This window comes from Streptomyces sp. MST-110588, from assembly GCF_022695595.1.
Lineage (GTDB): Bacteria > Actinomycetota > Actinomycetes > Streptomycetales > Streptomycetaceae > Streptomyces.
Map to the genome: position 1 here is coordinate 3301464 of NZ_CP074380.1, position 53537 is coordinate 3355000.

Annotated in this window: 54 protein-coding genes, 2 rRNA genes and 2 pseudogenes (2 of these 58 cut by a window edge); 35 read left to right on the plus strand and 23 right to left on the minus strand. The window is 70.3% G+C overall.

Annotated elements, in window-relative coordinates; genetic code table 11:
• The 4 genes from KGS77_RS14340 to KGS77_RS14355 form a co-directional block, all read left to right on the plus strand.
• Positions 1-83, plus strand: the final stretch of a protein-coding gene (locus KGS77_RS14340; protein ID WP_242581485.1) for a GNAT family N-acetyltransferase. 1159 nt of this gene lie to the left of the window's left edge; 83 of the gene's 1242 nt are visible here — the last part of the coding sequence; the start codon falls outside the window, past its left edge; the stop codon is at positions 81-83.
• Positions 84-179: 96 nt separating this feature from the next.
• Complete coding sequence (locus KGS77_RS14345) at positions 180-701, plus strand: GNAT family N-acetyltransferase (protein WP_242581487.1); 522 nt, start codon at positions 180-182, stop codon at positions 699-701.
• Between the two features lie 82 nt (positions 702-783).
• Complete coding sequence (locus KGS77_RS14350) at positions 784-1215, plus strand: ankyrin repeat domain-containing protein (RefSeq protein WP_242581489.1); 432 nt, start codon at positions 784-786, stop codon at positions 1213-1215.
• 147 nt (positions 1216-1362) lie between these two features.
• On the plus strand, positions 1363-1929 hold the full coding sequence (locus KGS77_RS14355; protein WP_242581491.1) for an NAD(P)H-dependent oxidoreductase: 567 nt from the start codon (positions 1363-1365) through the stop codon (positions 1927-1929).
• Between the two features lie 142 nt (positions 1930-2071).
• On the opposite strand, the gene KGS77_RS14360 is transcribed toward KGS77_RS14355, so the two are convergent.
• Positions 2072-2947: an NAD(P)-binding domain-containing protein gene (locus KGS77_RS14360; protein ID WP_242581492.1), complete on the minus strand. Its 876-nt coding sequence runs from the start codon at positions 2945-2947 to the stop codon at positions 2072-2074.
• 170 nt (positions 2948-3117) lie between these two features.
• On the opposite strand from KGS77_RS14360, the gene KGS77_RS14365 reads away from it, so the two are divergent.
• On the plus strand, positions 3118-3477 hold the full coding sequence (locus KGS77_RS14365) for a helix-turn-helix domain-containing protein (protein ID WP_242581493.1): 360 nt from the start codon (positions 3118-3120) through the stop codon (positions 3475-3477).
• Positions 3478-3516: 39 nt separating this feature from the next.
• On the opposite strand, the gene KGS77_RS14370 is transcribed toward KGS77_RS14365, so the two are convergent.
• Positions 3517-5109, minus strand: coding sequence for a carotenoid oxygenase family protein (locus KGS77_RS14370; RefSeq protein WP_242581494.1), 1593 nt, complete (start codon positions 5107-5109; stop codon positions 3517-3519).
• A gap of 293 nt (positions 5110-5402) precedes the next feature.
• On the opposite strand from KGS77_RS14370, the gene KGS77_RS14375 reads away from it, so the two are divergent.
• The 6 genes from KGS77_RS14375 to KGS77_RS14400 all read left to right on the plus strand — a co-directional run bounded on the left by KGS77_RS14375 (position 5403) and on the right by KGS77_RS14400 (position 10822).
• Entirely contained in the window at positions 5403-6245 is an 843-nt protein-coding gene (locus KGS77_RS14375; protein WP_242581495.1) for a GNAT family N-acetyltransferase, read from the plus strand.
• Between the two features lie 218 nt (positions 6246-6463).
• Complete coding sequence (locus tag KGS77_RS14380) at positions 6464-7315, plus strand: putative protein N(5)-glutamine methyltransferase (protein WP_242581496.1); 852 nt, start codon at positions 6464-6466, stop codon at positions 7313-7315.
• Between the two features lie 107 nt (positions 7316-7422).
• On the plus strand, positions 7423-7941 hold the full coding sequence (locus KGS77_RS14385; RefSeq protein WP_242581497.1) for a toxin-antitoxin system HicB family antitoxin: 519 nt from the start codon (positions 7423-7425) through the stop codon (positions 7939-7941).
• Positions 7942-8039: 98 nt separating this feature from the next.
• Entirely contained in the window at positions 8040-8888 is an 849-nt protein-coding gene (locus KGS77_RS14390) for a DUF4097 family beta strand repeat-containing protein (protein WP_242581498.1), read from the plus strand.
• A gap of 90 nt (positions 8889-8978) precedes the next feature.
• The gene (locus KGS77_RS14395; protein WP_242581499.1) at positions 8979-10034 is read left to right on the plus strand and encodes an ATP-binding cassette domain-containing protein; all 1056 of its coding nucleotides are present in this window, start codon (positions 8979-8981) and stop codon (positions 10032-10034) included.
• A complete protein-coding gene (locus tag KGS77_RS14400; RefSeq protein WP_242581500.1) occupies positions 10031-10822 on the plus strand; it encodes an ABC transporter permease in 792 nt (263 codons plus the stop codon). The genes KGS77_RS14395 and KGS77_RS14400 overlap by 4 nt, the downstream gene beginning before the upstream one ends.
• 121 nt (positions 10823-10943) lie before the next feature.
• Here the strand turns inward: KGS77_RS14400 and KGS77_RS14405 are convergent, their stop codons facing one another.
• Positions 10944-11336: a YciI family protein gene (locus KGS77_RS14405; protein WP_242581502.1), complete on the minus strand. Its 393-nt coding sequence runs from the start codon at positions 11334-11336 to the stop codon at positions 10944-10946.
• Between the two features lie 201 nt (positions 11337-11537).
• On the opposite strand from KGS77_RS14405, the gene KGS77_RS14410 reads away from it, so the two are divergent.
• On the plus strand, positions 11538-12023 hold the full coding sequence (locus KGS77_RS14410; protein ID WP_242581504.1) for a DNA-binding protein: 486 nt from the start codon (positions 11538-11540) through the stop codon (positions 12021-12023).
• 70 nt (positions 12024-12093) lie between these two features.
• Here KGS77_RS14410 and KGS77_RS14415 read toward each other — a convergent pair whose 3' ends face one another.
• The 4 genes from KGS77_RS14415 to KGS77_RS14430 all read right to left on the minus strand — a co-directional run bounded on the left by KGS77_RS14415 (position 12094) and on the right by KGS77_RS14430 (position 17518).
• Positions 12094-13812, minus strand: coding sequence for an ABC transporter ATP-binding protein (locus KGS77_RS14415; RefSeq protein ID WP_242581505.1), 1719 nt, complete (start codon positions 13810-13812; stop codon positions 12094-12096).
• Positions 13809-14525 carry a metal-dependent transcriptional regulator gene (locus KGS77_RS14420; RefSeq protein WP_277994223.1) on the minus strand — a complete coding sequence of 239 codons (717 nt, stop codon included), beginning with the start codon at positions 14523-14525 and terminating at the stop codon, positions 13809-13811. The genes KGS77_RS14415 and KGS77_RS14420 overlap by 4 nt, the downstream gene beginning before the upstream one ends.
• A complete protein-coding gene (locus KGS77_RS14425) occupies positions 14522-16459 on the minus strand; it encodes an ABC transporter ATP-binding protein (RefSeq protein WP_242581506.1) in 1938 nt (645 codons plus the stop codon). The genes KGS77_RS14420 and KGS77_RS14425 overlap by 4 nt, the downstream gene beginning before the upstream one ends.
• A gap of 162 nt (positions 16460-16621) precedes the next feature.
• Entirely contained in the window at positions 16622-17518 is an 897-nt protein-coding gene (locus tag KGS77_RS14430) for an alpha/beta hydrolase (protein ID WP_242581507.1), read from the minus strand.
• Positions 17519-17635: 117 nt separating this feature from the next.
• Here KGS77_RS14430 and KGS77_RS14435 point away from each other — a divergent pair, with 117 nt between their 5' ends.
• Entirely contained in the window at positions 17636-18685 is a 1050-nt protein-coding gene (locus KGS77_RS14435) for a helix-turn-helix domain-containing protein (protein WP_242581508.1), read from the plus strand.
• 83 nt (positions 18686-18768) lie between these two features.
• Here the strand turns inward: KGS77_RS14435 and KGS77_RS14440 are convergent, their stop codons facing one another.
• Both KGS77_RS14440 and KGS77_RS14445 read right to left on the minus strand, forming a co-directional pair.
• Positions 18769-19200 (minus strand): VOC family protein, encoded by a 432-nt coding sequence (locus KGS77_RS14440; protein ID WP_242581509.1) that lies wholly within the window; start codon positions 19198-19200, stop codon positions 18769-18771.
• Between the two features lie 137 nt (positions 19201-19337).
• Positions 19338-19961, minus strand: a complete 624-nt coding sequence (locus KGS77_RS14445; RefSeq protein WP_242581510.1) for a histidine phosphatase family protein — start codon at positions 19959-19961, stop codon at positions 19338-19340.
• Between the two features lie 231 nt (positions 19962-20192).
• Here KGS77_RS14445 and KGS77_RS14450 point away from each other — a divergent pair, with 231 nt between their 5' ends.
• From KGS77_RS14450 to KGS77_RS14460, 3 genes are all read left to right on the plus strand, one after another.
• Positions 20193-20594: a helix-turn-helix transcriptional regulator gene (locus KGS77_RS14450; protein ID WP_242581511.1), complete on the plus strand. Its 402-nt coding sequence runs from the start codon at positions 20193-20195 to the stop codon at positions 20592-20594.
• 36 nt (positions 20595-20630) lie between these two features.
• Positions 20631-21251: a hypothetical protein gene (locus tag KGS77_RS14455; RefSeq protein WP_242581512.1), complete on the plus strand. Its 621-nt coding sequence runs from the start codon at positions 20631-20633 to the stop codon at positions 21249-21251.
• A 174-nt stretch (positions 21252-21425) separates the two neighbouring features.
• The gene (locus KGS77_RS14460) at positions 21426-21770 is read left to right on the plus strand and encodes a DUF2516 family protein (RefSeq protein ID WP_242581514.1); all 345 of its coding nucleotides are present in this window, start codon (positions 21426-21428) and stop codon (positions 21768-21770) included.
• Positions 21771-21865: 95 nt separating this feature from the next.
• Here the strand turns inward: KGS77_RS14460 and KGS77_RS14465 are convergent, their stop codons facing one another.
• Both KGS77_RS14465 and KGS77_RS14470 read right to left on the minus strand, forming a co-directional pair.
• On the minus strand, positions 21866-23362 hold the full coding sequence (locus KGS77_RS14465) for a PP2C family protein-serine/threonine phosphatase (protein ID WP_242581516.1): 1497 nt from the start codon (positions 23360-23362) through the stop codon (positions 21866-21868).
• 398 nt (positions 23363-23760) lie between these two features.
• On the minus strand, positions 23761-24792 hold the full coding sequence (locus KGS77_RS14470) for an NlpC/P60 family protein (RefSeq protein ID WP_242581518.1): 1032 nt from the start codon (positions 24790-24792) through the stop codon (positions 23761-23763).
• Between the two features lie 732 nt (positions 24793-25524).
• Here KGS77_RS14470 and pstS point away from each other — a divergent pair.
• The 4 genes and pseudogenes from pstS (at position 25525) to pstB (ending at position 29702) form a co-directional block, all read left to right on the plus strand.
• A pseudogene (gene pstS, locus KGS77_RS14475) lies at positions 25525-26648 on the plus strand (phosphate ABC transporter substrate-binding protein PstS).
• Positions 26649-26854: 206 nt separating this feature from the next.
• Positions 26855-27817 carry a phosphate ABC transporter permease subunit PstC gene (gene pstC / locus KGS77_RS14480; RefSeq protein WP_242581520.1) on the plus strand — a complete coding sequence of 321 codons (963 nt, stop codon included), beginning with the start codon at positions 26855-26857 and terminating at the stop codon, positions 27815-27817.
• On the plus strand, positions 27814-28893 hold the full coding sequence (gene pstA, locus KGS77_RS14485; protein WP_242581522.1) for a phosphate ABC transporter permease PstA: 1080 nt from the start codon (positions 27814-27816) through the stop codon (positions 28891-28893). The genes pstC and pstA overlap by 4 nt, the downstream gene beginning before the upstream one ends.
• 29 nt (positions 28894-28922) lie before the next feature.
• Entirely contained in the window at positions 28923-29702 is a 780-nt protein-coding gene (gene pstB / locus KGS77_RS14490) for a phosphate ABC transporter ATP-binding protein PstB (protein ID WP_242581525.1), read from the plus strand.
• Between the two features lie 254 nt (positions 29703-29956).
• On the opposite strand, the gene KGS77_RS14495 is transcribed toward pstB, so the two are convergent.
• Both KGS77_RS14495 and KGS77_RS14500 read right to left on the minus strand, forming a co-directional pair.
• Entirely contained in the window at positions 29957-30955 is a 999-nt protein-coding gene (locus KGS77_RS14495; protein WP_242581527.1) for an inorganic phosphate transporter, read from the minus strand.
• A 6-nt stretch (positions 30956-30961) separates the two neighbouring features.
• Positions 30962-31582, minus strand: a complete 621-nt coding sequence (locus tag KGS77_RS14500; RefSeq protein WP_242581529.1) for a DUF47 family protein — start codon at positions 31580-31582, stop codon at positions 30962-30964.
• 215 nt (positions 31583-31797) lie between these two features.
• Here KGS77_RS14500 and KGS77_RS14505 point away from each other — a divergent pair, with 215 nt between their 5' ends.
• Positions 31798-32199 (plus strand): metal-sensitive transcriptional regulator, encoded by a 402-nt coding sequence (locus KGS77_RS14505; RefSeq protein WP_277994224.1) that lies wholly within the window; start codon positions 31798-31800, stop codon positions 32197-32199.
• A 60-nt stretch (positions 32200-32259) separates the two neighbouring features.
• Here KGS77_RS14505 and KGS77_RS14510 read toward each other — a convergent pair whose 3' ends face one another.
• The gene (locus KGS77_RS14510; RefSeq protein ID WP_242587473.1) at positions 32260-32454 is read right to left on the minus strand and encodes a hypothetical protein; all 195 of its coding nucleotides are present in this window, start codon (positions 32452-32454) and stop codon (positions 32260-32262) included.
• A gap of 184 nt (positions 32455-32638) precedes the next feature.
• Entirely contained in the window at positions 32639-33550 is a 912-nt protein-coding gene (locus tag KGS77_RS14515; RefSeq protein ID WP_242581531.1) for a hypothetical protein, read from the minus strand.
• A gap of 297 nt (positions 33551-33847) precedes the next feature.
• On the opposite strand from KGS77_RS14515, the gene KGS77_RS14520 reads away from it, so the two are divergent.
• On the plus strand, positions 33848-34102 hold the full coding sequence (locus KGS77_RS14520) for a hypothetical protein (protein WP_242587844.1): 255 nt from the start codon (positions 33848-33850) through the stop codon (positions 34100-34102).
• Between the two features lie 110 nt (positions 34103-34212).
• Entirely contained in the window at positions 34213-35799 is a 1587-nt protein-coding gene (locus KGS77_RS14525) for an FAD-binding oxidoreductase (RefSeq protein WP_242581533.1), read from the plus strand.
• A 24-nt stretch (positions 35800-35823) separates the two neighbouring features.
• Here the strand turns inward: KGS77_RS14525 and KGS77_RS14530 are convergent, their stop codons facing one another.
• The 4 genes from KGS77_RS14530 to KGS77_RS14545 all read right to left on the minus strand — a co-directional run bounded on the left by KGS77_RS14530 (position 35824) and on the right by KGS77_RS14545 (position 38729).
• Positions 35824-36186 (minus strand): antibiotic biosynthesis monooxygenase, encoded by a 363-nt coding sequence (locus KGS77_RS14530; protein ID WP_242581535.1) that lies wholly within the window; start codon positions 36184-36186, stop codon positions 35824-35826.
• Between the two features lie 113 nt (positions 36187-36299).
• Positions 36300-37040 carry a phosphatase PAP2 family protein gene (locus KGS77_RS14535; protein ID WP_242581536.1) on the minus strand — a complete coding sequence of 247 codons (741 nt, stop codon included), beginning with the start codon at positions 37038-37040 and terminating at the stop codon, positions 36300-36302.
• A gap of 202 nt (positions 37041-37242) precedes the next feature.
• The gene (locus KGS77_RS14540) at positions 37243-38259 is read right to left on the minus strand and encodes a bifunctional lytic transglycosylase/C40 family peptidase (protein ID WP_277994225.1); all 1017 of its coding nucleotides are present in this window, start codon (positions 38257-38259) and stop codon (positions 37243-37245) included.
• Positions 38260-38288: 29 nt separating this feature from the next.
• Positions 38289-38729, minus strand: coding sequence for an ATP-binding protein (locus KGS77_RS14545; protein ID WP_242581537.1), 441 nt, complete (start codon positions 38727-38729; stop codon positions 38289-38291).
• Positions 38730-38905: 176 nt separating this feature from the next.
• On the opposite strand from KGS77_RS14545, the gene KGS77_RS14550 reads away from it, so the two are divergent.
• The 10 genes and pseudogenes from KGS77_RS14550 (at position 38906) to KGS77_RS14595 (ending at position 48486) form a co-directional block, all read left to right on the plus strand.
• Positions 38906-39799, plus strand: coding sequence for a helix-turn-helix transcriptional regulator (locus tag KGS77_RS14550; protein WP_242581538.1), 894 nt, complete (start codon positions 38906-38908; stop codon positions 39797-39799).
• Positions 39800-39809: 10 nt separating this feature from the next.
• On the plus strand, positions 39810-40007 hold the full coding sequence (locus tag KGS77_RS14555; RefSeq protein ID WP_242581539.1) for a DUF397 domain-containing protein: 198 nt from the start codon (positions 39810-39812) through the stop codon (positions 40005-40007).
• A 391-nt stretch (positions 40008-40398) separates the two neighbouring features.
• Positions 40399-40614, plus strand: coding sequence for a DUF397 domain-containing protein (locus KGS77_RS14560; RefSeq protein WP_242581540.1), 216 nt, complete (start codon positions 40399-40401; stop codon positions 40612-40614).
• A 189-nt stretch (positions 40615-40803) separates the two neighbouring features.
• Positions 40804-41112 (plus strand): hypothetical protein, encoded by a 309-nt coding sequence (locus tag KGS77_RS14565; RefSeq protein WP_242581541.1) that lies wholly within the window; start codon positions 40804-40806, stop codon positions 41110-41112.
• A 376-nt stretch (positions 41113-41488) separates the two neighbouring features.
• Positions 41489-42376, plus strand: a complete 888-nt coding sequence (locus KGS77_RS14570) for a hypothetical protein (RefSeq protein WP_242581542.1) — start codon at positions 41489-41491, stop codon at positions 42374-42376.
• Positions 42366-43732 (plus strand): annotated as a pseudogene (locus KGS77_RS14575) (hypothetical protein). The gene KGS77_RS14570 and the pseudogene KGS77_RS14575 overlap by 11 nt, the downstream one beginning before the upstream one ends.
• A complete protein-coding gene (locus KGS77_RS14580) occupies positions 43729-45294 on the plus strand; it encodes an SCO6880 family protein (protein ID WP_242581543.1) in 1566 nt (521 codons plus the stop codon). The pseudogene KGS77_RS14575 and the gene KGS77_RS14580 overlap by 4 nt, the downstream one beginning before the upstream one ends.
• Before the next feature lie 22 nt (positions 45295-45316).
• Positions 45317-46747 carry an ATP-binding protein gene (locus KGS77_RS14585; protein ID WP_242581544.1) on the plus strand — a complete coding sequence of 477 codons (1431 nt, stop codon included), beginning with the start codon at positions 45317-45319 and terminating at the stop codon, positions 46745-46747.
• Positions 46748-46807: 60 nt separating this feature from the next.
• Entirely contained in the window at positions 46808-46960 is a 153-nt protein-coding gene (locus tag KGS77_RS14590) for a hypothetical protein (RefSeq protein ID WP_242581546.1), read from the plus strand.
• Complete coding sequence (locus KGS77_RS14595) at positions 46936-48486, plus strand: type VI secretion protein (protein WP_242581548.1); 1551 nt, start codon at positions 46936-46938, stop codon at positions 48484-48486. Before KGS77_RS14590 ends, KGS77_RS14595 begins: the two co-directional genes overlap by 25 nt.
• A gap of 122 nt (positions 48487-48608) precedes the next feature.
• Here the strand turns inward: KGS77_RS14595 and KGS77_RS14600 are convergent, their stop codons facing one another.
• Positions 48609-49313: a TetR/AcrR family transcriptional regulator gene (locus KGS77_RS14600; protein ID WP_242581550.1), complete on the minus strand. Its 705-nt coding sequence runs from the start codon at positions 49311-49313 to the stop codon at positions 48609-48611.
• Positions 49314-49427: 114 nt separating this feature from the next.
• Between KGS77_RS14600 and KGS77_RS14605 the strand changes: the two genes are divergently transcribed.
• Positions 49428-50960 (plus strand): MFS transporter, encoded by a 1533-nt coding sequence (locus KGS77_RS14605; RefSeq protein ID WP_242581552.1) that lies wholly within the window; start codon positions 49428-49430, stop codon positions 50958-50960.
• A 65-nt stretch (positions 50961-51025) separates the two neighbouring features.
• Positions 51026-51655 carry an NAD(P)H-dependent oxidoreductase gene (locus tag KGS77_RS14610; RefSeq protein ID WP_242581554.1) on the plus strand — a complete coding sequence of 210 codons (630 nt, stop codon included), beginning with the start codon at positions 51026-51028 and terminating at the stop codon, positions 51653-51655.
• An 87-nt stretch (positions 51656-51742) separates the two neighbouring features.
• On the opposite strand, the gene KGS77_RS14615 is transcribed toward KGS77_RS14610, so the two are convergent.
• The 3 genes from KGS77_RS14615 to KGS77_RS14625 all read right to left on the minus strand — a co-directional run.
• A complete protein-coding gene (locus tag KGS77_RS14615) occupies positions 51743-52024 on the minus strand; it encodes a hypothetical protein (RefSeq protein WP_242581556.1) in 282 nt (93 codons plus the stop codon).
• Positions 52025-52095: 71 nt separating this feature from the next.
• Positions 52096-52212: ribosomal RNA gene (rrf, locus tag KGS77_RS14620) — 5S ribosomal RNA — on the minus strand.
• Between the two features lie 75 nt (positions 52213-52287).
• Positions 52288-53537: ribosomal RNA gene (locus KGS77_RS14625) — 23S ribosomal RNA — on the minus strand (it continues 1871 nt past the right edge of the window).

The following is a 53537-nucleotide window of genomic DNA, read 5'->3' on the forward strand; positions in this document are numbered from 1 at the left end:
AGGCCGGGCGCCCCTCGGCCCTCGTCACCGCCGACACCCTTTTCGGTACGGGGCGCCGCCCCTGGTGCCCGGACATGTTCTGAGGCCGCGGCAGTCCGGACGCGTCCGGATCAGCCCGTAACGCCCCGGCCGGTCTCCGCCAGGATGGACGCAAGAACGACTCCGACCAGGATGGACGCATGAACGACTTCGACGCACCCACCGACGACATCGCTCTGCACCCCGCCCGCCCCGAGGAGTTGACCGCCGTCGCCGCGCTGCGGTGGCGGTGGTTACAGGAGAGCGGTGGGGCGCCGGTGACCACGCGGGAGGAGTTCGTACATCGTTTCGTGGCCTGGGCGCGGCAGAACACCTCCTCGCACCGCTGCGTGGTCATGACCCGCGGGGAGGCGGTCATCGGGATGGCCTGGCTGGCGATCACCGGGCGGGTGCCGCATCCGGGGGCGCTCGACCGGGCGTCCGGTGACGTCCAGTGCGTGTACGTCGTACCGGACGAGCGCGACGGCGGCCTCGGCGGCCGGCTGATCGGGGCCGTTCTGGGCCTCGCCCGGGACGCCGGGCTCGAACGGGTGACGGTCCACTCCAGTGACCGGGCGGTCCCGGCGTACGCCCGCCAAGGATTCACCCGGTCCCCGCGGCTGCTCCAGACCGTCCCGCTGCGGGCACAGGAGGTCGTGGCCACCCGCGACAGGACGCGCTGAAGGACTTCCCCGGCACGGTGCCCGGCGGTCATAAAGTGGCCGGGACAGCGCATACCACCACCAGAGCCGGAGGCCGGCGACCATGAGTGAAGCCAACACGCAGCCGCAGGGGCCCGAGTCGATCGAGCACGCGCACGACCCGGAGGTGCTCCAGCTCGCGGCCAAGGTGTTCGACCTGGCGCGGCACGGGGACACCGACACGATCGCCGCGTACGTGGACGCCGGCGTACCCGTCAACCTCACCAACGACAAGGGCGATTCGCTGGTGATGCTGGCGGCCTACCACGGCCACCTCGACACCGTCATGGCGCTGCTCCAGCGGGGCGCCGACGCCGACCGGCCCAACGACCGGGGGCAGACGCCGATCGCCGGGGCCGTCTTCAAGGGCGAGGACGAGATCGTACGGGCGCTGGTGGAGCACGGCGCGGACCCGGCGGGCGGGACGCCGTCGGCGATCGACACGGCGCGGATGTTCCAGAAGACGGAGCTGCTGAAGCTGTTCGGGGTGGAGTGACCCGGGCCGCGGCCGGACCGCGGCCGGGCCGCCACCGGACCGCCTTCGGTCTCTCCTCGATCCGCCCGTTGACATGAACTTTACTTGAGGTTTTAGCGTCGGGGCCGGAAGAGAGCACGCCCCATCCGCCTTCGGAAAGGCCCCGTCATGTCCGAGCAGCGCTTCACCCTGGCCGTGATCGTCGGCAGCACCCGGGAGGGCCGGTTCGCGCCCGTCGTCGCGAACTGGTTCGCCGGGCACGCCCGCCGCCGCGCCGGCATCACCGTCGACGTCATCGACCTCGACACCGTCCGCCCCTACGAACTCCGGCACGGCTCCGAGGAGATGGCGCTGTTCGCCAAGCGCGTCGGGGCGGCGGACGCGTTCGTCGTCATCACCCCCGAGTACAACCACTCCTTCCCCGCACCGCTGAAGCACGCCATCGACCTGCTGCACCAGGAGTGGCAGGCCAAGCCGGTGGGCTTCGTGTCCTACGGCGGGATCTCCGGCGGCCTGCGGGCCGTGGAGCAGCTCCGTACGGTCTTCGCCGAACTGCACGCGATGACGGTGCGCGAGACGGTCAGCTTCTCCATGGCCCACGGCCTCTTCGACGGCGAGGGGCGACTGCGCGAGCCCGCGGCGGCGGACCAGGCGGCCGACGCCCTCCTCGACCAGGTGACCTGGTGGGCGCTGGCGCTGAAGGAGGCGCGGCGGGTCCGGCCGTACGGCACCTGAGCGGACCGGCGTCCGGCGGACCGGAGCGGGCGTTTGCGCCTCCGGGCCCGCCGCCGGCGGCCCTCCGCTTCCGCGCCGGCCCTCCGGTCCCGGGCCGGCCCGCCGGCGGCTCACCGTCCGCAGGGCCGGCCCGCCCGGCTCCTCATCCCAGCAGTTCGATCAGGCCCGAGAGATCCTCCTCACCGTGCCCGTCCGCGATCCGCCGGTCCATCAGCTCCGCCAGCGGCTCCAGCAGCACGGTGCTGACGCCCTGATCCCGCTGCGTCTGGAGGATGTTGGCGAAACCGGTCCGCTGCATGGCCAAGTTGGACACCACATTGTCCTCGTACGCCTTGCGGGCGACCTGGTCCGCGTAGTTCGGCACCCCCGCCTCCAGCATCGCCCGCATCCAGGGCATCAGCAGCGACTCGGTGAACGCGGTGAGTTCGGTGCCCGCCGTACGGGCCAGGGCCAGCGCCTGGATCGCGCCCGACGCCAGCCCGTACAGGGCGGTGAGCAGGGCCAGGTCGTGCAGGGAGGCCGAGCCCGGGTCCGTACCGAGGTACACGGCCGAGCCCAGTACCTCCAGGTCCGCGCGCCACTCCTGGAACGCGGCCTCCTCGCCGCTGTAGAGGATGAACGCCTCGGGCGTGGCGATGCCCGGCGGGACGGCCATGATTCCGCCGTCCAGGTAGCGGATGCCGTGCTCCTTCGCCCACGCGGCGGTCTCCCGGGCCTGCTCGGGCGTGCCGTTGGTGAGGTTGACGACAGTACGGCCGGCCAGCTCCGCGGCGAGCGGGCGCAGCACGCTCTGCACGGTGTCGTGGTTCAGCAGGCAGACGACCACCAGCGGTCCGGCCGTCACCGCCTCGGCGGCGCTCGCTGCGCGCACCGCTCCCTTGGCCACCAGCGGCTCGGCCTTGGCGGCCGTACGGTTCCACACCGTCGTGGGCCGGCCGGCCGCCAGGAACGCCCCGGCCAGCGCCGCACCCATGTCGCCCAGCCCGATGACGGACACCGGCGTACGGTCCTCGCTCATGTTCATAACTCCCCTAATGAAGGCGGTATTTCGTTCTTCGGTGCGCGCGGTATCGATGCTCGTCGGTGACTTAGCATTCAACAAGTACCGACTAATAAGTCAGGTACGCACCTCCTGGTAAGTACCTGCGCCGGGGGATCGGGAATCGGTGAGTGGGGAGCGGAGCAGGCATGAGGACACGCAAGAGCCCGTACGAATGCGGTCTGGACGCGGCCGTCGACGTCATCGGCGGCAAATGGAAAGTCCTTCTGCTGTGGGCGCTGCAATCCGGCCCGCGGCGCTTCGGTGAACTCAAACGCGATGTGCCGGCCGTCAGCGAGAAGGTGCTCATCCAGCAGTTGCGGGAAATGGAGGAGGACCGCATCGTCCACCGGGAGGTCTACCACCAGGTCCCGCCGAAGGTGGAGTACTCGCTGACAGAGCTGGGCATGTCGCTGAGTGCGGCGCTGGAGCCGCTCGGGATGTGGGGTCGGGAGCACATGGCCGAGTTGGAGGCCACATACGACAGCCGTCACCCGCGGGCCTCCTGAGCACCACCCCCGCGCAGACGGACGCCTTCGGCCCGCTCGTCAGCCGGCGTCGGGCAGCCAGTTCCCGTGGAAGCCCACCGGCACCCGTACCGGCAGGTGGACGCGGGCCACCGGCTCGCCCGTGATGTCCCGCGCGGACAGGACGACCAGGTCCGTCGCTCCCCGGCCGGGCTCGAAGACGTACGTCATCAGCCAGCCGTCGTCCTCCTCGGCGTCCGGGCCGCGGGGGATGAACACCGCCTCGCCGACGTCGCCGTGGGGCGAGAACATCCGCACTTCGCTGGTCCCGCGCTCCAGGTCGTACTTCACCAGCCCCACGCCCAGCCGCTCGGCGGCGGGCCCGCCGGTACCGGTACGGGCGCCTGGCGCGGCGGGCCCGCCGGACGCCGTAGGGATGCCGGGCGCGGTAGGGATGCCGGGCGCGGTGGGGACGCCGGACACGGCCGGTCCGCCGCGGTCGGCCAGGTGCCCGCGGATCCGTGCCGAGCCGTAGCCGTCACCGGGCTCCAGCACCCCGTACCCGTACCGGTGGCCCCTGGTCATCCGGCGCGGGTCCACCCGGGGAAACTCCACCGGCCGGTCGTCCATCCGCTCCTGCCGCACCCGCCCCGCGACCAGGTCCACCGTCCAGCGCTCCAGGCTCGGCGGGTACTCGTCCTCCCCGACCCGGCCCTTGTCGAACAGCCGGTCGTACCGCACGAGATGGATCGTGATCCGGCTGCCGTCCGCCGACTCGTACGCGTTCATCGGATGGAAGACGAAACAGGGCCCGACCTCCAGCCAGCGCACGTCCCGCGCACCGCCCTTCCGCGGCAGCACGCCCAGCCGGGGCCGCCGCTCGGGATCCCAGGCGTACGGGAGGCCGCCCGCGCGCCCGGCCCGGTCCAGGCTGAAGACCACCGGCAGGTCGTACAGCAGCACATACCGCGCCGTGAGCGAGAAGTCGTGCATCATCGGGCGGCCGTCGACGGGGATGTCGACATACCGCCGTATCCGTCCGTTGGTCGCGGCGACCAGATACTGGACGTAGGGCCAGGCCCAGCAGTACGCCACACAGTGCAGCTCACCGGTGGCCGGGTCGGTCGTGGTGTGCGCGGCATAGCCGCCGGGGAGGGTGCCGGCGAAGTCGAAGGGGCCGACGGTGTTCAGCTCGTCGTCCAGCTCGTACGGCAGCGGCCCGCCCTCCACCAGCGCCAGGTTGCGGCCGACGAAGCGGGTGATGTGGGTGTTCGGCGCGAAGTCCATGTCCATGTGGCGCGGCCCGTGCAGGATCTTCTCGCCCAGCCGCCGGGCGACGGAGTCCGAACGGACCCAGCGGTTGCGGTACCACTGCGCGCGGCCGTCCCGCAGCCGTACACCGTGCACCATCCCCTCACCGCTGAACCACTGGTACGCCGCCGGGTCGGTCACCGCCAGCGGGTTGGGCCCGTTGCGCAGATAGCGCCCGTTCAGCCCGTCCGGGATCCGGCCGGTCACCGCCAGGTCGTACGCGGCGATCTCCTCCCGCACGGGGGCGAACAGCCCGCTCAGATACGGATTCGTCCCCGCACCGAGGTCTGCGCCCGGGTCCGGGGTCGGGCCCGGAGTCGGATTCGGGACGGGACCTGGGTCCGGATACGGGTCATACGTCATCGTCAGCCACCTCCCCGGCCGCCGCCGGCGGCGGGGCCCCGCTTACACCCTCCAGCGCGGACGCCCGCCCGTCGACCCCCGCACCCGCACCCGCACGTACGTCCATACGTCCGTGCGGTACGTCTGCGCTGTATGCCCGCGCCGGGCGCCGGGGGGCGAGGGAATCCTTTCGGCGGCACGCCCCCTCTCGGTCCCTTTCCCCACTTGGGCCTCGCTTCTACCGTGCTTACCCCCTGCCCCTCTTGGGGAGAAATCCGATTGCCCCGCATCCCGGCCGGTGATCCCCTGTGCGCATGAATCACGAAGCGATGGTTGCGGAATTCGATGAGCAGGTGCGCCGGAACGCGCGGCCCGACGGCCCCGGCGCGCACGTCGAGCGGGTGGGCGACGTCGTACGCCAGACCGGCCCGGACCCCGTCTGGAACGGCGTCCTGTGGTCCGGCTTCGACGGGACCGACGGGGAGGCGACGGACGCGGCCATCGCGGAGCAGGTGCGGTATTTCACCGCGCTCGGCCGGGAGTTCGAGTGGAAGCTGTACGCGTACGACCGGCCGGGCGACCTCGCCGAGCGGCTGGAGGCCGCCGGCTTCACCCCCGAGCAGCCGGAAACACTCATGATCGCGCGGATCAGCGACCTGTCCATCGGCACCGGTACCAGCACTGATGCCGGCACCGGGGCCGGGACCGGCGCCGAAACCCGGCCACCCGAGGGCATCACCCTGCGCCAGGTGACCGACGCCGCCGGTGTCGACCTGATGGCGGACGTCCACGACCAGGCGTTCGGCACGGACGGCACCCGCATCCGTCAGCAGCTCCTGGCCCAGCTCACCGAGCGGCCGGACACCGTCGTCGCCGTCATCGCGATGGCCGGTGACGTGCCGGTGAGTTCGGCGCGGATGGAGCTGCTGCCCGGCTCCGACTTCGCCGGGCTGTGGGGCGGCGGCACCGTATCCGAATGGCGCGGCCGGGGCATCTACCGCGCTCTGATCGACTACCGCGCCCGGATCGCCGCCGAACGCGGCTACCGCTACCTCCAGGTGGACGCCTCCAGCCAGAGCCGGCCGATCCTCGAACGCCTCGGCTTCGCCCCCCTGACGACCACCACCCCGTACCTCTACCGCCCGCGCCTTTCCTGATCCGGCTCGCCCACGGGTGATGCCTGGTCAGGCCGTGCCGTACCTGATGTAACGTTGGCGGCTCCAGCAGTGCACGTACCGAGGAGGTGAGACCCATTACCGCTGTACCGGACTGGGCGCTCTCCCCTCGCAGGCGTACGGCCGCTGCCGCCTAGACGCCTGGGCGCAGGCGACGACGAGAGCACCCTTCGGCTCCTCCCGAAAGGCACGAAGCTCTCATGACAGCCCCCGCCACCCCCTCTTTCCCCGCACGTCCCTCCCTCTCCTCCCTCTCCTCCCCCTCTACCCGCTTTCCCGCCGTCGTGTCACGGCTCCGGGCAGCCGGCTGCGTTTTCGCCGAGGAGGAGGCGGAGTTGCTCATCTCCACGGCGCGCACCCCGGCCGACCTGGCCGCCATGGTCGACCGGCGGGCCGCGGGCCTGCCCCTCGAACACGTCCTGGGCTGGGCCGACTTCTGCGGCCTGCGGATATCCGTGGACCCCGGCGTGTTCGTACCCCGGCGCCGTACGGAATTCCTCGTCCAGCAGGCCGCCGCCCTCGCCGGTCCGGGCGGCGGCGTCGTGGTCGACCTGTGCTGCGGCTCGGGGGCCCTGGGCGCGGCGCTCGGCGCGGCCCTGGACGACGTGGAACTGCACGCCGCCGACATCGACCCGGCGGCGGTACGCTGCGCCCGCCGCAACCTGGCCGCCGCCGGAGGCCACGTCTACGAGGGCGACCTCTTCGACCCGCTGCCCGCCACCCTGCGCGGCCGGGTCGACATCCTCCTGTCCAACGTGCCCTACGTACCCACCGCAGAGATCCCGCTCCTCCCGCCCGAGGCCCGGGTCCGTGAGGCGCGGGTGGCCCTCGACGGCGGTACGGACGGTCTGGACGTACTGCGCCGGGTCACCGGCGAGGCGGCACAGTGGCTGGCGCCGGGCGGCCACCTGCTCTTCGAAACGAGCGAGCGCCAGGCCCCCGAAGCCGTGGAGACCGCCTCCCGCAGCGGCCTGCTCCCCCGCGCCGTCACCGACGAGGACCTGTACGCCACCGTCGTCATCGCCACCCGCCCGCCCGTCCCGACTCCTTGACCCGATCTGGCCCGACCGAGACCAATTTCCGCAGGTCAGGCACTATGACACCACGCGCGCGCCACGAGACACTTGCGGTGGCGCCACCGTGGTGCCATAGTGGCGTCATGGACCTCACGCCCTACGTCGACAATCTCCGGCGCGAGCTGGCCGTCGCCGCGGACGCGGGCGGCGACGACGCCCGCGCGCTGACCGAGCGGCTGACCGCACCCCTGGAATCGGCCGCCCGACTGACGCTGCTCAACGCACTGTCCGCCGCCATGAGCGAGGTCACCCGCGACCTGGCGCCGGGCTCGGTCGACGTACGGCTGCGGGGGCTGGACCCCGAGTTCGTGGTGACGGCGCCGCCCGTCGACGGGGGCACCGCCGCGGAACCGCCCGCGCCCCTCGAACCGCTCAAGGCCCCGGTCCCGGCCGACGGCGACGAGGGCGGCACCGCCCGCGTCAACCTACGCCTGCCGGCCCACCTCAAGGCACGCGCCGAGGAGGCCGCGAGCCGCGAGGGCCTGTCGGTCAACGCGTGGCTGGTGCGGGCCGTGTCGGCCGCGGTCGACGGTGGCACCCGGCCGCGTACGGCGGAGAAGGCCCGGACCGTGGGACAGAGCTTCACGGGCTGGGTGCGCTGACCGCTCACCCCACATCACCTCGCCTCACCGGCACCACTTCACCCACGCCACGTCCCACCTGCGGGGACGTCTCCAAGACTCAAGAGGACGGGACAGCCATGCCTTCTTTCGACACTCCTGAAGCGATCTCGGTCACGGCGCGCGTGGAGGCCGGTTCCATCCAGTTCACCGCGGGCGACCGGGCCGACACGGTCGTCGAGGTGCGGCCCCGCGACCCGAAGCGGGACGTGGACGTACGGGCGGCCGACCAGACCGAGGTCACGTACGCGAACGGCGAACTGACCGTCAGGACGCCCAAAGGCCATCTGCTCGGCCTCGGCCGCACCGGCACCGTCGACGTGGCGGTCGAACTGCCCACGGGCTCGCACATCGACATGACCGGCGCCTGGGCCCAGGTGCTCGGCGAGGGCCGGCTCGGCGAGGTGCGCGTGAAGACCTCGTCCGGCGACGTCCGCCTCGATGCGACCGGCCCGCTGCATCTGACCGCGTCACACGGCTCGATCAGCGTGGACCGGGTCCAGGGGCCGGCCGAGATCACCACCAGCTCCGGCAGCCTGCGCGTCGGCCTGGCCGACGGCCCCGCCGTACTGAAGAACTCGCACGGCTCCACGACCGTCGGCGCCGTCACCGGCGAGCTACAGGCACGCGGCGCCAGCGGCGACATCGAGATCCGGCGCGCCGAGAGCTCGGTCACCGCCGCGACCGCCCACGGCACCCTGCGCGTCGGCGAAGTGGCGCGCGGCAAGGTCGCATTGGAGACCTCGTACGGCGCGATCGAGATCGGCGTGCGCGAGGGTACGGCCGCCTGGCTCGACGTCAGCTCGTCCTCCGGCCAGGTGCGCAACACGCTCACCGCCTCGGAGTCCCCGGAGGGCGCCGAGGACACCGTCGAGGTCCGCGCCCGCACCCGGTACGGCAACATCGACATCCGCCGCGCCAAGGTCTGAGCGCCCCTCCCACAACCGGCACCACCTCCCGGCGCCACCTCCTGTCCCCACCCACCACTCGCCCACCACACCCTTCGAACGGAGGGCCTCATGCCTACGTCTGTCATGCCCACGCCACGTCGCACCCACAGCAGTCACCCGTCGTCGGCCGCCATCTCCGCCGTCGGCCTGCGCAAGTCCTACGGCGACCGGACCGTCCTGGACGGCATCGACCTGAACATCCCGGCCGGGTCCGTCTTCGCGCTGCTCGGGCCGAACGGCGCCGGCAAGACCACCACCGTGAAGATCCTGTCCACACTCATCACCGCCGACGGCGGGCAGGCCCAGGTCGCGGGCCACGACATCGCCACGTCACCGGACGGGGTACGGGCCTCGATCGGCGTCACCGGTCAGTTCTCCGCCGTCGACGGACTGATCACCGGCGAGGAGAACATGCTCCTCATGGCGGACCTGCACCACCTGTCCAAGCGCCAGGGGCGGCGGGTCACCGCCGAGCTGCTGGAGCGGTTCGACCTCGTCGACGCCGCCGGGAAACCCGCCCAGAGCTACTCCGGCGGGATGAAACGCCGCCTGGACATCGCCATGACCCTCGTCGGCAACCCGCGGATCATCTTCCTCGACGAGCCGACGACCGGCCTCGACCCGCGCAGCCGCCACAACATGTGGCAGATCGTCCGCGGGCTGGTCTCCGACGGCGTCACCGTCTTCCTCACCACCCAGTACCTGGACGAGGCCGACGAACTCGCCGACCGTATCGCGGTGCTCAACGACGGCAGGATCGCGGCCCAGGGCACCGCGGAGGAGCTGAAGCGGATCGTCCCCGGCGGGCACGTACGGCTGCGGTTCGCCGACCCGTCCGCGTACCGGTCCGCCGTCTTCGCCCTGCCCGAGGTCACCACGGACGACGAAACGCTGACGCTGCAGATCCCCAGCGACGGCAGCCAGCGCGCACTGCGCGCCGTACTGGACCTGCTGGACTCCGCCGGCGTCGAGGCGGATGAGCTGACCGTGCACACCCCCGACCTCGACGACGTGTTCTTCGCCCTGACCGGCTCCACCGTCCCGAGCCGGTCCGGCCCGATCGACCGGCCCGGCCAGACCGCCCGGCCCGACCAGCCCAAGCAGGAAGGTAGGACCGTCCGATGAGCTCCCTCTCCCTCGCCGTACGCGACTCGTCCACGATGCTGCGCCGAAATCTGCTGCACGCCCGGCGCTACCCGTCCCTGACGCTGAATCTGCTGCTCACGCCGGTCGTGCTGCTGCTGCTCTTCGTCTACATCTTCGGCGATGTGATGAGCGCGGGCATCGCGGGCGGCGGGGCGGACCGGTCCGCGTACGTCGCCTACCTCGTCCCGGGCATCCTGCTGCTGACCATCGGCGGCACCACGATCGGCAGCGCGGTGTCCGTCGCCATGGACATGAACGAGGGCATCATCGCCCGCTTCCGTACGATGGCGATCCACCGCGGGTCGGTGCTCGTCGGGCACGTCATCGGCAGCGTGCTGCAGTGTGTGATGAGCGTCGTCCTGGTGGGGGCCGTCGCGGTGGCCATCGGGTTCCGGTCCACGGACGCCACCGCCCTGGAGTGGCTGCTGGCGCTGGGGCTGCTGGCGCTGGTCTCCCTGGCACTCACCTGGATCGCGGTCGGCATGGGCCTGTCCAGCCCGAACGCCGAGGCGGCGAGCAACAACGCCCTGCCGCTGATGATCCTCCCGTTCCTGTCCAGCGCCTTCGTGCCGGTCGACGCGATGCCGGGCTGGTTCCGGCCGATCGCCGAGTACCAGCCGTTCACCCCGGCCATCGAGACGCTGCGCGGCCTGCTGCTGGGCACGGAGATCGGCAACAACGGGTGGCTGGCCGTCGCCTGGTGCCTGGGGCTGGCCGCGCTCGGCTACTTCTGGTCCAAGTCGCTCTTCAACCGCGACCCGAAGTAGCGGAAGGAGAAGAGGGACAGGCCGGTCAGCAGCCCGAGCCCACCGCCCTCGGGGGCGGCGCGCGCCGACACCGCATCGGCCCGCGCCGCCCCGTCGGCGTTCTCTCTACGACTTACGCAAGCTACTGCTCCACCGCAGGGCACATGCCCTCCGCCGAGGGCTCGGCGATCTCCCGGACCTCGGCACTCACGGCGTGCCGGCTCTCCGGATGGATCTCCAGGAACCGCCGGACCCACTCCAGGGCCTCGGCCTTGTCCTTGGCCTGGATGATGGAGTATCCGCCGATGACCTCCTTGCTCTCGGTGAAGGGCCCGTCGGTGTAGCTGAGTTTGCCGCCGGACCAGGTCAGCCGGGCGCCGTCGGCGCTCGGCGCGAGCGCGGCCGTGTCCAGCATGACCCCCGCCTTGGTGATCTCCTCGTACAGCGCGCCCATACGCTCCTCGAACTCCGGGCCCGGCGCCTCGGCGGCAACGGCCCGCTCGTCCAGGTGAATCAGCGTCAAGAACCGCGGCATGAGAGCTCTCCCGTCTTAAGAGCGGGGCCTGTCCCCGCCTCTCACCCAAGCGACGAACGGCAGCGACCCGGATCGACACTCCTCCCAGACTTTTTTTCCGCGCCTATTCACCACACCACCGCCCGCCCCCAACCAGGCGTGCAAACAACTCGTTCACAACATTCCATTGACAACGTTCCACCCACTCGCCACCCTTGCTCCATGACCTCGTCGCCCAAACACCCCACCGACCCCGCGACCTTCACGCCCCCGCACCCGGAGCAGGCGCGTACCCACCGCGTCCATGCCTCGCTGTTCCGTATCGCCGAGCGGCACGCGGCCACCGACGACCAGCGCCGACGGCAGACCCACCCCTCCGTACTCGGCCCCCACGAAGCCGTCAGGCTGGTGTCCTTCCTGCTCAGCGGCGCCGCCCAACGCCACGAGGACGAGCCGGAGGTGGACCACGCCGACATCACCGCCGCGCTGACCCTCGTACCGCTGATGCGCGGGGAGATGGACGAACTGGAGGCCGGACTCCTCCAGATGGCGCGCGGTCGCGGCATGACCTGGCCGGAGATCGCCTTCGGCCTCGGCCTGCGCACCCCGCAGGCCGCCCGCCAGCGCTACGAACGACTGGCCGAGCGCACCACCCCCGACTCCGACCCCGACCCCGACCCCGAACAGGACGCTGACCAGCACCGGTAGGCGGCGCCCGGAACCACCGACCGGCCGGGCCCCGGCCGCACCGGCCAGGGCCGAAAGCCGCGTCCCCGGCTCATTCACCCGCCGCCGCTGTCAGGGAGATGTCCCAGAACTCGGCGTAGCGGCCACCGTGGCGCAGCAGCTCGTCGTGGCTGCCTTCCTCCACGATCCGGCCGCCGTCCAGGAAGACGACGCGGTCGGCGCGTCGTACGGTCCTCATCCGGTGCGCGACCATCACCACCGTCCGGCCCGCCATCAGGCGCTCGATGCCCTCGTGGACGGCCGCCTCGTTCACCGGGTCCAGCGCGGAGGTCACCTCGTCCAGCAGCACCACGGGCGCGTCCTTCAGCAGTGCCCGGGCGATCGAGACGCGCTGGCGCTCACCGCCCGACAGCAGTGCGCCGCCCTCACCGACGTTCGTCGCCCATCCGTCGGGCAGTCGCTCGATCACCTCGTCCAGCCTCGCCGCGGTGACCGCCGCCCGCACCTCGCCTTCGGTGGCGTCGGGGCGGCCGAGGCGTACGTTCTCCTCGATCGTGCCGTCGAAGAGATAGACGTGCTGGAAGACGATGGCGATCTGCGCCATCAGCCCCTCGGTGCTGATCGCGCGTACGTCCACACCGCCCATGCGCACCGCGCCCGCGTCCACGTCGTAGAACCGTGCGAGCAACTGCAGCAGTGTGCTCTTGCCCGAGCCCGACGGTCCGACCACGGCGAGCCGCTGTCCCTCCGGTACGGACAACGACACGTTGTCGATCACCGTACGGTCGCCGTGCCGGAAGGTGACGGCCTCGTACTCCAGGTCGTGGCCGACCGGGGGCCGGGCCGGACCGGGAGGTTCCGGCAGCGGCTCGGTGCGCAGCACCGTGTCGAGTCTGGCCAGCACGGAGCGCGCGCCGCGGAGTTTGCCGGCGATGTCCGTCAGCGACAGCAGTGGATCCGCGCAGCGGGCGGCCAGCACCAGGGCCGTCAGGACTTCCGCCACCCCGATGTGCCCGCCGAGGGCGAGGCCGGCACCCAGGACCAGCAGCCCGGTGAACACCGCCTGCACCGTGAGCGTCAGGCCCACCGCGCCGGGCAGTGCGCGAAGCGTGGAACGGCGGGAGGCGCGCTCGACCTGGCGCAGCGCGTCGTCGAGCAGCCGGAAGCGTTCGGCCGTCCGGCCGCCGGCCCGCAGCACCGGCTGGGCCTGGAGATATTCGATGACCCGCCCGGTGGCCTCGTCGTCGCGTACGGCGCGCTCCGCGTCACCCGCGGCCGTCGAGCGCCCCGTCCAGATCTGGATCGCGGCCACCGCCGGTACGGCGAGCAGCGCGGCCAGGCCCATCTGCCACTGGTAGGCGAGCAGCACGGCGACGATCGTCAGGGGCGTCACGCCGGCGTTGATGAACGGCGCCAGCAGGTGCGCGATCACACTCATCGCCTCCAGGACGCCGCGACCGGCCAGGACGGACACCTCCCCGACACGGCCGGCGCCGTACCAGCCGAGGGGCAGCCGGGCCAGGTGCTCCCCGAGCCGGTGGTACATACCGCGCAGCAGGGCGGTGCCGACCTGGAACCCGGACAGATCGCTGAGGTAGCGCAGCGCCGCGTAGAGCGCGAACGCGGCCCCGAACGCGGTCAGCCAGGGCCAGGCGTCTTCCGGCGTGCCCCCGAGCAGTGCCCGCAGCACGGGAACCAGCAGGGCGTAGGACAGCCCCTCGGCCACCGCGGTCGTCGTCATCAGGGCCACGGTGCGGCGCAGCGGGCGGGCGTGTTCACGTCCCAGCACGCGCAGCAGCATGCGGATCATCGGGCTTGGTCTCCTTGCCGTACGCGTACGTCACCAGGGAATTCCACGAAGACGTGGTCACTGAGCCGGTGGGGGATCGTCGCCTGCTGCGCACCGGTCACTCTCACTCCGCTCCCGGTGGCCACGGCCGTGACGTGGTGACCGGGCCGGATGCCGGCGTGCTTCAGGCGCAGCAGTGCCGAAGGCTCGTTCTGGAGCAGTTCGCCGATCCGTAGCACCCGTACGGCCGTCACCGCGCGCTCCGCGGTGGTCGCCGCGTCCGTCAAAGTGAGGACGGAGGCCGGCCCGGTGTCCCATTCCACCCCCGTGGGAATGGGACTGCCGTGCGGGCACATGGCGGGGTGGCCCAGGACCTCCGTCAGCCGGCTCTCCACCGCGTCGGAGATCACGTGCTGCCATCGGGACGCCTCGACATGGACGTCCTCCCACCGGAGGCCGATCACGTCCGCCAGGAGGCATTCGGCCAGGCGGTGCTTGCGCATCACCCGCGTGGCCCGCCGGCGGCCCGGCTCCGTCATCACCAGACGCCGGTCCTCGGCCACCCGTACCAGACCGTCGCGCTGCATCCGGGCCACGGTCTGTGAGACGGTCGGCCCGCTGTGCCGCACCCTTTCGGCGATCCGGGCCCGAAGGGGCACCACCCCCTCCTCCTCCAGCTCGAAGATGGTCCGCAGGTACATCTCCGTCGAATCGACCAGGCCCTTGCTTGTCACGGCCGCTCCTCCCGTTGCGGACCGGTCCCGTCAGCGGTCCCGTCACCGGTCCCGCCCGCAGTACCGTCAGCAGTCCCGTCAACGGTCTCCTCGGCAGTACCGTCAGCGGTCCCGTCGTCTGTCGCCGACCGGTGCGCCCGCCAGAACGCGGCGAACCTCCCGCCCAGGGCCAGCAGTTCGGCCGGCCGGCCGCGCTCGACGATCGACCCGTTGTCCAGCACCACCACGGTGTCGGCGTCCGCGATCGTCTCCAGGCGGTGGGCGATGACCACAATGGTCCGCTCGCCGTCCAGCGTCGCCAGCGCCCGGTGCACCGCCCGCTCGGTCTGCGGGTCGGCGAAGGCGGTCGCCTCGTCGAGCACGAGTACGGGTGTGTCGGCCAGCAGTGCCCGGGCGAGCGAGATCCGTTGCGCCTCACCGCCGGACAGTCCCGCGTCCTCGCCGATCACCGACTCGTATCCGCGGGGCAACTGAAGAATCCGGTCGTGGATGCCGGCCAGCCGGGCGGCGCGCACCACCTCCTCGCGGCCGGCGTGCGGGAGCGCCAGTGCGATGTTGTCGGCGACGGAGGCACGCAGCAGCCGGACGTCCTGGAAGACGAAGGAGACCTTCCGGTAGAGCTCCCGGCTGTCGATCTCACGCAGATCGACGCCGCCCAGGACGACCGAACCGTGGGTCGGGTCGAAGAACCGCGGCAGGAGCTGGACGAGGGTGGATTTCCCGCTTCCGGACGGTCCGACGACCGCGGTGACCGTTCCCGGTTCGAGGACCAGGTCGATCCCGCGCAGCACCTCGTGACCGGCTTCGTACACGAATCGCACGTCGCGCAGTTCCACCCGGTGGCCCTGTGGTACGAGCGGGTGCGCGGGCTCCGGCAGCGACTCCACCGCCAGTACGTCACGGATCCGGCGCACCGCGCGACCCGCGGCCTGCAGGTCGTCGAAGCCGTGCCCGAGGGCCGCCACCGGAGCGGTCAGTCCCAGTCCGAGCAGCAGGAAGGGCAGCAGGTCGGCCGGGGCCAGCTCACCGCTCGTGATCAGCGCCGCGCCACCGGTCAGCACGACCAGCAGGACGAACGGTGGCGAGAGCACCAGTTGCATCCCCGCGGCGATCCTGGAGATGCCGTGCACCCACCGGTGAAACGTTGCGACGAAATCGTCCGCGGCCGTCAGGAACTTACGGTGGGCGCGCCCGGATCGGCCGAACGCCTTGACCACCGAGATACCCTGCACGAACTCGACGACGGAGCTGGAGATCCGGCCCATCGCCGCGTCGAAGTCCTCCTGCTCGCGCGACCGGGCCGGCGTCATCATCAACGGCACCAGCGCCACCGCCAGCACGACCGGTGCCAGCGTGATCAGTGTCAGCCGCCAGTCGATGGTGAACAGGTAGACCATCGACACCAGCGGCACCACGAACGCGGAGACCAGCTCGCCGGGGGCGTGGGCGATGAACGGGTGTACGGCGCCCACGTCCTCCCCCACCACCTTGGCCAGCTCGCCGGTCCGGCGCCGGGAGAACCAGCCGATCGGCAGCCGTCCCAGCCGCTCCGCCAGTTGCCGGCGGAAGGACAACTGCACCCGGCCGTCAAGGATGTGCCCGACTCCGGACGCGGCGGCCGTGAAGAGCAGGCGGACGAACAGGCCGGCCGCACCCACGGCCACGACGGTCCAGACGTGGCCGCGATCGACCGGGCCGGGCGACAGCAGGGCACGGCCCAGTTCGACCACCGCCAACAGCGGCGCCAGACCCGCGAGCGCGCCGATGACTTGGAGGGTGACCACGGCGGCGAGGCTCCCCGCGTAAGGGCGCAGCAACGCCGCCAGGCGCGGTCCCGCCGGGCTCTGCCCCGCCGGGCCCCGTCCCGCCGCCGTTTCGGCATCCGGTGGTGGTGCGGACTGCTCCCTCGTCCTGGCAAGATCGGTGGTGGTCATCGCCCTCCCGTCTCCGTCGGTCTCGTCGCGACCAGGCCCCTGGTCGAGCCGTGGTCATGTCCCCTTCAGGGCCGGCCCACCGGCGGCGCCGAGCGGCAAGGCCGCCGCGTTCGTCACCGCCGGTGAAAGGCCGTCCACTACGACCTCACGTTCCGCGAGACCTCACGCGGCCAGGGCCCGGCGCAGCACAGCGCCGATCGCGGCGAGTTGCCGCTGTGAGACCTCGGCGGACTGGATCGCCATCGACCCGTGGAAAGTGCCGGGCCACTGGTGCAGCTCGACCGACACACCGGCCTGGAGCAGGCGCAGCGCGTACTCGATGCCCTCGTCGCGGTTCGGGTCGAATTCCGCGGTGGCGACGTACGCCGGCGGCAGGCCGGAGAGGTCTTCGGCGCGGGCCGGTGCGGCGTACGGCGTGGCCGGCTGCGAGCCCAGATAGTGGCGCAGCGCCGCGGCACGTACGGCGCGGGTGTTCCAGGGGGTGTCGGTGAAGTTTCTTGCCGACCACGTCTGCTGCCGGTCGTCGAGGATGGCCTCGTTGAGGAGCTGGAAGCAGATCGGCGGCCCCTGCTCGTCACGTGAGCGCAGCGTCACCGCCGCCGCGAGATTCGCGCCGGCGCTGTGACCTCCGACCGCGATCCGGCCCGGGTCGACGCCGAGTTCCGCCGCGTGCGCGTGCGCCCAGGTCAGTACGGCGTAGGCGTCGTCCAGCGCGGCCGGGAACGGGTTCTCGGGCGCCAGACGGTAGTCGACGCTGATCACGGCCGCGCCGGAGAGGCCGGCCAGCGGAGCGGCCCAGTGCTGTTCGGTGTCCAGGCTGCCGACGGTCCATCCGCCACCGTGCAGCCAGACGACGGCGCCTCGCGGCTGGTGCGGGCGGTAGACGCGCACCGCCACGTCCGGGTCGGCGGGCACCGTACGGTCCTCGACCTCCAGCCCTGTGGTGTCCGGCGCCGGCCGCGCGGCGGCCAGCTCGGCATAGATCTTCCGAGCGACGGCCGGGTCGGAAACGCCTTGTTTGGGGAGCAGCGGGATGAACGCTTCGAGTTCGGAATCCATGCGAGCCATCCTCACGGCGTCCCCTCCCGGGATCAGCCGCCAACTGTCGGGCATCGCGCACGGATCACGCACCGATCGGCGCCTGCCCGTCCCGCCGCGGCGACCTATGCTCCTGCCATGGAGGCACTGGCCGTACGGCTGTCGGGTCTGGATTCATACGTCGACGGCGCGATCCGCGTGATCGGGTTCTACGACACACTGATGCGCCGACGGGTGGATCTCCCGGCGCTCGCCCGGGCCTCGGCGGGCCTGGCCGAGTGCGTGGCCGGCATCCGGCTCCACGGCACGGGGCAGGCGATCCGCTTCTCGCCCGACGGCAAGGCGGCCTCCGCGCCCCCGCTCGCTGCGTCCACCACATCGCCGGTCATCCTCGACGAGGAGGAGATCGGCACGGTCTGGCTGGAACGCCCCGCCCCACCGAACCCTCTGGACGAAGTCCTGCTGGACCGGCTCGCCATCGCCGCCGCGGCGGTCGCCGAGCGGTACGGACCGGCCCGTACCACCATGGCCGACCCCGCCCTCGTCGAACTGGTGATAAGCGCCGACAGCGACGAGACGGCCCGGGCACGGGCGCTACGGCTCCTGGGGTTCACCCCCGACCTGCCCCTCCACGTCCTCGCCGTACGGTCACAGCTCCCGCTCGACCGGATCGGCTCCCTGCTGTGCCCCGCCCGCCCCGTCAAGGCGGCGTCCCTGGCCGACGTAGGCGTCGTCCTGGCCACCACCATCGACCCGGCCCGCCTTCCGGCCGACGTACGCGCGGGCATCGGCGCCGCCGAGAATCCGGCCCTGTCCTGGCAGCAGGCCCGCACCGCCCTCCGCTTCACCACCGCCCGCCGCCCGGTCGCCCACTACGGCGAGCTGGGAGCCCTGGCACTGCTCGCCCAGGTCCCCCCGGACTCCACGCGCGAGAACCCCGACGTGGCCGCCATCAGCCGCATCGCCGACAACCCCGAAGACCTGGAGACCCTGGACGCCTACTGCACCACCGGCTCCCTGCGCCGCGCCGCCGACCTCCTCCACCTGCACCACAGCAGCGTCGCCCGCCGCCTGGAACAGATCGCGAAAACCCTGGGCATCGCGCTCACCGAGCCCACCGGCCTGCTGCGCGCCACTCTCGCCCTCACCGCATGGCGCCTGACCGACCGCTCAACCACCCGTCCATAAAACCCAAGTGGCCAACGCGCCCCCCTCGCCGCGTCCCTGCCGTGACGCAGCGCCCCCTCCGCCACGGCAGACCCCCGCCCTCCTCAATCGAGGCAGAACTCGTTGCCCTCGACGTCCTCCATCCAGATGCACGACTCATAATCGTCATCCGCAGGCAGCAGCCGCACCCGTACCGCGCCGAGCGCCACCAGCCGCGCGCACTCGGCCTCAAGCGCGGCCAGGCGCTCTTCCCCCACGAGCCCGGTCCCGACCCGCACATCAAGATGCACCCGGTTCTTGACGACCTTCCCCTCGGGAACGCGCTGGAAGAACAGTCGCGGCCCCACACCCGAGGGATCAACGCAGGCCGCCGCCCCCTGATGCTCCGGCGACAGCGAACGATCGTATTCCTCCCAAGTAGCAAACCCCTCCGGCGGCGGCGGTATGACGTACCCCAGCACATCGCACCAGAACCGAGCGACGCGCTTGGGTTCCGCGCAGTCGAAGGTGACTTGGAACTGCTTGATCGAAGTCATCGGCCCACCATAGCCACGCAACCCGCCCACCGGAATCCCGTTACGTCATCACCGCGCAGAACCACCCCTCATCTGCCGTGATTGGCGTCGACAGAGTTGTCCGGTCTCATTCGAGTCCGGACAAGCGGTCTTCTTGGTCAGATGTGGAGTTCGGGCGGGAAGCCGGTCCAGCGCAGTTCTGCGGGCAGGTGCCGCATGTCGTTGTAGAACAGCACGGAGGACGGTTTGCCGGGTGCGTATCGGATGACGGTCAGGGCTGCGTTGCTGTGGTTGAGGCCCATCCAGCGCCACTCGGGTGCGTCGAGGGCGGCTCGGATCAGCCATCCGATGAGGAAATTGTGCGTGACGACCAGTTCATGGCGGGGGCGATCGCCCTCGACGGGGCCCGTGAATTCTGCGAGGGCCTCCCGGGCCAGTGCTGGACCGCGGTTGCGCTCCTCTTCCGGAACCTGAGCGAGGAAGCTGAGCATGGCGTCGGCCGAATCCGGCGGCAGCTCCTCCTTCGCAGGCAGGTGGGGGATGTAGTCGCCGGCCAGTTCCGACTGGTGCAACGGGACGGCGTCAAGTCGTGTGCTGATCAGCCGCGCCGTCTGCCGCGCCCGGGGCAGCGGCCCGTGGTGGATCACCGAAAGCGGGGCGTTTTGGAGCCGTTCACCGAGGAGTACGGCTTGGCGTCGGCCGCTCTCCGTCAGGGTCGTCTCATCTGCTGACGCTTCACCGTGCCGGGCGAGGTAGAGGTATCGAGCGACCGTGTCTGTCATGTCCCGGGTCTCCGTCGCCATCCGTGATCTTGTGTGTCAGGGATGGACGCTGAGCTCTGTGTGCACAGTTCCGTCGCGGCTGCACCGGCTCAGCTCTGCCTGGTCTCCGAGGCTGCCCGAACATCACACAGACAGGACATACCCGGCCGAACTGTCGGCGTGAGCGGTGGCCCGTGTCACTGTTGCTAGCAGGTGCTTGCAAAAGTTAGCGAGGGCGGGCAGGATCGGGGTATGGCATCGCTCAACGTCGGCAATCTCGGTGAGTTCCTGCGGGAGCAGCGGCGCAACGCGCAGTTGAGCCTGCGGCAGCTCGCCGATGCCGCCGGGGTGTCCAACCCGTACCTCAGTCAGATCGAGCGCGGTTTGCGCAAGCCGAGCGCGGAGATTCTGCAGCAGCTCGCCAAGGCGCTGCGGATTTCCGCCGAGACGCTGTACGTGCAGGCCGGGATCCTCGATGAGCGGCGGAACGTGGACGGGGTCGAGGTGCACACCGCGATCCTCACCGACCCGTCGCTGACGGCACAGCAGAAGCAGGTGCTGTTGCAGATCTACGAGTCCTTCCGCAAGGAGAACGGACACGTGGGCGGGGAGAAGGACTCCCAAGAGGCCGACGGCGAACCGCACGCCACCTGAGCAACCGATATGACGATTTCAGGAGGAACCAACGCCATGGCCATCACCGACGACCTCCGCAAGACGCTGACCGACCCCAAGCCGCTGTATTTCCTGGTGGGCACCGCCGACCTGGCCGCCGAGAAGCTCGGTGAGATGCCCGCGCTGGTGGAGAAGCTCCGCGCCGAGGCGCCCAGGCGCTTCGAGGCCGTACGCAACACCGACGTCAAGGAAGTGCAGGACCAGGTCACCCGGCAGGCCAAGCAGGCCCAGGAGAAGCTGACCGACCTGCTGTCCTCACTCGACACCGATCTGCGCAACATCAGCCAGCAGGCGCAGGAACTGGCGCTCCAGGGTGTCGGCCGGGTCGCCGAGTACACCGTCAAGGCGCAGGAGACCTACGGCGATCTGGCCGAGCGCGGCAAGGGTGCCGTGCGGAGCTGGCGCGGCGATGTGGCGGACGAGGTCGAGGAGCTCGCGGTCGCCATCGAGCCGGAGCCGGAGCCGCGGGTCAAGGAAGAGCCCAAGGCGGGTACGGGCGAGCCCACGGTGGCCGCGGTGCTCGCGGAGGAGGCGAACGCCGAGACCACGACCGAAGGCAACGGCGCGGGTGGCGCCAAGAAGACTCCGGCGCGCAAGACGGCGGCCAAGAAGAACACTCCGTCGGTTGAGAAGTGATCGCCGATGGTGGTCATCGGTGATCGCTGATGGTCGCTGAGTGCTCTTTCGCGGGGTGCGGATGCGGCTGAGCAGGGATCGTGGGGCGGGCCGGGCACGTGTCGCGTGCCCGGCCCGTTGTACGGGTACGGTGGAGCGGCGACGGACGCACCGAGTCGAACGGGTGGTGGAAGCGTGCTGATCTACGGGTTCCAGGACGTGCTGAGCTGGGTGCAACTGGCGTTGAACGTGTACGCCGCCGTCATGCTCGTCGACGCGGCCGTCCGGCGCGAGGACGCCTACCGCGCCGCGGACAAGCAGACCAAGGGCATGTGGCTGATCTTCCTGGCCGTCGCGACCGCTCTGCTGGCCCTGTTCCCGATGATGTCGTTCCTGCCGCTCATCGGTCTTGTCGCCGTCATCGTCTACACCGTCGACGTACGGCCCGCGATCAAGCAGGTCTCGGGCGGCGGCCGTGGTCCGCGCCGCGGGGGGTCCAGCTCGGACGGGCCGTACGGTCCGTACAACGGCGGGCGGTAGGGGGCCGGCAAGGTCCCGGGAGGGCGTCCGGGGTCGCGAACGGACGCGCCGATATGGGTTCGTGCGTACGGGTTCGTACGGACGCGTGCTGCCGGTCAGCACATGACGCGGCCCCGGTCCAGCAGCAGTACCGCGACGTCGTCCGTCAACTCGCCGCCGTTCAGGTCCCGTACCTCCGTGACCGCGGCGTCCAGCAGGTCCTCGCCGCGCAGTCCGGACGCCGCCTGACGGGCCACCAGCTCCGTCATGCCCTCCTGCCCGAGCCGCCGGTTGCCGTCCCCGACCCGGCCCTCGATCAGGCCGTCCGTATACATCATCAGGCTCCAGGCGCTGCCCAGTTCGAGCCGGTGGCGCGGCCAGCGGGCCTTGGGGAGCAGGCCCAGGGCCGGGCCGCCGCTCTCGTACGGCAGCAGCCGCGGCGGGTGGCCGGCGCGGGCCAGCAGCGGGGCGGGGTGGCCGGCCAGGCACAGCCCGGCGTGCCGGCCGTCCGGTGCGATGTCGACCGTGCACAGCGTCGCGAAGATCTCGTCGTCGGGGCGTTCGTTCTCCAGGACCTTCTGGAGGGTCGAGAGGAGTTCGTCACCGCAGAGCCCGGCGAAGGTCAAGGCGCGCCAGGCTATGCGCAGTTCGACGCCGAGCGCGGCCTCGTCGGGGCCGTGGCCGCAGACGTCGCCGATCATCGCGTGCACGGTGCCGTCGGAGGTCCGTACGGTGTCGTAGAAGTCGCCGCCGAGCAGCGCCCGGCTCCGGCCGGGGCGGTAACGGGCGGCGAAGCGCAGGTCGGAGCCGCCGAGCAGCGGCGTGGGCAGCAACCCGCGCTCCAGCCGGGCGTTCTCCTGGGCGCGCAGCCGTGACTCGGTGAGCTGGCGCTGTGCGAGGTCGGCCCGCTTGCGCTCCACGGCGTAGCGCACCGCCCGGCTGAGCACCGACCCGTCCAGCTCGTCGCGCAGGAGGTAGTCCTGCGCGCCGACCCGTACGGCCTCGGCGGCCCGTTCGGCGTCGGTCTCGGCGGTCAGCGCCAGTACGGCGTGCGCGGGGGCGAGCCGGAGCACCGCGCGCAGCGCGTCCAGTTCGTCGCGCCCCTCGCCGTCCTGCGCGCCCCCGTCCTCCGCCCGGTCGGTACGGCCCGTGGAGGGGGGCAGGTCGAGCAGGATGCAGTCCACGTCGTCGGTGAGCAGCCGCTCGGCCTCGGTGAGGTTGCGTGCCGTGCGGACGCGGACCCGGCGGCCCTCCCAGTCCCACATCTCGGGGACGGCGCTGGTGGGGTCCTCGCCTATGAGGAGCAGGGTCAGGCCCTGGCCGACGGTGCCGCTGCCGTTGCCGGTGACGGGGCCGTTGCCGGGGCCGGTATCGCCCGGGCCGGGACCCGTACCTGCCTCGGGGGCCGCCTCCTGGCTCTCCGTCCCGCCGTCCACGCCCTCGGCGGGCATGTCACGGACGGACAACCCGCCGGCGTCCGTACCGTGCACGCCGTCACATGCGCCGGCGTACGCGCCGTCGCCCTCCGTTGCGCCCGCGCACACGTCGTCCACCGGACGTGCCTGGTGCGGCAGCAAGGCCGTCCGCTGGTGCTGCGGTCCCGGTACGGGCATGCGTCTGCTTCCTTCCCTCCCCCCGAGGGTGTGGCGACGGCCGACCGGCGCGCCACCGCGCCCGGTCCCGCACCGCTCATGGGTCGAGCGGCGGCGCGCCACCAGGCACTGAGAGGCGACCATAGCGGTAGGCCGGAGCCGTACGGAATGACCGGCGGCAATCGGCCACGGTCATATGCCCGCCGGACCACGGCTTTTGACCGAGGGAGGACGGAAACCGGAATGACGAACATCACTGCGCACGGGCCACTCCGGCGTCCATTTCGACAACCGCTTCGGTGATCACGTCGACAACCGCCTCGGTGACCGCTTCAGTGACCGCCTCGGTCACCGTCCGCAACTGTCCGGAACCGATCGCCGCGCACGCCCGCCGCCCCGCCGCAGCCGGCCACGCGCCGTTACTTGTCCGGCCGTACGACCCCCAGGACCGGCATCGTGCCGGCGCCCGCCACCGTCACCTGCCGTCCGGGCCGCGGCGCGTGGATGATCTGCCCGTCGCCGATGTAGATCCCCACATGGCTCGCGTCCGCGTAGTAGATGATCAGGTCACCGGGGCGCATGTCCTTGATGTCCACGTGCGGCAACTGCCGCCATTGCTCCTGCGACGTACGCGGAATCGTCCGGCCGCCGAACTGCCACGCCCGCAGCGTCAGCCCCGAGCAGTCGAAGGTGTCCGGGCCTTCGGCGCCCCACACGTAGTCCTTGCCGATCTGCGCGGTGGCGAACGTGATGGCCTTCTTGCCCTGCGCCGACGCCTTGCCGCTGATCTCCTTCAGCACACCGGAATCCAGCCACTTCTGCTGTTCCTTGGACGCCTGTGCGTCCTCCAGCTTCTTCAGCCGGGCCTTTTCCTCGGCGGCGAGCTGGGATTCCAGTTTCTTGGCGGCGTCGATCTGCTTGCGGATGTCCTGCTGCGCCTTCTCCTTCTTCTTCCGGTTCTCCTCAAGCTGTTTCCAGCGGTCGGTGGCGTCCTTGGAATAGTCGTTCAAGTCGTTCTTCGTGGCGCCGAGTTGTGCGATGAGGTCTTTGGCGGCGTGCTGGCTCTTGTGGACGAGCGTGGCGTCGTCGAGAAACGCCTCGGGGTCGTTGTTCAGCATCAGCCGGGCCTCGGCGGGCATTCCGCCGCCCCGGTACTGGGCACTGGCCAGTTCCCCGGCCTGGCGCTGGAGCGCGTCCAGCTTCGCCTGGGTCGCGTCTATGGTGCGCCCGAGCTTGTCGATCTCTTTCTGCTGGCGCGCGACCTGCTCCTTGGCGGCGTTGTACGCCTCGGTGGCCTGCTCCGCCTTGCGGTACAGGTCCTCGATCTTCTTGTGGACCGCCTCAAGTTTCTTCTTCTGCTCCTCGTCCGGGGCGCCGCCCGTACCGCCCGCGCCCGCTCCCGGCCCCGGGTCCGCGTACGCCGCCGAGGCCGTACCCCCCACGACGCCCATCACGCACAACACCACCGCCGTGCACGCGGCGATCCCGCCCCGCATCCGACGCCGCGCGCCACGCCCTTCCCCCTGGCTCCCCACCTGCTGCCACCTCCGGTCGGTCCGCACCGATTCGCGTCATTCCCTCAGCCGCGGATGCTGCCATACCGATGGGTAATCCAACAGAGGTCACACCTGTTGCGATCCGCGCACATGTCGGCACAGATGCCGGTCCTGCCGCCGGGAACCGGGGCGGTACGCCACCCGTACGCCGCCGCCACGTCACCGGGCGCCCCGGCCGGCGTACCCGCGCGGACCCGCACGTGCCCGTACGGATGCCGTACGGACGCTCATGCCGCGCCCGCGCACCGCCCCGCATCCACCCCCATCGCACCCCGTCCCACGCCGACGGCCGTACGCACGCCCGTACGCACGCCCGTACGCACATCCGTCCACACATGCGCCGCACTCACCTGACGGCCGAGGTTCACCCTGCGTTCACCCTCCTCCATCGACCGCTTCACCTGATCTGCCTAATTTCAGCCGTACCGAGTGGCGCGCCACCGCCGTGGGGCAAGCGCAACCCGGCATAGCTGGACCTGACATTCAAGAACGTTCAAGAACATCCAAGAACATTCAAGGACACCTGAGGTGTCAGGTGCCGCAGCCGCCGCAGACACCGATGATCTGCGCCGATCACCACCCCCGCACGCCGGAGAAGCGGCGCGCCCCAGGAAGGAACTCTCGACAGTGAAGCTTCAGCGCAAGAACCGGGTTCGCGCCCTCGCCGTTGGCGCTCTCGCCGTCTCCGGTGCCCTGGCCCTGTCGGCGTGCGGCTCCGACGACACCAGCGGCGGTGGCGGCAACAGCGCCTCGTCGAAGTCCTCCAACATCAAGTGCGAGGGCAAGGGGAAGCTGCTCGCCTCGGGCTCCTCCGCGCAGAAGAACGCCATGGACGCCTGGGTGCAGAACTACTCGGGGCCTGCAAGGACACCGAGGTCAACTACCAGCCCACGGGCTCCGGTGCCGGCATCACCACCTTCCTCCAGGGCCAGACCGCCTTCGCGGGCTCCGACTCGGCGCTCAAGCCCGAGGAGGTCGAGAAGTCTAAGAAGATCTGCAAGGGCGGCCAGGCGGTCAACCTGCCGATGGTCGGCGGCCCGATCGCGGTCGGCTACAACGTCTCCGGCGTGGACGGCCTCGTCCTGGACGCCCCGACGCTGGCCAAGATCTTCGACTCGGAGATCACCAACTGGAACGACGCGGCGATCAAGAAGCTCAACCCCGACGCCAAGCTGCCGGACCTGAAGATCCAGGCGTTCCACCGCTCGGACGACTCCGGCACCACCGACAACTTCACCAAGTACCTCAAGGGCGCGGCCCCCGACGCCTGGAAGCACGAGCCCGCCAAGACCTGGGCGGGCAGGGGCGGCCAGGCGGCGGCCGGCTCGGCGGGTGTCTCCTCGCAGGTCAAGCAGACCAACGGGGCGATCTCCTACTTCGAGCTGTCCTTCGCGACGGCCGGCAAGATCCCGACGGTCAAGCTGAACACCGGCGCCAAGGACCCGGTCGAGGCCACCGTCGACAACGCCTCCAAGGCGATCTCCGAGGCCAAGCAGGTCGGCACCGGCAACGACCTGGCCCTCAAGCTCAACTACACCACCAAGGCCGACGGCGCCTACCCGATCACCCTGGTGACGTACGAGATCGCCTGCGACAAGGGCAACAAGGCCGAGACCCTGCCGGCCACCAAGTCCTTCCTGACCTACATCTCCAGCCAGGACGGCCAGGCGGCCCTGAAGGACCTGGGCTACGCCCCGCTGCCCACCGAGATCGCCGACAAGGTCCGCAAGACCGTCGCCACGCTCTCCTGACCCACCGGGCGGCGGCTCCGGGCCCGTACGGCGACGCGTACGACGCAGGCGCGATCCGCGCCCCGTACGCCCCGTACCCCCGGACCGCCGCCCATCCGGTGCACCGCCGCGCCAGGAGCCTCCGCCGGCTCCGCAGACCGGAGAAAGTCATGAACTCACCCTCCCCGATAGCAGACCCACCGCCGTCGCCACCGTCACCGACGCCCATGGCCCCGGACGAGAGGCCCTCCCCGATCTCCGGCAAGGCGGTCCGCCCCGGTGACCGGATCTTCCTCGGGCTCTCCCGCGGCTCCGGTGTCGCGCTCCTGGTGGTCATGGCCGCCATCGCGGCCTTCCTCACCTACCGCTCCGTGATCGCCATCTCCGGTGACCACGCGAGCTTCCTGACGTACTTGGAGTGGAACACCTCGGGCCCCGAGCCGAAGTTCGGCATCGCGGTCCTCGCCTTCGGCACCGTCGTCAGCTCGGTCATCGCGATGGTCATCGCGGTCCCGGTCGCGGTCGGCATCGCGCTGTTCATCTCGCACTACGCGCCCCGCAAGCTGGCCTCGCCGCTCGGGTACGTCATCGACCTGCTCGCCGCCGTGCCCAGCATCATCTTCGGCCTGTGGGGCGCGCTCTTCCTGGTGCCCCACCTCGGCGGCCTCTACCAATGGCTGGACGACTACTTCGGCTGGACCGGGATCCTCAGCTACGGCGGCGGCGCCGCCCGCTCCCTGTTCACCGTCGGCATCCTGCTGGCCATCATGATCCTGCCGATCGTGACCAGCGTCAGCCGCGAGGTCTTCCTCCAGGTCCCCAAGATGCACGAGGAGGCCGCGCTGGCCCTCGGCGCGACCCGCTGGGAAGTCATCCGGATGTCCGTACTGCCCTTCGGCCGTTCCGGTGTCATCAGCGCCTCCATGCTGGGGCTGGGCCGCGCGCTCGGCGAGACGATGGCGGTGGCCACCGTCCTGTCGCCGAACTTCCTGATCAGCCTCAGCCTGCTGGAGCCGGGCGGCGGAACCTTCGCCCAGAACATCGCCAGCAAGTTCAGCGAGGCGGACCAGTTCGGCCAGGACGCCCTGATCGCCTCCGGCCTCGTCCTGTTCGTGATCACGCTGCTCGTCAACGGCGCGGCCCGCCTGATCATCGCCCGCCGCAAGGAGTACTCGGGGGCCAATGCATGAGTAACACCGTTACAGAGCGCCGTACGGCCGCCGGCAGCGCCCCGCTCCCGGTCTCCCTCCAGCAGGCCCGGCTGCCCCGCTGGACCCCGGCCGCCCTCGCGCTGGCCGCCGTCGCGGCGGGCTGCGGCATCGGCCTGGCCGCCGGCCTGGACAGCAGGATCCAGTGGGGCCTGATCGCCACGCTGCTCTTCATCCTGGGTACGTTCCTCCTGGCCGCCAAGGTCGAGGGCGTCCGCCAGGCCAAGGACCGGCTGGCCACCAGCCTGGTCTGGGTCGCCTTCCTGCTCGCCGTCATCCCGCTGGTCTCCCTCATCTGGGAGACGATCGCCCGCGGCATCAAGGTCCTGGACGGCTATTTCCTGTCCCACTCGATGGGTACGCTGCCGGACGCGCTGCCCGGCGGCGGCATCTACCACGCGATCATCGGCACGCTGGAGCAGGTCGGCCTGGCCACCCTCATCGCCGCCCCGATCGGCCTGCTCACCGCGGTCTACCTCGTGGAGTACGGGGGCGGAAGGCTCGCCAAGGTCGTCACCTTCTTCGTCGACGTCATGACCGGCATCCCCTCGATCGTCGCCGGCCTGTTCATCCTCTCCGTATGGATCCTGATCCTGGGCTTCGGCCAGTCCGGCATCGCCGGCGCGATGGCCCTGGCGATCCTGATGATGCCGGTGGTCGTCCGCTCCACCGAGGAGATGCTCAAGCTCGTCCCCAACGAGCTGCGCGAGGCGTCGCTGGCCCTGGGCGTGCCCAAGTGGCGCACGATCCTCAAGGTCGTCCTGCCCACCGCGATCGGCGGCATCACCACCGGCGTGATGCTGGCCGTCGCCCGGATCACCGGTGAGACCGCCCCGGTGCTGCTCCTGGTCTGGGGCGCCAAGACGATCAACAACAACCCCTTCGAGGGCGCCCAGCAGTCGCTTCCCCTGTACGTGTTCCAGCAGTGGCAGCAGGGCTCCGACGCCTCGTACGACCGTGCGTGGGCCGCGGCGCTCGTCCTGATCGCCTTCGTCATGATCCTCAACCTGGTGGCCCGCGGCATCGCCCGCTGGAAGGCCCCCAAGACCGGCCGCTGACCGCGGTAGACGAAAGAAGTAGTGATCCCATGGCCAAGCGAATCGACGTCAGCGGCCTCTCCGCGTACTACGGCGGCCACAAGGCCATCGACGACATATCCATGACCGTCGAGCCGCGCTCGGTGACCGCCTTCATCGGCCCCTCCGGCTGCGGCAAGTCCACCTTCCTGCGCACCCTGAACCGGATGCACGAGGTCACCCCCGGCGGGCGCGTCGAGGGCAAGGTGATGCTGGACGACGAGAACCTGTACGGCTCCGGCGTCGACCCGGTCGCGGTGCGCCGCACCGTCGGCATGGTCTTCCAGCGCCCCAACCCCTTCCCCACCATGTCGATCTTCGACAATGTCGCGGCGGGCCTGCGGCTGAACGGCACGGTGAAGAAGAAGTCCGAGCTGAACGACGTCGTCGAGAAGTCCCTCAAGGGCGCCAACCTCTGGAACGAGGTCAAGGACCGCCTGAACAAGCCCGGCTCCGGCCTGTCCGGCGGCCAGCAGCAGCGGCTGTGCATCGCCCGCGCCATCGCCGTCCAGCCGCAGGTCCTGCTGATGGACGAGCCGTGCTCCGCGCTCGACCCGATCTCCACCCTGGCCATCGAGGACCTGATCGGCGAGCTGAAGTCGCGCTTCACGATCGTCATCGTCACCCACAACATGCAGCAGGCGGCGCGGGTCTCGGACCGTACGGCCTTCTTCAACCTGGCGGCCGTCGGGCAGCCGGGCAAGCTCGTGGAGATCGACGACACCGAGCGGATCTTCTCCAACCCCTCGGTCCAGGCCACGGAGGACTACATCTCCGGCCGCTTCGGCTAGCAGCCGCTCCGGCCGGCAGCCGCCCCGGCCGGCCGCCGCCCCGGGCCGGCTCCCGCAGTCCGGCCGGTCCGGCGGCCCACCCGGCGTCCTGAGGTGCTGCATGGCGGTGCCACCACAGGACGAAGGGCCCGCCCCACCTTCCCGGGGGGCGGGCCCTTCATGCCGTACGTACGGACCTCTTGAGCCGTACGGGCGAATCGCGCGCCGGCCGGCCGTACCTGTACCGGCCCGGCCGCCGGCCGAAGGCCAGGTGCCTAGCCGAAGACCAGATGCACGCCCCAGTAGGCGAGCGCGCCCACCAGCGCAGCGGCGGGCATCGTGATGAACCAGCCCATCACGATGTTCTTCGCCACGCCCCAGCGCACCGCCCGGGAGCCCTTGGTCGACCCCACGCCCATGATCGCGGAGGTGATGACATGCGTGGTCGAGATCGGCGCGTGGAACATGAACGACGCCGTGTACATGACCGACGCCGCCGTCGTCTCGGCCGCGAAGCCCTGCGGCGGGTCCAGCTCGATGATGCGCCGGCCGAGCGTGCGCATGATGCGCCAGCCGCCCGCGTACGTACCCAGCGAGAGGGTGATCGCACAGGCGAGCTTGACCCAGATCGGGATGGCGTCGTTCTTGTCCTCGACATCGGCGATGACCAGGGCCATCACCACGATGCCCATGGTCTTCTGCGCGTCCTGCAGACCGTGGCCGAGCGCCATGCCCGCCGCGGAGACCGTCTGGGCGATCCGGAACCCGCGCTTGGCCTTGTGCGGGTTGGACTTCCGGAACAGCCACAGGATGACGACCATCACCAGATAGCCCAGCACCAGGCCGATGACGGGCGAGATGAACATCGGCAGGACGACCTTCTCGACCACCCCGGACCAGATCACCTCGGTGCCGCCCGCCAGCGCGGCACCGACCATGCCGCCGAACAGGGCGTGCGAGGACGACGACGGCAGGCCGAAGTACCAGGTGACGAGGTTCCAGGCCACCGCGCCGAGCAGGGCCGCGAAGAGGATGCCCATCCCCTTGTTGCCCTCGGGCGTGGAGATCAGCCCCTCACTGACGGTCTTGGCGACCCCGCTGCCGAGGAAGGCGCCGGCGAGGTTCATCACCGCGGCCATCGCCAGTGCCGCCCGCGGGGTCAGCGCCCGCGTGGAGACCGAGGTCGCGATGGCGTTCGCGGAGTCGTGAAAGCCGTTCGTGTACGTGAAACCGAGCGCGACCGCGATGGTCACGACGAGCGCGAAGGTGTCCACCGGAGGTCAGGACTCCTTGACCGCGATGGTCTCGACCGTGTTGGCCACGTGCTCGAACGCGTCGGCCGCCTCTTCCAGGATGTCCACGACCTGCTTGAGCTTGAGCACCTCGATGGCGTCGTACTTGCCGTTGAAGAGGTGGGCCAGCAGCTTGCGGTGGATCTGGTCGGCCTGGTTCTCCAGACGGTTGACCTCGATCCAGTACTCGGTGAGGTTGGACATCGTCCGCAGGTTGGGCATGGCCTCGGCGGTCAGCTCCGCCGCCCGGGCCAGCACCTCGATCTGCTGCTCGACGCCCTTGGGCAGCTCCTCGATGCTGTAGAGGACGACGAGATCGACGGCCTCCTCCATGAAGTCCATGATGTCGTCGAGGGAGGACGCGAGGTTGTAGATGTCCTCGCGGTCGAACGGCGTGATGAAGGAGGAGTTGAGCTGGTGGAAGATCGCGTGTGTCGCGTCGTCCCCCGCGTGCTCCGCCGCCCGCATCCTCTCGGCGATCTCTGCCCGCGCGGAGGCGTCCGCCCCGAGCAGTTCCATCAGGAGCTTGGAGCCTGTGACGATGTTGTCCGCCGAGGCGGCGAACATGTCGTAGAAGCTCGTCTCCCTGGGGGTCAGACGAAAGCGCACGTGAAATCCTCGGGGTGCATCGGATTCGGTCGAGTTGATGCTAGGCGCATCATCCAGCCACAGCTAACCGGCATTCCTTCAGTGTCGCCCATCGGGCAGCATGCTCTGCACGGGGTACCGCCCGCGCGCCCCTCGCACGCGCCTGCACACCGCGAAATTCTGTACCATATACCCACCGGGGGTATACAGATCGCCTACACGCACGGGAGACGGCCATGACGACCACGGATGCCGGCACCAACGGCGGCACCGCAGCCGCTCCGGCTTGCCACAACAGCGCCCCCGCGCCCGGCGCGCAGGGCGACCCGGGCGTCGTGACCGACCACGACCTGGGCATTCACGGGTACGCCAAACAGAAGGACGCCCACATCAAGCGGCTGCGCCGGATCGAGGGCCAGATCCGCGGCCTCCAGCGCATGCTCGAAGAGGACGTCTACTGCATCGACATACTCACCCAGGTCTCGGCGAGTACCAAAGGACTTCAGTCCTTCGGCCTCCAGCTCCTGGAGGAGCACCTGCGGCACTGTGTCGCCGACGCCGCCCGCAAGGGCCCGGAGGCGATCGACGCCAAGGTCCAGGAGGCGACGAAGGCGATCGAACGGATGCTGCGCACCTGAGACGGGATGCTCGGCCGGGGTCCTGGGCCGGGTCCGGGCCGCGCCCCGTACGGGCGGCGCTCACCCCCGGCGGGCGGGCCCGGCTTCCGTCTGTACGCGCTCCGCGTCCACGTCCAGCACCTCGTCGATACGGTCCGAGCTGAGCCGATCCTCGCTCGCGGCAGCAGCCGCGATCATCAACTCACCAGCCAGGTCGATCTCGACGAGGGCTACGTGGTCCTGAACCGTGGAGTTGCGGTGCACGGCCACGTACAACACCTCCTTGTTCGAGCGTCTTCCCACTCTTCTGGTGGTTACGGCCCAGGGTAGATACGGGCACACATCCCGCGCATGGCACGGATGGACCATTTCCGCCAGTTCGCATGAGCCCCGGTCACGTGCCCGGCGCCCGTCGTCCGGCCGCCGCCCGCCGGGCCCTGCCGCACGGCCGCGGCCGGCCTCAGCCGCCGCCCGAGGCGATCTTCCCCGTATAGATGTCGCGGTCGTCCGGCAGCCCGACGGCGACCGGCGTCCCGAAGTCGTACAGCGTGGTCGTGGACGTCACCAGCGTCCCCTGGGAGGAGCCGTTGGCGAAGCGGAACCGCTGGCGGACCTTGCGCAGCCGTCCCGCATCGTCCAGATACGCATCGAACGGCACGACATCTGTGGTGAAGCCTTTCTCCGCCGCGGCCAGCGCGGAACGGGTGCCCGGCGAGGCCGCGCGGGCCGCCGCGCCGATGTCCGTGCTGCCGCGGTAGTGCCGCACCGGGACGCCGTCCAGCCGCTCCCGCCCCTCGTACGTCACCTCGCGCGCCCCGCGCAGCAGTTCGGCCGCCGCCAGCGGATCGGTCGCCCCGCCGGTGACGAGATTGCCGTCCGCGAGCGTGCCGGTGTCCACCCGCACCCACTTGTCGGGCGGCACCCCGGCCCCGCGGTTCTTCATGTAGAGGGCGCCGGGCGTCAGGATCTCGGTGATCGGACGGTGGCCCCCGCTGCCGGCGCCGGCCGGATCGGGCAGCACCACGCCCAGCCGCCCCGTGGTCGTCCGGTAGTCGTACGCACCCGCGCCCCGGATGGCGACCCGGGTGCCGCCGCTGGCCGTCTCCATCGCCGTACGGACCCTGGAGGACCCGGCCCGTACGAGCGCGTCGGCACTGCCCCGGACGTCCCGCACGGCGGACGAGCCGGGGACGGCCGACGGGGCCGGCGCCCGGTCCACCGACGCCTGCCGGGCGGCCCTCTGGTCCTCGGCCACCGCGCCGCTCGGGGAACAGCCCGTCGCCAGCGCCCCGACGGCCAGGCCCACCGCCAGACTCACCCCGCACGCCGCGGCGGCGACAGCGCCACCGCTCCGCTTGTCCTGCACCACCATCGCGTACGAGCCCCCTCGGCCGCTCGTGCCTGTGAAGTTCTCAGGCCCTGGCGGGCCTGGCCGCCCCGGTACCGGGCCCGGCCGCGGCCCGGGGGCCGAAGCCGCAGGCCCGCCCGCGGCGCCCGGCGCCCATGAGCCCTGCCGTTTGGCCCGAAGGTCTCCGGGGCGCTTCCGGATTGCTGAGGGTGGTGGTGGTCTGAGCCTCCTCGACCCGTTCCATCCGATCCACCCGTTCCGTTCAACGACCGTTCCTGGGGCCCGTCACGCCCGGACACCGAGGGCGCGTAGCGTGGCCGGGTGCACGACCGAGCCCGTAAAGATCCACTGCCGGAGCGCCCCGCGCCCCCGGAATCCGGCGCGGGAGCCGAGCCCGACGCCTCCCGGCAGGCCGCCCGGCCCCCCGCTCAGCCCGCCGCCCCGTCCGAACACCTGACGACCACCACCGAGCGCGGCTCCTTCTGCCTGGCCCGCTGCGTCTGCGGCTGGTCGGGCCCGGCCCGCCGCGCCCGCTCACAAGCCCGTACGGACGCCGAAGAGCACCGCGCCGGCTGACACCTCTCACCCCGCCCCCGGGAACCCCCCATGCCCACACGGCATCTGGGAAAGAGACAGCTACGTCCGGCACCCGGCACGCCCGGTGAGATCCCGAGGGGGACATCCCAGTGAAGCGGCGCACACTCCTGCAGGCCGGCGGCGGGCTCGCGGCGACCACGGTCGCCTGGGCCACGGCCTGCAGCGACCAGCCCGGCCACGCGAGTCCGGGCTCCGGGTCCGGCGCCGTGGGCACCAACTCCGCGCCCGCCCAGGGCCTGCGCCCGGCCGCGCCCGCCGCGTCCTGGGAAGCGCTGCGCAAGGGCCTGGACGGAAAGCTCGTACGCGCCGGTGACGCGGCGTACAAGACAGCTCGCCGCCTCTACAACACCCGCTACGACAACCTCAAACCAGCCGCCATCGCTTATGTCCGCAATCATTCCGACATATCCGAATGCCTGGCCTTCGCCCGCCGCTACGACACCCCCGTCACGATCCGCAACGGCGGCCACTCCTACGCGGGTTGGTCCAGCGGCAACGGCAAGCTCATCATCGACGTCTCCGCCCTGAACAAGGTCTCCGCGCCCTCCGGCGGCACCGTCCGCATAGGCGCCGGCGCCAAACTCATCGACGTCTACGAAGGGCTGGCCCCGCACGGCGTCACCGTGCCCGGCGGCTCCTGCCCCACCGTTGGGATATCCGGCCTGACCCTCGGCGGCGGCCATGGCGTGGCCTCCCGCGCGTACGGCCTGACCTGCGACAGCCTCGTCGGCGCCACGCTCGTCACCGCCGACGGCAAGACCCTCCAGTGCGACCGCTCGCACCACGCCGACCTCTTCTGGGCGCTGCGCGGCGCCGGCAACGGCAACTTCGGCGTCGTCACCGAACTGCGCTTCCGTACGCACCGGGCACCCCGCGCGGTACGGGCGTACATGACCTGGCCCTGGTCCAAGGCCGCCGCGGTGGTCCGCGCCTGGCAGGAGTGGGGCCCCACCCAGCCCGACGAGATCTGGTCCTCCCTCCACCTCGACGCCCGCCCCGGCGCCACCCCCACCGTCTCCGTCGCCGCCTTCTCCCTGGGCACGTACGGAGATCTGCAGAACGCCGTCGACCGGCTCGCCGACCGCCCGGGCGGCCCGGGCCCGGCGAAGTCGGTGAGCCTGAAGCCCTCCAGCTACCTGGACGCCATGGAGGCGTACGCGGGCTGCGCCACCAAGTCCACCGCGCAGTGCCACCTGCCCGGCTCCCTGCCGGGGCAGAACGGCTCCGGCCGGCTCGGCCGCGAGACCTACGCCGCGCGCTCCGACTTCTACGACCGCTCGCTCAGCCCGACCGGCATCCGCACCCTCATGGACCAGATCGAACGCGCGGGCCGCAAGGGCGTGGCGGGCAACGCCTCCCTGACCGCACTGGGCGGCGCGGTCAACCGCGTCCGGCCGGCCGACACCGCCTTCGTACACCGCCGTTCGCGTTTCCTGGCGCAGTACCTGGCGTCCTGGGGAGCGGGCGGGTCCGGAACGGCACAGTCCGCGTGGCTGGAATCCGTCCATGGGGCCATGCGCCGGTACGCCTCGGGAGCCGCCTACCAGAACTACGCCGACCCGGGGCTCAAGGACTGGAAGAAGGCGTACTACGGCCCGGCCGCCGACCGCCTGACCAAGGTCAAGCGGCAGTACGACCCGCAGCGCCTGTTCAGTACCTTCCCCCACGCTCTCTGAGCCCGGGCCCTGCGCCGTACCGGCTCAGGCGTCCGTACGCCGCGGCCCGGGCTCCACGACCCGGGCCGTGGTGTACTGCGGCGTCTGCGTCATCCGGGCCTCGGCCGTCCCCGACAGGCCGTCCAGGGCCTTGTGGATGGCGGCGAGCCGCCCCTTGGTGTCGGACGTCTCCACGAAGTTGCGGTAGTCGGCCTCGGAGTCCCAGTGGACGAGGTTGTAGACCCGGGTACCGTCGACGCTCGTCAAAAAGCGGGCCGAGCGGTACCCGGGGTAGAAGCGCACCCAGCGCTCCTGGATCTCGGCGAAGGCGTCCACGACCTCCTGCTGGGTGCGGGGGCCGTCGACGGTGTAGTCGATGACCGAGAAGAAACCGTGGTCGGTGCTCATGGGCGTACTCCTTTGGCTGTGACGCGGCCGAAGCCGTGGTACGCCCGGGACTCTCCTGCCTCAACCGCGGTTGAGGTCAAGTCCGCAGCAGAACCCGACCCGCCGGCCCGCGCTCAGGCCGCCAGATCGTTGTCGCCACCGTCCCGCCCGGCACGCCGCGACGGCACCGACGACCCACGCGCCCCCGCCTGTCCCGCGGCCCGCACCGAACCCGTACGGTCCGCATCGGCGTCCGCCACCCCCGCGGCCTGTACCAGGGCCCCGGCCCGCGACGCACCGACCGCCTTGGCCAGCGGCACCAGCAGCGCCTGGGCCGGCGGCGAGAGCAGCAGCGCCACGGCCGTACCCAGCGCGAACCCGCCGACCACGTCCGTCGGGTAGTGCACGCCCATATAGACCCGGCAGAACCCCTCGAACAGCGCCAGTGCGATCCCGATCAAGCCGTACTTCCGGTTCGCGACGAACAACCCGACCCCCACCGCCATGGTCAACGTGGCGTGGTCGCTCACGAACGAGAAGTCGCTCTTGCTGGGAATCAGCACCTCCAGCCCCGCGTGGGTCTTGAAGGGCCGTGGCCGTTCCACGAAGTTCCGGATGGGGATGTTGACGATCAGGGCGATCCCGGCCGCGATCGGCGCCCAGACCAGCCCGGCGACGGCCGCGGGCGCGCCGGGCCGCTTGCGCGCGGCCCACCAGGCGACCAGACACAGGATCGCGAGTCCGGCGATGATGCCGTACTCACCGATGTACTCCATGACGGTGTTGACCCAGTGCGGAGCGCCTTTCGCGAGGTCGTTGATGCCGTCGAGCACGTCCACGTCGGGGTTCGACCCGTCCAGTGCGAGTCCAGCCATCTGCCGCGGCCCCTTACCTTTCGCGCGCGCGAGCGCCGTATGTGCTGCCAACCCCCGTGGTCGTCGAGCGTTGCTGCCGTCTTCCCACGCCCAGGAAACGCGACGCCCCGGCAGGTCGTTCCGGTCTCCACCGGATGATCACCAGGACGTTATCGAAGCTTGACCCATCGCCCCAGTTCAGGGCCCTATATGGGGCCTATGTTCAGGCAGCCTTCCGGGCGGGGAGCGCTTTCGCGCCATCTTCCGTGACGCGGGTCGCACCGATGTAGTCCGGCGTGTCGATCTTGTCGAAACGGATCACCGCCCCCGTATACGGAGCGTTGATCATGTATCCACCGCCCACATAGATCCCCACATGATGGATCGAACGCGGATCATTCAGGTCATATGCGAAGAACACCAGATCCCCCGGCAGCAGCTCGTTCCGCTTGGGGTGCGGCCCGGCGTTCCACTGGTCGTTCGCCACCCGCGGCAGCTCGATCCCCACCGAGTGGTAAGCGGCCTTCGTCAGCCCCGAACAGTCGAAGCGCCCACCCTGCTCCGGCGTCCCGTCGCCGCCCCACAGATACTTCTTGCCGAGCTGCTCCTGCGCGAAGTAGATCGCCGCCGCAGCCTGCCGCGAGGGCTCCACCCGCCCCACCGGCGCCTCAAAACTCTTGGCCAGCGTAGTAATGACCCGCACATAATTCTGCGTCTCCCGAATCGCCGGCACCCCACCGGCCGCGATCACCCGATACGCCCCGGCGTTGTAGGCGGCCAACATGTTCTTCGTCGGGTCCCCCGGCACCTTCGCCACATACTTCGCCAGCTCACAGTCGTACGAGGCCGCCGACGGAATCGCGTCCGCCGGATCCCACACGTCCCGCTTGCCGTCCCCGTTCCCGTCGATCCCGTGCGTCTGCCACGTCCCCGGAATGAACTGCGCGATCCCCTGCGCCGCCGCCGGACTCTGCGCCCTCGGGTTCCACCCGCTCTCCTGATAGAGCTGCGCCGCCAGCAACGCCGGATTGATGGCAGGACACAGCGCCCCCCACTTCTGCACCAACGGCTGATACGAGGCCGGCACCGCCCCCTTCGCCAGCCCCACGGCCCGCCCGAGCGCCCCACCGCCTTGCCCCGCCAACGCCGCCGCGGCCACGTACGTCCCCACCACAAGCAGCGCGACGAACCCGAGCGCCAGCCCGGCCCCGATCCCACCCACCACCCATATTTTCCGCACCCCACAACCCTCCCCCATTCCGCCGCATTTCACCGCCCCTTCTCGGCAACCTCGAACCAGACCGCCTTCCCCACCCCCGGCACATGCCGGCACACCCCCCACTCATCGGCCCACGCCCCAACCAGCAGCAGCCCTCGCCCGCCCTCCTCATCCCCCGCCGCCCGCCCCCAGCACGGCACCCCGGGCGCCCCGTCCTGCACGAGCACCCGCAGGGTCCCCGGCCCCGTCCATTCCGCGTACAACGTCACAGGCGCCGAACACCCACTGCTGCGACAAGCCTTGACCGCGTTGGTCACCACCTCCGACGTCAACAACAACGCCGTATCAACCAGCCCCTCCCGCCCAGCAGCACAGAGCGCAGCCCGAACCGCCTCCCTGGCCGCCCGCACCCACCCCGGATCAGGCGGAAACACCAGCGAGAAATCACAAAGAGCAGACGCCCCGACCGCCGACCCGATGCTGGAACACATACGTGACCTCCCGAGATCACCGCGCCCCGGCCACCTGTGGGACCGGACGTCGCAGTTTCGACGGTAGGTGCATCGCGTTTAACTAGCGCAACCAAGAGCCGCAAGTTCGCCCCAACGAGTGGACCAACCCAGCGCTGTGCGGGCAGACTTCGCCCGACCCAGGAAAGGAGTCGCTGATGGGGCTGCGGAGCAACCCGAGCCAGCGGCAACGGCGGCTCGGCGAGGAGCTGCGTCAGCTCCGTGAAATCAGCGGCCTGTCTGCCACCGAAGCTGGAGCACATGCCTCGCTGGGCCGCGCGCATATGAGTCACATCGAAACAGGCCGAACAGCCATTCCCGAGGACAAACTACGCACCTTGGCCCGGGTTTACGGTTGCACTAGCGAGTCATACGTAGACGCGCTTGTGGCCATGAGCCAAGCGAATGGTCGTGGGTGGTGGTCGGAGTACCGCCATCCCCCGCACAGCCAGAGTGCCCGCGATCTCGCGGAGCTGGAGGCATCCGCCGTCGCGCACCTCTCCTTCCAGTGGATCCACGTGCCCGGCCTGCTCCAGACCACCGATTACATGCGGGTCCTGTTCCAAGGAGGCCAGCCCGACGAGGACGCCGAGACGATCGACCGTTACGTCGACTTCCGCCGTCGTCGGCAGGAGATTCTCACCGGGGAGTCGCCGCCTATCCTGCACGCGGTGATCCACGAGGCCGCTCTGCACATGGGATTTGTCGGCGCGGACGTCATGCGCCGCCAGATCGAGCACCTGGTGAACATGGCCCGGCTGCCGCACGTTCGTATCCAGATCCTCCCGTTCAAGGCTTCCGTCTACCCTGCCCGCGTCAGCACGCCCTTCTCCCTCCTGAAGTCCACCGTCCCTCTCCTGAACACCGTCTGCGTGGATCACCCCACGTCTTCGCTGTTCATCACTACACGGCCCCAAATCGCACAGTTCACCAAGGCTTTCGAGGCACTGCGCACGGTGTCCCTGCCGCCGATCGACCACCGCATCGAACCAGAGTTCCATACGAAGAAGGATTCACTCGCCCTGATTCAGCACGTTCTGTACACCTTGTGAAGGGAGCACCGTGTCAGTACCGAAGTGGCAGAAGTCGAGCTTCAGCGGGGCCGGGGGCAACCAGGACTGCATCGAGGTCAGCCGCGGGGACGGAGGGGTGTGGTTCCGGGAGAGTGATCGGCCGGAGGAGAACGGACGCGTCGGCTCCGCCGCATGGTCCAGCTTCCTTCGTCAGGTCAGGGACGGCGCGTACGACCGCGCCCGGTAGCAGAGGGAGCCCGCTTGGCGGGCATTGCTGAAGGACCGGTTGGAAGTCACAACCGGCGGCTCGGGGACGGCCGGGCGTGGGCGTATCGGGGACTCCCCGCAGGGCCGTGTGCAAGACGCAGGCTTCCTTTTACGGCGTACCAGCCACGCACACGGCCCGAGGAGAGGCCCCGGTGCGACCGCGCCCCACCCCACCCACCGACCGCACCGGGCTAAAGACCAAACAACCCGCACATGACCGACAAGGAAGCGCCGCAGGCATCGCGCCACACACAGCAACCACCCACCAACGAACCGCCGCCCACAAGCGCCGCGCCGCCACGGGCGGAAACCGGCGAAAGCGGATACGCCCGGACTGGACGGCATGGTGCCGTTCCGGGAGAGTGATCGGCATGAACCGACCCGATCCCAGCAAGCTCAACTGGCAGAAGGCCACGGACGACGAGAACGCAGAGGAGTACATCGAAGTCGCCTTCGGCGACCACGACGACGTCCACCTGCGCACGAACACCGACCCCGACACCATCGTCACCACCACCCAGGCCAAGTGGGACGCCTTCGTCCTCGGCGTACAAGCAGGCGAGTTCGATCACTTCGTCGGGCTCTGAGCCCGGCCGGCCCGATGGGCGTCCTGCACGCCCGCGCGCCCAGCTTTCGCGTCGGATCGCGCAAAGAAAGCCGCCAAGTCGACATCCCGAAGCCGATTTGTCGGCGAAGATGGTCCCGGCCCGTGCCGCGCACCGCGGCATGGGCATACAGACACCGGCAAGTTCCTACAAGGGGCGGTGAGTTCATACATGTTCATGGCAGCCGAAAAAGGCGACATCACCACCATCATCGGCGGAATCGCCCCGAACTGGGGCCCGTTCGGATCACTGGGCAACGAGGCCCGGGTGATGATCGAGGTGGTGATGGCGGTCGCGATCCTGCTCTGCCTCGGCATCGCGATCTGGGGCGCGGCCAAGCAGCGCATCGGGGCAACCGCGCTGCGTGACACGTTCAGCGCCGAGCAGGGCAAGGGCCTGATCGTCGCCGGCCTCACCGGCGTCTTCATCATCGGCTCGCTCGGAACGCTGTTCACCATCGTTTACGGGATGGCCGTCTAGCCGCTCGGACGCTCATACGCTCAGCCGCTCGCCCCCGTACGGCCTCATCTCCCTGTCCCATCCCCTCCCCTCCCTTCCCCTCACCGGCCCCCTCCCCTCACCGGCCCCAGCCCCCTCCGAGGCCCATGCTGATGCCCCCTCACCCCGGCCCGGCGCACCCCCGCACCCCTCACACCCCTCCTATCGCTCGCGCCGCTCACGCCACCCACGCCGCTCGCACCGCGGGCACCGCTCCCGCCCAGCATCTGAGGCCCCGTCGCCCTGACACGTACCCGTACCACCGCACGCCCGAGCCGCCGCCCGCACGGCTACGGTCATACACGGGCGGCGAAACGACGGCAGTGATGACGAAGTCGGCAGAGGGGGCACAGGAACGATGAGTCTCAACGATGACGACGGTTACGGGAGCGGCGGCTACGCGGGCGGCGGCCATGCGGGCGGCGACTACGGCCGTACGGACACGGGGCAGACCCGCACCCGGCTCCCCGACGGCGGGAGCCAGGCGTACGGCGGGGCACGCCGCTCCCGTACGGGCCTGTCCAGCCGGAACCTGATCACGGTCGTCGGCGTGGTCGTACTCCTGATCGCAGCCATCGCGTTCGCCAACCGCGGCGGCGGAACCGGCGGCGGGGACGGCGGCGCGAAGGGCGACGCGGACAAGGGCGCGCAGGCGCAGTCCACCGCGCCGACCGGCGAGAAGCCGGTCAAGGGCAAGGACGCCGGCATCGCCACCGGCTTCGCCAGGACCGAGCAGGGGGCACAGTCCGCGGCGGCGAACTACGTGGTGGCGCTGACGGGCGTCGGCATGTACGAGGCTGACAAGCGGCGGCAGATAATCGAGACCGTCTACGCGCCGTCCGTGGCGGCGGCACGCAAGCGCGACCTGGACAAGGTGTTCACCGACCCGGCGTTCCTCGGCAGGATCGGGCTCCAGCCCGACGGCACCGCGCCCAAGGGCGGCACCTTCGTCTCCAGGTCGAATCCCGTCGGCACCAAGATCGAAGCGTTCCAGGGCGACTCGGCCAAGGTGGCGGTCTGGTATTCGGCGCTGTTCGGGATCGCTGGTGGCAGCTCGAAGAACCCTGTGACGGAGAGCTGGTTCACCAACACGTTCGACCTGAAGTGGGTGGACGGGGACTGGAAGGTCGTCGACTTCACCGAGAAGAACGGGCCGGCCCCCATCGGGCAGGACCAAGCCGCCTCGTCGGCCGAGGAGATGTCCAAGGCCGTGGAAGGGTTCGGAGGCTTCACCTATGCCCGCTGACGGTCACCGACGTACCCTCTCGCTCATCTCCTTGGTGGCGGTCGTGCAGACCGCTGCCGTACTCGCGGCGTCACGTGCCTTCGCCGCACCGTCCCCCAAACCGTCCAAGGATCCCTGCGAGAATATCCGCGGCCCGGCCAAGGATTTCTGCCGCCCGGGCGACAGCGGCCCGGCCCCCAAACCCGGCGGCCTCTCCGACAGCCCCCTGGACCCCCTCCAGTCCCTCGCCAAGGGCTGTGCCGACGCCGCCGCCTGGATCATCAACAAGCTCTCGGGGGCCGTGAAGTCCACCTCACAGGTGGACTTCACCAACGGGGCGTTCCTGCGCCAGTACGCCGTCGTCTTCGCCGCCTCGACCGTGCTGACGCTCGTGCTGTGGCTGCTGGCCGTGGCCAAGCGGGCGGTGCGCGGGGTGCCGCTGACCGAGGCGATCAGCGAGGCGGTGGGGTTCCTGTGGCTGACGGTGCTCGCGTCCGCGTTCACCCCCCTCATCCTCTATACGGTCGTCTCGGCGGCCGACGGCGTCACCGAGATCATCGCCAAGGGCACCGGCGCACAGACCGACACGTTCTTCGGCGCGTTCGCCGAGGCCCTGAAGAAGGGCACCGACATCGGCGGCGGACCGATCATGCTCATCGTCGTGGCGCTGGTGTCCGTGCTGGCCGCCGGCGTGCTGTGGCTGGAGCTGGTGATCCGGGCCGCGCTGCTCTACGTGGGCGCGCTGCTCGGTACGGTCGTCTACGCCGGCCTGGTCGACAAGAACATGTGGGGACATGTCCGGCGCTGGGCCGGCATCATGATCGCCGTCATCATGGTCAAGCCCGTCATCGTGATCGTCCTGGGCATCGCGGGAGCGCTCTCCGCCGAGAACGGTCCCAACGCGTTCTCGGCCGTCGTCTCGGGCCTCGCCATCATCCTGCTCGCGATCTTCGCCAGTGCGGTGATCTACCGCTTCGTCCCCGGGTTCGGTGACGAGCTGGTCTCGGCCCGTACGAACAAGAAGCAGGCCACCGACGGCGCGCAGGCCGCCGCCGTGATCTCCTCGCCCGCCGCCCTGGTCTCGCAGGGCATCAAGACCCACAGCTCCCGTTCCTCCGGCGGCGGGGGCGCCGAGCACGGCGGTGCGGCGCCCCGGCCCGCGGGCGCCGTCTCCGGCGGGGTGGCCGCCCACGGCGGCCGTACGGGCAGCGGCGCACCGGGCGGCCCCACAGGCGGCACCACAGGCACCCCCACAGGCGGCGCCCAGGTCTCCGCCACCCCCGCCCCCGCCCCCGTACGCACCCCGGCCCCACGCCCCGCCCCGGCCCGCACGGCACCGCGCGCTCCGGCAAGTCCTCAGGAGGTGATGGGCGTTGACGACCCAGCCCCACCCGATCACACCCCGTCGCACCTATCTGATCGGCCGCGCCCGGCCCAACGCGATCGTCGGCAAGAACCGCGAGACGGGCGAGATCGCGCTGATCATCGCGGGGGCGGCCCTCGGCATGCTGTGCGGCCTGCTGGTGCCCGTACTGCCGCTGCGCATCCTGACCCTCACCGGCTTCCCGGTCCTGGGCATAGCCGCCGTCTACCTCCCCTACCGGGGCCGTACGTTCTACAAGTGGTTCGAGGTCAACCGCAGCTTCCGCCGCACCCTGCGCAAGGGCGCCACCTACCGCTCCGCCGCCGCCGAGGCCGGCACCCGCCTGGACGGCCGGGAGGTGGAGATCGGCCCGCCGCCCGGCATCGGCCGTATCACCTGGCTGACCGCGCCCTTCGGCCCCGACGAGATCGCGGTCCTGCTGCACGCCGACCGCCGTACGGTCACCGCCGCCATCGAGATCGAGGGCCCCGGCGTCGGCCTGCGCGACAGCGAGGACCAGGAGGCCCTCGTCGACCGCTTCGGCACGCTGCTCAAGCACGTCGCCAACGGCGACGGCTACGTCACCCGCCTCCAGATGCTCGCCCGTACGCTGCCCGCCGACCCCGACGCCCATGCCAAGGACGTCGCCCAGCGCGGCGACCCCGACTCCCCGCGCTGGCTCCAGGAGTCCTACGAGCAGCTCCAGTCGATGGTCTCCACCTCCTCCGAGCAGCACCGCGCCTACCTCGTCGCCTGCATGCACTACACCCGCGAGCTGGCCGCCGAGGCCCACACCATGGCGCGCGCGGCCCGTCTCCACCAGAGCGGCGGCCCCCTGCGCAGGAAGCTCGACCGGGACGCGGGCCTGGCCGTGGTCATGGCGCGTGAGCTGACCGACATCTGCGCCCGGCTCGCGGAGGCGGACATCCGCGTGCGGCAGCCGCTGGGGCAGGCACGGCTGTCCTCGCTGGTCCACTCCATGTACGACCCGGACCACCCCATCGACCACATCCAGGCGATGAGCCGGCGCAACGCCTGGCCGGCCGAGTTGGACGCGATGTCACCGACCTACCTCCAGGCCAAGACGCGGGAGTCGGCGACCCGCGCGCCCTGGTGCCACGCCACGGCCTGGATCAAGGAATGGCCGCTGACGCCCGTCGGCGTCAACTTCCTGGCACCGTTGCTGGTGCACACTCCCGACGTGATCCGTACGGTGGCGGTCTGCATGGACCTGGAACCGACCGAGGTGGCCATCGAACGGATGCTGACGGAGAAGACCAACGACGACGCCGAGGCCAGCCGCGCGGCCAAGATGAACCGGGTCGTGGACCCGCGCGACGTCGCCCACCACGGGCGGGTCGACCAGCGCGGCCACGATCTGGCGTCGGGCGCCGCGGGCGTCAACCTCGTCGGCTACATCACCGTCTCCTCCCGCTCCCCCGAGGCGCTGGCCCGCGACAAGCGCACCATCCGCGCCTCGGCCGGCAAGTCCTACCTCAAGCTGGAGTGGTGCGACCGCGAGCATCACCGGGCCTTCGTCAACACCCTGCCCTTCGCGACCGGAATCCGACGCTGAGCCGCTGGGAGGCGCGTACGTCATGGCCATCCTCGATCCGATCGCGGCGCTCACCGACGCCTTCACCAGCTTCCTGTTCGGGAAGGTGGAGACGACACGGCTGCCGGTACGGACCTCCACCGGCCAGGCGCAGGCCGTCTACCTGCCCACCGCGGCCCCGGGCCTCGGCGACTCCGGCGTGATCATCGGCCGCGAGGTCTACAGCGGCAAGGGCTACATCTACGACCCCTTCCAGTTGTACGGGCAGCAGCTCCCGGCGCCCCACTGGCTGGTGCTCGGGGAGTCCGGCAACGGCAAGTCGGCGCTGGAGAAGACGTACGTACTGCGCCAGTTGCGCTTCAAGGACCGGCAGGTGGTCGTCCTGGACGCACAGGGCGAGGACGGCGTCGGCGAGTGGAACCTGATCGCCCGGCAGCTCGGCATCACCCCCATCCGCCTGGACCCCACCTCCGCCATGAACGGCGGCATCCGCCTCAACCCCCTGGACCCGTCGATCACCACGACCGGCCAGCTCGCGCTGCTGCGTACGATCATCGAGGTGGCGATGGGCCACGGCCTGGACGAGCGGTCCGGCTTCGCGCTCAAGGTCGCCCACGCGTACGTCAACGAGACGATCACCAACCGCCAGCCCGTCCTGACCGACATCGTCGAACAGCTCCGCCACCCGGAGGAGGAGTCGGCGGAGGCGATGAACGTCGCCCTGGACGACGTACGGGCCTGGGGCCTGGACGTGGCGCTGGTGCTGGACCGGCTGGTCGACGGCGATCTGCGCGGCATGTTCGACGGCCCCACGACCGCCGGCATCGACCTGGACGCGCCGCTGATCGTCTTCGACCTCTCACACATCGACCGCAACTCGATCGCGATGCCGATCCTGATGGCGATCGTGGGGGTGTGGCTGGAGCACACCTGGATCCGGCCGGACCGCAAGAAGCGGATCTTCCTGGTCGAGGAGGCCTGGCACATCATCAACTCCCCGTTCGTGGCCCAGCTCTTCCAGCGGCTGCTGAAGTTCGGGCGGCGGCTGGGCCTGTCCTTCGTCGCGGTCGTCCACCACCTCAGCGACGTGGTGGACGGCGCGGCGGCCAAGGAGGCCGCCGCGATCCTGAAGATGGCCTCCACGCGGACGATCTACGCGCAGAAGACCGACGAGGCACGGGCCACCGGAGCAGTGCTGGGCCTGCCGCGCTGGGCGGTGGAGATCATCCCCACGCTGACCCCCGGTATCGCGGTATGGGACGTCAACGGCAACGTACAGGTCGTCAAACACCTGATCACCGAGGCCGAACGGCCGCTGGTCTACACCGACCGCGCGATGACGGAGACCTCCGCGAACCGTACGGACGAGGCGACGGCGATCGAGCGGGCGGCGGACGCGGAGGCGGCGCAGCGGGCCGAGGCGATCGCGATGCAGCGGGCTCTGCGGGGGGAGTCGAGCGAGACGGTGGCGTGAGGTGGGAAGGAAGGCGAACGGGGTGGAGCGTGGGCGGGGTGCATGACACCGGTGGGGCCGATGGGTTCGCAGAGCCGTACGGGCGCGGTGGTGGACGGGACGACGGATACGGATACGGACACGGACGCGGGCGAGGGGGCGGACGAGGCGGGCGGGGTCGGGGCATCCCCGACGCGCTCCTGGTCGGAGTGCTGGGTTTCCTGCTCGGGCTGACGGTCCTGGCCTGGACGGCGACGGGCCTGGCCGGTCTGTTCGCGCACGGCGCCTGGCCGGACGGCGTCACCTTCCCCCGCACGCCGCTGGCCCTGCGCAGCCTGATCGGGCAACCGCACGACCTGGCCGGGGCCTGGCCCGGCACACCCAAGGACCAGCTTTCCGGGTACGGGCTGTTCTGGGGCATCCTCATCAGCGAAGTGCTGGTGCTGCTCGTACTGACGATCTTCGTTCTGGGTACGGTCGCCCGCTACCGCGCCGTACGGGCCGCCCGGCGCGCGGGAACGGGGCGAGGGGCGAGACCGGGCCGAGGGGTGGGGTCACAGCGGGGATCGGGCCCGGCCCCGGCCGCGTACCCGGCTCCGGTCCCTGTCCAGGCCCCTGCCCCTGCCCCTGCCCCTGCCCCTGCCCCCGGCGGACATGAAACGGTCACTCCGGATCAATCGGCGACAACATCCAGGCAGAAACCGGCGAAACCAGCGGAACCGGCGGAACCAGTGAGATCGGCGAAACCAGCGGAACCGGTCTCGTACGAACGCCCCGTGCCCGAATCCGCGGCACACCTGACCGCCACACCCACGCCCGAACCCACCCCCCGCCGCCTCCACTTCGGCGCCGACCGGCAGCAGGCCACCGCCCTGGCCGCCGCGGCCATCGCCGCCGCCGAGGGTCCGCTCGTCGTCGCCACCACCGACCCCGGCCTGTGGGCCGAGACCAAGGACGCCCGCGCCAAGCTGGGCCCGCTGCTCACCTACGACCCCCTGCACCTCCTGGACACCCCGGCCCGGTTGCGCTGGTCCCCGGCCGCCGGCTGTACGGACCTGGGTACGGCCGCCGCCCGGGCCGCCGCGCTGCTCGCCCCCGTACGGCCCATGAGCACGCTCGACTCGGCCGTGGCGGACGCCGCCGAAACGCTCCTGCGCTGCTGGCTGCACGCCGCCGCCGTGGACGGCCGCCCCTTCCGGCAGCTCCACCGCTGGGCCCACGCGGGCGGCGCCGCGCACGAACCCGTACGCATCCTGCGGACGAACCCCAAGGCGTCGGCGGGTCAGGCCGGCGAGCTGGAGTCGGTGCTGACCGCCCATCCGGAACGCCGTGACCTGGCCAAGGAGTTGGTGGCACGATCACTTGCCGCGCTCTCCTCGATCCATATCCGAGACGCCTGCAATCCTCTTCGATCTGATGCGCTCATTCTCGAATCATTTATCGACGAAGGGGGAACGCTCTACGTGGTAGGGGAATCCGTTGAGGATCCGCGTACCACTCCGGGTGCGATGCCGCTGCTCACCGCACTCCTCTCCCACGTGGTCGAGCACGGCCGCCGCATGGCCGAACGGTCATCCGCCGGCCGGCTCGACCCACCACTGACCCTCGTGCTGGACGACATCGCCGCCCTCGCCCCGCTCCCCGCCCTGCCCGACCTGCTCGGCACGGGCGCCGCGCGCGGCCTGCCGGTCCTCGCGACGATGCGCTCACAGGAACAGGCCCGCGCCCGCTGGCCGCACCGCCCCCTGCCGGTCCGATAGGCCCTGCGGCTCCGATGAGCCTGCCGGCCCAACAGGACGGCACGGCCCCGACAGCGCCCGATAGGACAGCACGGCCCCTCAGGTCGGCCCGGCCCGGACCACGCCGGACCGGGCCGCCCGCCCTACGGCTTCCCGGACCCGTACAGCCGCAGGAAGGTCCGTACTCCCTGGGCGACCATCCCCGCCAGTTCCTCCGCCGGGATCTCCACGGCGCCCTGATAGGTCCGCTGGGTGACCTCCGCCCCGGTCAGCAGCGCCAGGTGCTTGGCCGCCAGCTCCTCCTCACCGGCCTCGATCCGCAGCAGACCACGGTCGGCCGCCTGCCGCAGATGGTCCGCCAGCACCCGCCGTACGGGCCGTGGGCCGGCCTCCTGCCATGCCTCCAGCACCTCCCGCGGCAGCCGCCCGGCCTCGGCGTTGATCACCCGTACGAGCGCGAAGTGGCCCTTGAACTCTTCCTGCGGGACCACGAACTCCCGGGCGAAGGCGATGAGATTGGGCTCCGGGTCGGTGAGCCGGCCGATGTGCCGTTCGATGAGCTCCCGGTGGAAGGCGGAGAGCGCCTGCGAGCTCTCCACCATCATGCTCCGGAAAAGCTGCTCCTTGTCCTTGAAGTGGTTGTAGATCGTGCGCTTGGAGACCCCGGCCTCGGCGGCGATCGCGTCCACGCTGGCCCGGGTGAACCCCTCGCGCGCGAACACCGTGCGCGCCGCGCTCATGATGGCGCGGCGCTTCTCCGCCAGCCCCCGCCGCACCGGCGCTCCGGCCGCATCCCCCACCGGCGCTCCGGCCGCGTCTCCTACCGGCGCTCCCGTCTGCGAACCCATCTCCGCTCCTCTCCGTCAAAAACTTGCACTACCCGGTTTACCTCATGCACTGCACCGTGTAGTTTACCTGTCATGCCAAAGGAATCCCCGCGGAACAGGCGGTCCGTTCCAGCCGTGACCCTCGTCGTCACCCTGCTGGGCTACCTGACCCTCCCCATGTCCATGTCCGGAACCACCGTCGCCCTGCCCCGTATCGGCGCCGACCTGGGCGCCTCCGGCCCGGCACTCCAGTGGGTGATCACCGGCTACTTCCTCAGCGCCGCCTCCTTCATGCTGGTGGCCGGATCACTGGGCGACCTCTTCGGCCGCCGCCGGGTCTTCACCGCCGGCGCCGCCCTGTGGTCCGCGGGCATGCTGGCCGGCGCGACCGCGCCGAACATCCTCGTACTCGACATCGCCCGCACCCTCAGCGGCGTCGGCGCCTCCGGCGTCATGGCCTGCGGCGGCGCCCTGCTGGCCGGCACCTTCCAAGGAGCCGCCCGCACCAGGGCGTTCGCGACGATGGGCACGATCGCCGGCGTGGGCCTCGCCCTCGGCCCGACCCTCTCCGGCGCACTCGTCGGGGCGCTGGGCTGGCGGATGACGTTCGGTGTCTTCGTCGCCGCGGGGCTGGTCCTGCTGGCCGGTACGACCCTGATGGCCGAATCGCGCGCCGAGCACCGCCCCCGCGTGGACCGCCCGGGGATCATCACCTTCATCAGCGGCCTGGCACTGGTCATGTACGGCCTCACCCAGGGCTCCAAGGCCGGCTGGACCAGCCCCCTGGTCCTGGCCCCGGTCCTGGTCGGTACGGCCCTGCTCACCCTCTTCGTACGGCATGAACGCCGCACCGATCACCCGGTCCTGGACCTGAGTCTGCTGCGCAACCGTCGCTTCATGGGCTGGTGCCTGGCCGCGCTCGGCATGAGCCTGGGCACCTCCGGTCTGCTGGTCTTCCTGCCCACCTACCTCCAGGGCGTCAACCACGCCTCGGCGCGGGACGCGGGCCTGACGATGCTGATGCTCACCGCGCCCGTCCTGGTCGTCCCGCCGCTCGCCGGCCGGCTCGTCAACCGCGGGCTTCCGGCCCGGCACCTCATCGTCGTCGCCCTGCTGCTGATGGCGGCCGGCAACGCCTGGCTCACCGTGCTGCACCCGGGCATCGGCCCCGTACAGCTCCTCGGACCGCTGCTGACCGCAGGCGCCGGCAACGGCCTGGCTGCCGGCATGATCGACGCCCAGGCCATGAACCTGGTCGAGGCCGAGCGGACCGGCATGGCGGCCGGCTTCCTCAACACCGTCAAGGGCGGCTCCAACGCCCTGCTGCTGACCGTCGTCGGCGCCGCGCTGACCGGACTGATCCAGGCGCGGGTGGGCGGCTCGGCCGAACTGGCCGCCCGGGTGGCCGCAGGCGAACTCGGCAGCACGCACGGGGCCTTCCTCGCCGCACAGTTCACCGGAGCCTGGCACACCCTCCTGTGGGCGGTGGCTGCCCTCCTGCTCACCGCGGCCCTCACCGTCCACCGTCTGCTCGACCCCTCCCGCAGCACGTCGACGGAGCGCCCGGCGCCGGGTACGACGGCGGGTACGGCAACGCGTACGACAGCGCGTCCGACGGCACCCTCGACCACCGCACCCCGGCACGCCACGGCCACATCACACCGCTGACCACACCTCTTCAACCACATAACTCCACCCCATACCCATCCCTACCGACCAACCAAGGAGACCCCATGTCCACCACCGCATCTCACGCCGCCCAGACCGCTGACGCCACGTCCGCCTCCGAAGCCCCCTACCGCCTCGCCGTCATCGTCGGCAGCACCCGCGAAGGCCGCTTCGGGCCGGTCGTCGCCAACTGGTTCGCCGAGGTGGCGGGCAAGCGTACGGACCTGGAGCTGGACGTCATCGACCTGGCCGACATCGAACTGCCCGCCGTCATCCCCGCCTTCGGCTCACAGCCCACGCCCGCCGTCGCCTCCCTGGGCGAACGCCTCTCCGCCGCCGACGCCTTCGTCGTCATAACCCCCGAGTACAACCACAGCTTTCCCGCGGGCCTGAAGCAGGCCATCGACCTGTTCCGCCAGGAGTGGCAGGCCAAGCCGGTGGGCTTCGTCTCGTACGGGGGCCTGGCGGGCGGCCTGCGCGCGGTCGAACAACTGCGGCTGGTCTTCGCCGAGCTGCACGCCGTGACCGTACGCGACACCGTGAGCTTCCACATGGCCTGGGAGCAGTTCGACGCGGCCGGCCAGCCGAAGGACCCCCAGGGCACCGGCACGGCCGCCACCGTCATGCTCGACCAGATCGCCTGGTGGGCCCAGGTCCTGCGAACCGGCCGCACGACCCGCCCGTACGGCGCCTGACCCAGCCCCCTTGCCTCGAAGGCCGACCCGTCCCCGGGTCGGCCTTCGTGCGTTCGGTGGCAGGCTCGGCGGGGCCTGTGCGTGCGGTCAGACGCCGGGGACAGACCTCAGCAGCAGACGGCCGGCGTCTCCACCCTGTTCCACCACGACGTCCATGACGGTGTCGTCGTCCATGCGCAGGACGAACTGCGGGTCCGCGTCGACGAGCGCCAGCAGCTCCTCCCGCGCCACCTGCCTGAGGGGCGGTGAGGCAACAGCCATCAGGGTGGCGCCGTCCACCGCCGTAGTGACCTCTACGGGAAGCCGCATCAGACGGGTGCGGGCATTGGCCCACCACTCCAGATGAGCGACGCCCTGGTAACGGTCCATGCACCGATGATATTCGGCGCACAAATGCAGAAAGCCCCGCACCATACGGTGCGGGGCTTCCCCTAAAAATTGTTCGGCGGCGTCCTACTCTCCCACAGGGTCCCCCCTGCAGTACCATCGGCGCTGAAAGGCTTAGCTTCCGGGTTCGGAATGTAACCGGGCGTTTCCCTAACGCTATGACCACCGAAACACTATGAAGATGAACTCCAGCCAGCACAGGCGAGTTCGTTACTTCAGAACCTACACAGTGGACGCGAGCAACTGAGGACAAGCCCTCGGCCTATTAGTACCAGTCAACTCCACACCTTACGGCGCTTCCATATCTGGCCTATCAACCCAGTCGTCTACTGGGAGCCTTAACCCCTCAAAGGAGGTGGGAGCCCTCATCTCGAAGCAGGCTTCCCGCTTAGATGCTTTCAGCGGTTATCCTTTCCGAACGTAGCCAACCAGCCATGCCCTTGGCAGAACAACTGGCACACCAGAGGTCCGTCCGTCCCGGTCCTCTCGTACTAGGGACAGCCCTTCTCAAGACTCCTACGCGCACAGCGGATAGGGACCGAACTGTCTCACGACGTTCTAAACCCAGCTCGCGTACCGCTTTAATGGGCGAACAGCCCAACCCTTGGGACCGACTCCAGCCCCAGGATGCGACGAGCCGACATCGAGGTGCCAAACCATCCCGTCGATATGGACTCTTGGGGAAGATCAGCCTGTTATCCCCGGGGTACCTTTTATCCGTTGAGCGACGGCGCTTCCACAAGCCACCGCCGGATCACTAGTCCCTACTTTCGTACCTGCTCGACCCGTCAGTCTCACAGTCAAGCTCCCTTGTGCACTTACACTCAACACCTGATTGCCAACCAGGCTGAGGGAACCTTTGGGCGCCTCCGTTACCCTTTAGGAGGCAACCGCCCCAGTTAAACTACCCACCAGACACTGTCCCTGATCCGGATCACGGACCCAGGTTAGACATCCAGCACGACCAGAGTGGTATTTCAACAACGACTCCCCCGCCACTGGCGTGACGAGATCACAGTCTCCCACCTATCCTACACAAGCCGAACCGAACACCAATATCAAGCTATAGTAAAGGTCCCGGGGTCTTTCCGTCCTGCTGCGCGAAACGAGCATCTTTACTCGTAGTGCAATTTCACCGGGCCTATGGTTGAGACAGTCGAGAAGTCGTTACGCCATTCGTGCAGGTCGGAACTTACCCGACAAGGAATTTCGCTACCTTAGGATGGTTATAGTTACCACCGCCGTTTACTGGCGCTTAAGTTCTCAGCTTCGCAACCCCGAAAGGTCACTAACCGGTCCCCTTAACGTTCCAGCACCGGGCAGGCGTCAGTCCGTATACATCGCCTTACGGCTTCGCACGGACCTGTGTTTTTAGTAAACAGTCGCTTCTCGCTGGTCTCTGCGGCCACCACCAGCTCAGGATGCAAGACCCCTCACCAGCAATGGCCCCCCTTCTCCCGAAGTTACGGGGGCATTTTGCCGAGTTCCTTAACCA

What these genes read in the sequence shown, in the direction of transcription:
- KGS77_RS14345 (WP_242581487.1), top strand. Translation starts at nt 180, where the DNA reads ATGAACGACTTCGACGCACCCACCGACGACATCGCTCTGCACCCCGCC.
- KGS77_RS14350 (WP_242581489.1), top strand. Translation starts at nt 784, where the DNA reads ATGAGTGAAGCCAACACGCAGCCGCAGGGGCCCGAGTCGATCGAGCAC.
- KGS77_RS14355 (WP_242581491.1), top strand. Translation starts at nt 1,363, where the DNA reads ATGTCCGAGCAGCGCTTCACCCTGGCCGTGATCGTCGGCAGCACCCGG.
- KGS77_RS14360 (WP_242581492.1), bottom strand. Translation starts at nt 2,947, where the DNA reads ATGAGCGAGGACCGTACGCCGGTGTCCGTCATCGGGCTGGGCGACATG.
- KGS77_RS14365 (WP_242581493.1), top strand. Translation starts at nt 3,118, where the DNA reads ATGAGGACACGCAAGAGCCCGTACGAATGCGGTCTGGACGCGGCCGTC.
- KGS77_RS14370 (WP_242581494.1), bottom strand. Translation starts at nt 5,109, where the DNA reads ATGACGTATGACCCGTATCCGGACCCAGGTCCCGTCCCGAATCCGACT.
- KGS77_RS14375 (WP_242581495.1), top strand. Translation starts at nt 5,403, where the DNA reads ATGAATCACGAAGCGATGGTTGCGGAATTCGATGAGCAGGTGCGCCGG.
- KGS77_RS14380 (WP_242581496.1), top strand. Translation starts at nt 6,464, where the DNA reads ATGACAGCCCCCGCCACCCCCTCTTTCCCCGCACGTCCCTCCCTCTCC.
- KGS77_RS14385 (WP_242581497.1), top strand. Translation starts at nt 7,423, where the DNA reads ATGGACCTCACGCCCTACGTCGACAATCTCCGGCGCGAGCTGGCCGTC.
- KGS77_RS14390 (WP_242581498.1), top strand. Translation starts at nt 8,040, where the DNA reads ATGCCTTCTTTCGACACTCCTGAAGCGATCTCGGTCACGGCGCGCGTG.
- KGS77_RS14395 (WP_242581499.1), top strand. Translation starts at nt 8,979, where the DNA reads ATGCCTACGTCTGTCATGCCCACGCCACGTCGCACCCACAGCAGTCAC.
- KGS77_RS14400 (WP_242581500.1), top strand. Translation starts at nt 10,031, where the DNA reads ATGAGCTCCCTCTCCCTCGCCGTACGCGACTCGTCCACGATGCTGCGC.
- KGS77_RS14405 (WP_242581502.1), bottom strand. Translation starts at nt 11,336, where the DNA reads ATGCCGCGGTTCTTGACGCTGATTCACCTGGACGAGCGGGCCGTTGCC.
- KGS77_RS14410 (WP_242581504.1), top strand. Translation starts at nt 11,538, where the DNA reads ATGACCTCGTCGCCCAAACACCCCACCGACCCCGCGACCTTCACGCCC.
- KGS77_RS14415 (WP_242581505.1), bottom strand. Translation starts at nt 13,812, where the DNA reads ATGATCCGCATGCTGCTGCGCGTGCTGGGACGTGAACACGCCCGCCCG.
- KGS77_RS14425 (WP_242581506.1), bottom strand. Translation starts at nt 16,459, where the DNA reads ATGACCACCACCGATCTTGCCAGGACGAGGGAGCAGTCCGCACCACCA.
- KGS77_RS14430 (WP_242581507.1), bottom strand. Translation starts at nt 17,518, where the DNA reads ATGGATTCCGAACTCGAAGCGTTCATCCCGCTGCTCCCCAAACAAGGC.
- KGS77_RS14435 (WP_242581508.1), top strand. Translation starts at nt 17,636, where the DNA reads ATGGAGGCACTGGCCGTACGGCTGTCGGGTCTGGATTCATACGTCGAC.
- KGS77_RS14440 (WP_242581509.1), bottom strand. Translation starts at nt 19,200, where the DNA reads ATGACTTCGATCAAGCAGTTCCAAGTCACCTTCGACTGCGCGGAACCC.
- KGS77_RS14445 (WP_242581510.1), bottom strand. Translation starts at nt 19,961, where the DNA reads ATGACAGACACGGTCGCTCGATACCTCTACCTCGCCCGGCACGGTGAA.
- KGS77_RS14450 (WP_242581511.1), top strand. Translation starts at nt 20,193, where the DNA reads ATGGCATCGCTCAACGTCGGCAATCTCGGTGAGTTCCTGCGGGAGCAG.
- KGS77_RS14455 (WP_242581512.1), top strand. Translation starts at nt 20,631, where the DNA reads ATGGCCATCACCGACGACCTCCGCAAGACGCTGACCGACCCCAAGCCG.
- KGS77_RS14465 (WP_242581516.1), bottom strand. Translation starts at nt 23,362, where the DNA reads ATGCCCGTACCGGGACCGCAGCACCAGCGGACGGCCTTGCTGCCGCAC.
- KGS77_RS14470 (WP_242581518.1), bottom strand. Translation starts at nt 24,792, where the DNA reads ATGGGCGTCGTGGGGGGTACGGCCTCGGCGGCGTACGCGGACCCGGGG.
- pstC (WP_242581520.1), top strand. Translation starts at nt 26,855, where the DNA reads ATGGCCCCGGACGAGAGGCCCTCCCCGATCTCCGGCAAGGCGGTCCGC.
- pstA (WP_242581522.1), top strand. Translation starts at nt 27,814, where the DNA reads ATGAGTAACACCGTTACAGAGCGCCGTACGGCCGCCGGCAGCGCCCCG.
- pstB (WP_242581525.1), top strand. Translation starts at nt 28,923, where the DNA reads ATGGCCAAGCGAATCGACGTCAGCGGCCTCTCCGCGTACTACGGCGGC.
- KGS77_RS14505 (WP_277994224.1), top strand. Translation starts at nt 31,798, where the DNA reads ATGACGACCACGGATGCCGGCACCAACGGCGGCACCGCAGCCGCTCCG.
- KGS77_RS14515 (WP_242581531.1), bottom strand. Translation starts at nt 33,550, where the DNA reads ATGGTGGTGCAGGACAAGCGGAGCGGTGGCGCTGTCGCCGCCGCGGCG.
- KGS77_RS14530 (WP_242581535.1), bottom strand. Translation starts at nt 36,186, where the DNA reads ATGAGCACCGACCACGGTTTCTTCTCGGTCATCGACTACACCGTCGAC.
- KGS77_RS14535 (WP_242581536.1), bottom strand. Translation starts at nt 37,040, where the DNA reads ATGGCTGGACTCGCACTGGACGGGTCGAACCCCGACGTGGACGTGCTC.
- KGS77_RS14545 (WP_242581537.1), bottom strand. Translation starts at nt 38,729, where the DNA reads ATGTGTTCCAGCATCGGGTCGGCGGTCGGGGCGTCTGCTCTTTGTGAT.
- KGS77_RS14550 (WP_242581538.1), top strand. Translation starts at nt 38,906, where the DNA reads ATGGGGCTGCGGAGCAACCCGAGCCAGCGGCAACGGCGGCTCGGCGAG.
- KGS77_RS14560 (WP_242581540.1), top strand. Translation starts at nt 40,399, where the DNA reads ATGAACCGACCCGATCCCAGCAAGCTCAACTGGCAGAAGGCCACGGAC.
- KGS77_RS14565 (WP_242581541.1), top strand. Translation starts at nt 40,804, where the DNA reads ATGTTCATGGCAGCCGAAAAAGGCGACATCACCACCATCATCGGCGGA.
- KGS77_RS14570 (WP_242581542.1), top strand. Translation starts at nt 41,489, where the DNA reads ATGAGTCTCAACGATGACGACGGTTACGGGAGCGGCGGCTACGCGGGC.
- KGS77_RS14585 (WP_242581544.1), top strand. Translation starts at nt 45,317, where the DNA reads ATGGCCATCCTCGATCCGATCGCGGCGCTCACCGACGCCTTCACCAGC.
- KGS77_RS14590 (WP_242581546.1), top strand. Translation starts at nt 46,808, where the DNA reads ATGGGTTCGCAGAGCCGTACGGGCGCGGTGGTGGACGGGACGACGGAT.
- KGS77_RS14600 (WP_242581550.1), bottom strand. Translation starts at nt 49,313, where the DNA reads ATGGGTTCGCAGACGGGAGCGCCGGTAGGAGACGCGGCCGGAGCGCCG.
- KGS77_RS14610 (WP_242581554.1), top strand. Translation starts at nt 51,026, where the DNA reads ATGTCCACCACCGCATCTCACGCCGCCCAGACCGCTGACGCCACGTCC.
- KGS77_RS14615 (WP_242581556.1), bottom strand. Translation starts at nt 52,024, where the DNA reads ATGGACCGTTACCAGGGCGTCGCTCATCTGGAGTGGTGGGCCAATGCC.